General features: G+C 63.6%; 52 protein-coding genes, 2 tRNA genes and 1 pseudogene (1 of these 55 cut by a window edge). 18 read left to right on the top strand and 37 right to left on the bottom strand.

What is annotated here, in order from left to right:
* The first annotated feature begins 15 nt into the window (after positions 1-15).
* The 10 genes from RAC97_RS03390 to RAC97_RS03345 all read left to right on the top strand — a co-directional run bounded on the left by RAC97_RS03390 (position 16) and on the right by RAC97_RS03345 (position 8,895).
* Positions 16-1,080: an ABC transporter substrate-binding protein gene (locus RAC97_RS03390; RefSeq protein ID WP_375098305.1), complete on the top strand. Its 1,065-nt coding sequence runs from the start codon at positions 16-18 to the stop codon at positions 1,078-1,080.
* 137 nt (positions 1,081-1,217) lie between these two features.
* On the top strand, positions 1,218-2,024 hold the full coding sequence (locus RAC97_RS03385; RefSeq protein ID WP_375098304.1) for an alkaline phosphatase family protein: 807 nt from the start codon (positions 1,218-1,220) through the stop codon (positions 2,022-2,024).
* Between the two features lie 56 nt (positions 2,025-2,080).
* Positions 2,081-2,854: an ABC transporter permease gene (locus RAC97_RS03380; RefSeq protein ID WP_375098343.1), complete on the top strand. Its 774-nt coding sequence runs from the start codon at positions 2,081-2,083 to the stop codon at positions 2,852-2,854.
* Entirely contained in the window at positions 2,844-3,638 is a 795-nt protein-coding gene (locus RAC97_RS03375; RefSeq protein WP_375098303.1) for an ABC transporter permease, read from the top strand. Before RAC97_RS03380 ends, RAC97_RS03375 begins: the two co-directional genes overlap by 11 nt.
* Before the next feature lies 1 nt (position 3,639).
* The gene (locus RAC97_RS03370; RefSeq protein ID WP_375098302.1) at positions 3,640-4,629 is read left to right on the top strand and encodes an ABC transporter ATP-binding protein; all 990 of its coding nucleotides are present in this window, start codon (positions 3,640-3,642) and stop codon (positions 4,627-4,629) included.
* Between the two features lie 14 nt (positions 4,630-4,643).
* On the top strand, positions 4,644-5,297 hold the full coding sequence (locus RAC97_RS03365) for an HAD family hydrolase (RefSeq protein WP_375098301.1): 654 nt from the start codon (positions 4,644-4,646) through the stop codon (positions 5,295-5,297).
* Between the two features lie 128 nt (positions 5,298-5,425).
* Positions 5,426-6,148 carry a DUF4198 domain-containing protein gene (locus tag RAC97_RS03360; protein ID WP_375098300.1) on the top strand — a complete coding sequence of 241 codons (723 nt, stop codon included), beginning with the start codon at positions 5,426-5,428 and terminating at the stop codon, positions 6,146-6,148.
* 280 nt (positions 6,149-6,428) lie between these two features.
* Positions 6,429-6,566: a hypothetical protein gene (locus RAC97_RS03355; protein ID WP_375098299.1), complete on the top strand. Its 138-nt coding sequence runs from the start codon at positions 6,429-6,431 to the stop codon at positions 6,564-6,566.
* Positions 6,563-7,783, top strand: coding sequence for an acyl-CoA dehydrogenase family protein (locus RAC97_RS03350; protein ID WP_375098298.1), 1,221 nt, complete (start codon positions 6,563-6,565; stop codon positions 7,781-7,783). The genes RAC97_RS03355 and RAC97_RS03350 overlap by 4 nt, the downstream gene beginning before the upstream one ends.
* An 8-nt stretch (positions 7,784-7,791) precedes the next feature.
* Complete coding sequence (locus RAC97_RS03345) at positions 7,792-8,895, top strand: sigma-54 interaction domain-containing protein (RefSeq protein ID WP_375098297.1); 1,104 nt, start codon at positions 7,792-7,794, stop codon at positions 8,893-8,895.
* Between the two features lie 10 nt (positions 8,896-8,905).
* Here the strand turns inward: RAC97_RS03345 and RAC97_RS03340 are convergent, their stop codons facing one another.
* The 13 genes from RAC97_RS03340 to RAC97_RS03280 all read right to left on the bottom strand — a co-directional run bounded on the left by RAC97_RS03340 (position 8,906) and on the right by RAC97_RS03280 (position 25,772).
* The gene (locus RAC97_RS03340) at positions 8,906-10,741 is read right to left on the bottom strand and encodes an ABC transporter ATP-binding protein (protein WP_375098296.1); all 1,836 of its coding nucleotides are present in this window, start codon (positions 10,739-10,741) and stop codon (positions 8,906-8,908) included.
* Between the two features lie 60 nt (positions 10,742-10,801).
* Positions 10,802-12,004 (bottom strand): acyl-CoA dehydrogenase family protein, encoded by a 1,203-nt coding sequence (locus RAC97_RS03335; RefSeq protein ID WP_375098295.1) that lies wholly within the window; start codon positions 12,002-12,004, stop codon positions 10,802-10,804.
* 100 nt (positions 12,005-12,104) lie between these two features.
* Positions 12,105-13,763, bottom strand: coding sequence for a dipeptide ABC transporter ATP-binding protein (locus RAC97_RS03330; protein ID WP_375098294.1), 1,659 nt, complete (start codon positions 13,761-13,763; stop codon positions 12,105-12,107).
* Positions 13,760-14,644 (bottom strand): ABC transporter permease, encoded by an 885-nt coding sequence (locus RAC97_RS03325; RefSeq protein WP_377748053.1) that lies wholly within the window; start codon positions 14,642-14,644, stop codon positions 13,760-13,762. Before RAC97_RS03325 ends, RAC97_RS03330 begins: the two co-directional genes overlap by 4 nt.
* Before the next feature lie 19 nt (positions 14,645-14,663).
* Complete coding sequence (locus tag RAC97_RS03320; RefSeq protein WP_375098292.1) at positions 14,664-15,719, bottom strand: NADP(H)-dependent aldo-keto reductase; 1,056 nt, start codon at positions 15,717-15,719, stop codon at positions 14,664-14,666.
* Between the two features lie 38 nt (positions 15,720-15,757).
* Positions 15,758-17,104: an LLM class flavin-dependent oxidoreductase gene (locus tag RAC97_RS03315; RefSeq protein ID WP_375098291.1), complete on the bottom strand. Its 1,347-nt coding sequence runs from the start codon at positions 17,102-17,104 to the stop codon at positions 15,758-15,760.
* Positions 17,101-18,504 (bottom strand): acyl-CoA dehydrogenase family protein, encoded by a 1,404-nt coding sequence (locus RAC97_RS03310; RefSeq protein ID WP_375098342.1) that lies wholly within the window; start codon positions 18,502-18,504, stop codon positions 17,101-17,103. Before RAC97_RS03310 ends, RAC97_RS03315 begins: the two co-directional genes overlap by 4 nt.
* Before the next feature lie 2 nt (positions 18,505-18,506).
* Entirely contained in the window at positions 18,507-19,439 is a 933-nt protein-coding gene (locus RAC97_RS03305; protein WP_375098290.1) for an ABC transporter permease, read from the bottom strand.
* Positions 19,436-21,166 (bottom strand): ABC transporter substrate-binding protein, encoded by a 1,731-nt coding sequence (locus RAC97_RS03300; protein WP_375098289.1) that lies wholly within the window; start codon positions 21,164-21,166, stop codon positions 19,436-19,438. The genes RAC97_RS03305 and RAC97_RS03300 overlap by 4 nt, the downstream gene beginning before the upstream one ends.
* Positions 21,167-21,224: 58 nt before the next feature.
* Positions 21,225-23,264, bottom strand: coding sequence for a TonB-dependent receptor family protein (locus RAC97_RS03295; RefSeq protein WP_375098288.1), 2,040 nt, complete (start codon positions 23,262-23,264; stop codon positions 21,225-21,227).
* Positions 23,265-23,790: 526 nt separating this feature from the next.
* Positions 23,791-24,204: an ExbD/TolR family protein gene (locus RAC97_RS03290; RefSeq protein ID WP_375098287.1), complete on the bottom strand. Its 414-nt coding sequence runs from the start codon at positions 24,202-24,204 to the stop codon at positions 23,791-23,793.
* A gap of 1 nt (position 24,205) precedes the next feature.
* Complete coding sequence (locus tag RAC97_RS03285) at positions 24,206-24,934, bottom strand: MotA/TolQ/ExbB proton channel family protein (RefSeq protein ID WP_375098286.1); 729 nt, start codon at positions 24,932-24,934, stop codon at positions 24,206-24,208.
* Positions 24,935-24,977: 43 nt separating this feature from the next.
* On the bottom strand, positions 24,978-25,772 hold the full coding sequence (locus tag RAC97_RS03280; protein WP_375098285.1) for an energy transducer TonB: 795 nt from the start codon (positions 25,770-25,772) through the stop codon (positions 24,978-24,980).
* A 393-nt stretch (positions 25,773-26,165) separates the two neighbouring features.
* On the opposite strand from RAC97_RS03280, the gene RAC97_RS03275 reads away from it, so the two are divergent.
* Positions 26,166-27,137 carry a LysR family transcriptional regulator gene (locus RAC97_RS03275; protein ID WP_375098284.1) on the top strand — a complete coding sequence of 324 codons (972 nt, stop codon included), beginning with the start codon at positions 26,166-26,168 and terminating at the stop codon, positions 27,135-27,137.
* A 37-nt stretch (positions 27,138-27,174) separates the two neighbouring features.
* Positions 27,175-27,467 (top strand): annotated as a pseudogene (locus RAC97_RS03270) (type II toxin-antitoxin system HicB family antitoxin); the annotation flags it as partial.
* A gap of 418 nt (positions 27,468-27,885) precedes the next feature.
* On the opposite strand, the gene RAC97_RS03265 reads toward RAC97_RS03270, so the two are convergent.
* The 8 genes from RAC97_RS03265 to araD1 all read right to left on the bottom strand — a co-directional run bounded on the left by RAC97_RS03265 (position 27,886) and on the right by araD1 (position 35,736).
* A complete protein-coding gene (locus RAC97_RS03265; protein WP_375098283.1) occupies positions 27,886-28,704 on the bottom strand; it encodes a hypothetical protein in 819 nt (272 codons plus the stop codon).
* Complete coding sequence (locus RAC97_RS03260) at positions 28,701-29,117, bottom strand: hypothetical protein (RefSeq protein WP_375098282.1); 417 nt, start codon at positions 29,115-29,117, stop codon at positions 28,701-28,703. Before RAC97_RS03260 ends, RAC97_RS03265 begins: the two co-directional genes overlap by 4 nt.
* A 131-nt stretch (positions 29,118-29,248) precedes the next feature.
* Positions 29,249-30,022, bottom strand: coding sequence for an SDR family NAD(P)-dependent oxidoreductase (locus RAC97_RS03255; protein WP_375098281.1), 774 nt, complete (start codon positions 30,020-30,022; stop codon positions 29,249-29,251).
* A gap of 46 nt (positions 30,023-30,068) precedes the next feature.
* Positions 30,069-31,037, bottom strand: a complete 969-nt coding sequence (araH, locus tag RAC97_RS03250; RefSeq protein WP_375098280.1) for an L-arabinose ABC transporter permease AraH — start codon at positions 31,035-31,037, stop codon at positions 30,069-30,071.
* An 11-nt stretch (positions 31,038-31,048) separates the two neighbouring features.
* A complete protein-coding gene (gene araG, locus RAC97_RS03245; RefSeq protein ID WP_375098279.1) occupies positions 31,049-32,590 on the bottom strand; it encodes an L-arabinose ABC transporter ATP-binding protein AraG in 1,542 nt (513 codons plus the stop codon).
* 61 nt (positions 32,591-32,651) lie between these two features.
* Entirely contained in the window at positions 32,652-33,656 is a 1,005-nt protein-coding gene (locus tag RAC97_RS03240; protein WP_375098278.1) for a substrate-binding domain-containing protein, read from the bottom strand.
* Between the two features lie 143 nt (positions 33,657-33,799).
* Positions 33,800-34,675, bottom strand: a complete 876-nt coding sequence (locus RAC97_RS03235) for an SMP-30/gluconolactonase/LRE family protein (protein WP_375098277.1) — start codon at positions 34,673-34,675, stop codon at positions 33,800-33,802.
* Positions 34,676-34,749: 74 nt separating this feature from the next.
* Entirely contained in the window at positions 34,750-35,736 is a 987-nt protein-coding gene (gene araD1, locus RAC97_RS03230; RefSeq protein ID WP_375098276.1) for an AraD1 family protein, read from the bottom strand.
* A 156-nt stretch (positions 35,737-35,892) separates the two neighbouring features.
* On the opposite strand from araD1, the gene RAC97_RS03225 reads away from it, so the two are divergent.
* Both RAC97_RS03225 and RAC97_RS03220 read left to right on the top strand, forming a co-directional pair.
* Positions 35,893-37,629: an IlvD/Edd family dehydratase gene (locus RAC97_RS03225; RefSeq protein ID WP_375098275.1), complete on the top strand. Its 1,737-nt coding sequence runs from the start codon at positions 35,893-35,895 to the stop codon at positions 37,627-37,629.
* Positions 37,630-37,715: 86 nt separating this feature from the next.
* Positions 37,716-38,438, top strand: a complete 723-nt coding sequence (locus RAC97_RS03220; RefSeq protein ID WP_375098274.1) for a FadR/GntR family transcriptional regulator — start codon at positions 37,716-37,718, stop codon at positions 38,436-38,438.
* Between the two features lie 200 nt (positions 38,439-38,638).
* On the opposite strand, the gene RAC97_RS03215 is transcribed toward RAC97_RS03220, so the two are convergent.
* From RAC97_RS03215 to dapA, 5 genes are all read right to left on the bottom strand, one after another.
* A tRNA-Ser gene (locus tag RAC97_RS03215) sits at positions 38,639-38,728 on the bottom strand.
* 92 nt (positions 38,729-38,820) lie between these two features.
* Entirely contained in the window at positions 38,821-39,531 is a 711-nt protein-coding gene (gene purC / locus RAC97_RS03210) for a phosphoribosylaminoimidazolesuccinocarboxamide synthase (protein WP_375098273.1), read from the bottom strand.
* Between the two features lie 29 nt (positions 39,532-39,560).
* A complete protein-coding gene (locus RAC97_RS03205) occupies positions 39,561-40,319 on the bottom strand; it encodes an MBL fold metallo-hydrolase (RefSeq protein WP_375098272.1) in 759 nt (252 codons plus the stop codon).
* A complete protein-coding gene (gene bamC, locus RAC97_RS03200; RefSeq protein ID WP_375098271.1) occupies positions 40,320-41,435 on the bottom strand; it encodes an outer membrane protein assembly factor BamC in 1,116 nt (371 codons plus the stop codon). It abuts the gene before it with no gap.
* A gap of 17 nt (positions 41,436-41,452) precedes the next feature.
* Entirely contained in the window at positions 41,453-42,340 is an 888-nt protein-coding gene (gene dapA / locus RAC97_RS03195; protein ID WP_375098270.1) for a 4-hydroxy-tetrahydrodipicolinate synthase, read from the bottom strand.
* A gap of 258 nt (positions 42,341-42,598) precedes the next feature.
* On the opposite strand from dapA, the gene RAC97_RS03190 reads away from it, so the two are divergent.
* Positions 42,599-43,159, top strand: coding sequence for a glycine cleavage system protein R (locus RAC97_RS03190; protein WP_375098269.1), 561 nt, complete (start codon positions 42,599-42,601; stop codon positions 43,157-43,159).
* An 11-nt stretch (positions 43,160-43,170) separates the two neighbouring features.
* A complete protein-coding gene (locus RAC97_RS03185) occupies positions 43,171-43,644 on the top strand; it encodes a peroxiredoxin (protein WP_375098268.1) in 474 nt (157 codons plus the stop codon).
* Between the two features lie 113 nt (positions 43,645-43,757).
* Here the strand turns inward: RAC97_RS03185 and RAC97_RS03180 are convergent, their stop codons facing one another.
* Positions 43,758-44,828, bottom strand: a complete 1,071-nt coding sequence (locus RAC97_RS03180; protein ID WP_375098267.1) for an AI-2E family transporter — start codon at positions 44,826-44,828, stop codon at positions 43,758-43,760.
* Between the two features lie 21 nt (positions 44,829-44,849).
* Complete coding sequence (locus tag RAC97_RS03175) at positions 44,850-45,089, bottom strand: sulfurtransferase TusA family protein (protein WP_375098266.1); 240 nt, start codon at positions 45,087-45,089, stop codon at positions 44,850-44,852.
* Between the two features lie 118 nt (positions 45,090-45,207).
* Between RAC97_RS03175 and RAC97_RS03170 the strand changes: the two genes are divergently transcribed.
* On the top strand, positions 45,208-46,644 hold the full coding sequence (locus tag RAC97_RS03170) for a M48 family metalloprotease (protein ID WP_375098265.1): 1,437 nt from the start codon (positions 45,208-45,210) through the stop codon (positions 46,642-46,644).
* A gap of 41 nt (positions 46,645-46,685) precedes the next feature.
* On the opposite strand, the gene nadA is transcribed toward RAC97_RS03170, so the two are convergent.
* A complete protein-coding gene (gene nadA / locus RAC97_RS03165; RefSeq protein WP_375098264.1) occupies positions 46,686-47,744 on the bottom strand; it encodes a quinolinate synthase NadA in 1,059 nt (352 codons plus the stop codon).
* A 245-nt stretch (positions 47,745-47,989) separates the two neighbouring features.
* Complete coding sequence (locus RAC97_RS03160) at positions 47,990-49,498, bottom strand: YdgA family protein (RefSeq protein WP_375098263.1); 1,509 nt, start codon at positions 49,496-49,498, stop codon at positions 47,990-47,992.
* A 471-nt stretch (positions 49,499-49,969) separates the two neighbouring features.
* Here RAC97_RS03160 and katB point away from each other — a divergent pair, with 471 nt between their 5' ends.
* Positions 49,970-51,502 carry a catalase KatB gene (gene katB, locus RAC97_RS03155; protein ID WP_375098262.1) on the top strand — a complete coding sequence of 511 codons (1,533 nt, stop codon included), beginning with the start codon at positions 49,970-49,972 and terminating at the stop codon, positions 51,500-51,502.
* Between the two features lie 109 nt (positions 51,503-51,611).
* Here katB and RAC97_RS03150 read toward each other — a convergent pair.
* The 7 genes from RAC97_RS03150 to tolA form a co-directional block, all read right to left on the bottom strand.
* Positions 51,612-51,687 (bottom strand) — tRNA-Lys (locus tag RAC97_RS03150).
* Positions 51,688-51,748: 61 nt separating this feature from the next.
* Positions 51,749-52,423: a 7-cyano-7-deazaguanine synthase QueC gene (gene queC / locus RAC97_RS03145; RefSeq protein ID WP_375098261.1), complete on the bottom strand. Its 675-nt coding sequence runs from the start codon at positions 52,421-52,423 to the stop codon at positions 51,749-51,751.
* Positions 52,424-52,443: 20 nt separating this feature from the next.
* On the bottom strand, positions 52,444-53,091 hold the full coding sequence (gene queE / locus RAC97_RS03140; RefSeq protein ID WP_375098260.1) for a 7-carboxy-7-deazaguanine synthase QueE: 648 nt from the start codon (positions 53,089-53,091) through the stop codon (positions 52,444-52,446).
* Between the two features lie 160 nt (positions 53,092-53,251).
* Positions 53,252-54,061, bottom strand: a complete 810-nt coding sequence (ybgF, locus tag RAC97_RS03135; RefSeq protein ID WP_375098259.1) for a tol-pal system protein YbgF — start codon at positions 54,059-54,061, stop codon at positions 53,252-53,254.
* Positions 54,062-54,067: 6 nt separating this feature from the next.
* Positions 54,068-54,565 (bottom strand): peptidoglycan-associated lipoprotein Pal, encoded by a 498-nt coding sequence (gene pal / locus RAC97_RS03130; protein WP_375098258.1) that lies wholly within the window; start codon positions 54,563-54,565, stop codon positions 54,068-54,070.
* A gap of 53 nt (positions 54,566-54,618) precedes the next feature.
* Positions 54,619-55,890 (bottom strand): Tol-Pal system beta propeller repeat protein TolB, encoded by a 1,272-nt coding sequence (gene tolB, locus RAC97_RS03125; RefSeq protein WP_375098341.1) that lies wholly within the window; start codon positions 55,888-55,890, stop codon positions 54,619-54,621.
* Positions 55,891-55,916: 26 nt separating this feature from the next.
* On the bottom strand, positions 55,917-56,052 hold the end of the coding sequence (gene tolA, locus RAC97_RS03120) for a cell envelope integrity protein TolA (RefSeq protein WP_375098257.1). Its footprint extends 929 nt past the window's final position; only the last 136 of its 1,065 coding nucleotides appear in the window; its start codon lies beyond the right edge, outside the window — the gene reads right to left on this strand; the stop codon is at positions 55,917-55,919.

Here is a 56,052-nt window from a genome sequence, read left to right as displayed (position 1 = left end):
CCAAAGGAGCTTCGGATGAAAAAGTTCTTCATGGCGTCACTGCTGGGCTCGGCCATCGCCCTGTGCACTTCGGCCATGGCCGCCGATACCGACCTCAAGGCCCTGGAAGACGCCGCCCGCAAGGAAGGCGTGGTCAACAGCGTGGGCATGCCCGATGCCTGGGCCAACTGGAAAGGCACCTGGGAAGACCTGGCCAGCAAGTACGGCCTCAAGCACAGCGACACCGACATGAGCTCGGCCCAGGAAATCGCCAAGTTCGAAGCCGAGAAAGACAACGCCAGCGCCGACATCGGCGACGTGGGCGCCGCCTTCGGCCCCATCGCCGTGGCCAAGGGCGTTTCCCAGCCCTACAAGCCGAGCACCTGGGAGCAGGTACCGGCCTGGGCCAAGGACCAGGACGGCCACTGGGCGCTGGCCTACACCGGCACCATCGCCTTCATCATCAACAAGGACCTGGTCAAGGAAGACGAACGTCCGAAAACCTGGCACGACCTGGAGAAAGGCAAGTACAAGGTCGCCATCGGTGACGTCGGTACCGCCGCCCAGGCCGCCAACGGCGTACTGGCCGCCGCCATCGCCTACAAGGGCGACGAAAGCAACGTGGCCCCGGGCCTGCAGCTGTTCACCAAGCTGGCCCAGCAAAAGCGCCTGTCGCTGGCCAACCCGACCATCCAGACCCTGGAGAAGGGCGAGGTGGAAGTGGGTGTGGTGTGGGACTTCAACGGGCTGAGCTACCGCGACCAGATCGACCCCAAGCGCTTTGAAGTGCTGATTCCCGCCGACGGCTCGGTGATTTCCGGCTACACCACCATCATCAACAAGTACGCCAAGCACCCCAACGCCGCGAAGCTTGCCCGCGAGTACATCTTCAGCGATGCCGGGCAGATCAACCTGGCCATCGGTCACGCCCGTCCGATTCGTGCCGAGCACCTGAAACTGCCAGCCGAAGTCCAGGCCAAGCTGCTGCCGAACGAGCAGTACATGGCCGCACAGCCGATCAAGAACGCCGAGGCTTGGGAGGCGACCTCCAAGAAGCTGCCGCAGATGTGGCAGGAGCAAGTGATCATCGAGATGGAATGACAGGCCGAAATGTGTAGCGCCTGAACCGGCCCTTTCGCGGCCAACCCCGTTCCTACAGGCCTCTCCATCAATCCTGCAGGAGCGGGCTTGCCCGCGAAGAGGGCGACGCGGACTGACTGACACCCTGCGGAGCCACCATGCAACACAACGTCATCCTGGTCCTGCTCGACGGCCTCAACTACCAGGTGGCCCATCACGCCATGGGCCACCTGCACGCCTACGTCGAAGCCGACCGCGCCGCGCTGTACCGCGTCGAATGCGAACTGCCATCGCTGTCACGCCCGCTGTACGAATGCATCCTCACCGGCGTGCCGCCGATCGACAGCGGCATCGTGCACAACAACGTCAACCGCCTGTCCAACCAGCGCAGCGTGTTCCACTACGCCCGCGAGGCCGGGCTGGGCACTGCGGCGGCGGCCTACCACTGGATGAGCGAGCTGTACAACCGCTCGCCGTTCGACCCGCTGCGCGACCGCCATACCCACGCGCCGAAAATGCCGATCCAGCACGGCCTGTTCTACTGGGCCGACCATTACCCCGACTCGCACCTGCTGGCCGACGCCGAATACCTGCGCCGCCGCCACGCCCCGAATTTCCTGCTGGTGCACCCGATGAACATCGACGATGCCGGCCACCGCCACGGCCTGGACAGCAGCCAGTACCGCAACGGCGCGCGCAGTGCCGACATCCTGCTGGCCGACTACCTGCCGCGCTGGCTGGAAGAGGGCTACCAGGTACTGGTGACCGCCGACCACGGCATGAACAACGACCGCTCGCACAATGGCCTGCTGGCCGAGGAGCGCGAGGTGCCGCTGTTCGTCTTTGGCGAAGCCTTCAGCCTGGACCCGGCCGCCAAACCCCTGCAAACCGAACTGTGCGGCACCATCTGCGAACTGCTCGGCGCCGCCCACGACAAACCGGTCTGCCGGGAGCTGCTCACGTGAAACCCCGTTCCCGTTCCCTTGCCCTGCTCTGCCTTCTGCCATTCGCGCTGTTCTTCATGGTCTTCCAGATCGCCCCGCTGGCCTGGGTGGCCATCCACAGCCTGCAAGGCGAGGGCGGCTGGGGGCTGGAAAACTTCAGCAAGGTGTTCGCCTCGAAGTTCTACCTGCAGGCCTTGCAACGCAGCCTGGAGATCAGCTTCTGGTCGAGCCTGTTCGGCATCGTCATCGCCACCTTGGGCGCCTACTCGCTGCGCCAGGTCGACTCGAAGCTGCGCGACTTCGTCAGTGCCTTCGCCAACATGACCAGCAACTTTTCCGGCGTGCCCCTGGCGTTCGCCTTCATCATCCTGCTCGGCTTCAACGGCGCGCTGACGTTGCTGCTCAAGCAGGTCGGCCTGTTGGACGACTTCAGTATCTATTCCAAGACCGGGCTGATCCTGGTGTACACCTACTTCCAGATACCCCTGGGCGTGCTGCTGCTGTACCCGGCCTTCGACGCGCTGCGCGAGGACTGGCGCGAGTCCGCCGCGCTGCTTGGCGCGAGCAACTGGGCGTTCTGGCGACATATTGGCCTGCCGGTGCTGACCCCGGCGCTGCTCGGCACCTTCGTGATCCTGCTGGCCAATGCCCTGGGCGCCTACGCCACGGTGTACGCGCTGACCACCGGCAACTTCAACGTGCTGCCGATCCGCATCGCTGCCCTGGTGGCCGGCGACATCACCCTCGACCCGAACCTGGCCAGCGCCCTGGCCATGGTGCTGGTGGGGCTGATGACGCTGGTCACCGTGGTTCATCAATGGCTGCTGAAACGGAGCTACCATGCGCGCTGAAAAACCTGCCGGCGGGCTCTACCACCGGGTGGTGGTGTACCTCTTGTTCCTGATCCTGCTGCTGCCGCTGGCCGGCACCCTGCTCTATTCCTTTGCCACCAGTTGGTCGGCGACCCTGCTGCCCAGCGGCCTGACCTTCAAGTGGTACATCGCGCTATGGAGCGAGCCGCGCTTTCTCGCCGCCTTCGGCCAGTCGCTGCTGGTATGCGTGGGGGCGCTGCTGCTGTCGGTGGTGCTGATCCTGCCGCTGCTGTTCGTGGTGCACTACCACTTCCCCAGGCTCGACGCACTGATGAACGTGCTCATCCTGCTGCCGTTCGCGGTGCCGCCAGTGGTTTCGTCGGTGGGGCTGCTGCAACTCTATGGTAGCGGGCCGATGGCCATGGTCGGCACGCCGTGGATCCTGATCGGTACCTACTTCACCATCGCCCTGCCCTTCATGTACCGGGCCATCACCAACAACCTGCAGGCCATCAACCTGCGCGACCTGATGGACGCCGCCCAACTGCTCGGCGCCAGCACCTGGCAGGCGGCGTTCCTGGTGGTGCTGCCGAACCTGCGCAAGGGCCTGATGGTGGCGTTGCTGCTGTCGTTCTCATTCCTGTTCGGCGAGTTCGTGTTCGCCAACCTGCTTGTCGGTACACGCTACGAGACCCTGCAGGTGTACCTGAACAACATGCGCAACAGCAGCGGCCACTTCAACAGCGCACTGGTGATCTCGTACTTCGCCTTTGTGCTGGTGCTTACCTGGGTCGCCAATCGTCTGAACAAGGACAAAACCTGAGATGAGCTTCGTCAGCGTACAGAAACTGCAAAAGAGCTACGCCGGCAGCCCGGTGTTCCACGACATCGACTGCGACATCGAGCGTGGCGAGTTCGTCACCCTGCTCGGCCCCTCGGGTTGCGGCAAGTCCACCCTGCTGCGCTGCATCGCCGGGCTCACCCCGGTAGACAGCGGGCGGATCCTGCTCGATGGCCAGGACCTGGTGCCGCTGAGCCCGCAAAAGCGCGGCATCGGCATGGTGTTCCAGAGCTATGCGCTGTTCCCCAACATGACTGTGGAGCAGAACGTCGCCTTCGGCTTGCGCATGCAAAAGGTCACGGCCGAGGAAAGCCAGGTGCGGGTACGCGAGGCCCTGGAGCTGGTGGAGCTGGGTAGCTTCGCCACGCGCTACCCGCACCAGCTGTCCGGCGGCCAGTGCCAGCGCGTGGCACTGGCCCGTTCGCTGGTCACCCGCCCGCGCCTGCTGCTGCTCGACGAGCCACTGTCGGCGCTGGATGCACGCATTCGCAAGCACCTGCGCGAGCAGATTCGCGCGATCCAGCGCGAGCTGGGGCTGACCACCATCTTCGTCACCCACGACCAGGAAGAGGCGCTGACCCTGTCGGACCGCATCGTCCTGATGAACCAGGGGCGTATCGTCCAGAGCGGCGACGCCGAAACCCTGTATACCGCTCCGGTGGATTTGTTCGCCGCCGGTTTCATCGGCAACTACAACTTGCTCGACCCCGACAGCGCCAGCCGCCTGCTGCAACGCGCAGTGCACGGCCGCCTGGCGATCCGCCCGGAGTCCATCACCCTGGCCCAGCATGGCGAGTTCGAGGGCGAGGTGCGCAGCCACAGCCTGCTGGGCAACGTCATCCGCTATCGCATCGAGACGCGGGGCGTGGAACTGGTGGTGGATGTGCTCAACCGCTCATCCGCCGATCTACACCCGGACGGGCAGCGGGTATGCTTGTCGATCGACCCCACGGCGCTACGAGAAGTGGCCTAAGGAGATTCTCAAACATGGCACTGGCAATTTTCGATCTGGACGACACGTTGATCGACGGCGACTGCGCGTCGCTGTGGAGCGAGCAGATGGCCCGCCTGGGCTGGGTGGATGGCAAATCCTTCCTGAAACGCGACCACGAGCTGATGGAAGCCTACGGCAAGGGCCACCTGCAGATGGAAGACTACATGGCCTTCAGCCTGGAGCCGATTGCCGGGCGCACGCTGGAGGAAGTGGAGCACCTGGTGGAGCCCTGGGTGGAAGAGGTGATCGAGCCGATCATCCATGGCGACGCCTGCCGTTGCATCGCCGAACACCGTAAGCGGGGCGACCGCGTGCTGATCATCTCGGCGTCCGGTACCCACCTGGTCGGGCCGATCGCGGCGCGGCTGGGGGTCGATGAGTACCTGGCGATCGAACTCGAGGCGATAAACGGGGTGTTTACCGGCAGGACCCACGGCGTGCTGACCTACCGTGAGGGCAAGATTACGCGGCTGCTGGAGTGGCTGGACCAGGAACAGGAGAACCTCGAGGGCGCCAGTTTCTATTCCGATTCGCGAAATGACCTGCCACTGCTGCTGAAGGTCGACCACCCGTTCGTGGTGAACCCAGACCCGGTGCTGCGTGAGCATGCCGAGACGAATGGCTGGCCGGTATTGAGCTGGTCCTGAGGGGGGCTTCTTCGCAAGCAAACCCGCTCAGGGTCAGCGCCGAATCAGAAGGCAGTGGTTTCAGCGAAGGATGAAATGATATGTTATTACATTAATAACAATTCATAGCCCCACCTTGAGGACCCTCCATGCATCGCTCGCTGAAACTGGCCACCCTCCTCGCGCTGATGGTCAGCGCCCACGCCAATGCCCACGGCCTGTGGACCGAACAACGCCGCGGCAATATCGAGGTGGTGTACGGCCACGGCGCCGAGGACAACGCCTTCAAGGCCGAGAAAATAAAGCGCGCCTGGGCCTTCGATGCTGCTGGCAAGAGCATTCCCGTCACCGTCGAGCGCCTGGCCGACCATGCCCGCCTGCAACCGCTCACCCCACCCGCCGTACTCGCCGTGGTGCTGGACAACGGCCCCTGGTCGCAAACCCCCGACAAGCAATGGCTCAACCAGGACCGCACACAGGTCAAGAACGCCATCGACTCTACCCACAGCTTCAAGTACAGCCTGGCCATCTACCAAAGCACCCCGCGCCTGCCGAAGCTCGACATGCTGCGCCTGGCGATCATTCCCCAGAGCGACCCGCTGAAGGTCGGGCCTGGCAACGAACTGGAAGTGCTGGTGCTGGTCGACGGCAAGCCGGCCTCGGGCATCGCGCTCACCGGCGACTACCGCGGCGCGCCCCACGAAACCAGCGCCACCACCGGCCCGGATGGCCGTGCGCGGGTGAAGGTGCGCAATGAAGGCCTGAACATCATCAGCGCCAATGCCAGCGTGCCGATGCCCGCCGGTGCGCCCGTGGCGAAGCAAAGCCTGTTCAGCTCGCTGAGCTTCCTGGGCGAGCCGCATCACGAGTGATGCCCCGGCATATCGATGCTGAACCTGTAGGAGCGGGCAAGCCCGCGCCTACAAGGTTGCGCGTCGCTTTTGGCACCGACACCGGCACGGTATGGTTTCGACGGATTCAAACAGAAATAGTCGGGGGATTACCGCACCGCGCATCTCGGCTTCACCTGACCAATAAACAAAATCGAATATAAATAGTCGTTTTTCTTCGTTTGAGTAATAAACGAATACCTTTATAAGGATTGAACCAACCCAGCAATCATCGCCTAGCGCCGAATTCCGGATGTGGAACATGCCTATCGATCCCCGCCAACACCCCGCCTTCGCCCCCCTGGCCGACCTGAAAAACCTCATCCGTCTCGAACATAGCGCTGGCCTGTTCGTTGGCCAGGTGCCCCTCGGCGCAAGATCGCCTGAGGAGCCCGCATGAGCCACATCATTCGTCAGGAAGACCCGCCAGTGAGAACCCCCCAGCAACCTGCCGTACTCAGCCCTTTGCAGACTGCCCGCCGACTGGCGGGCGAATTCGCCGAAACCGCCGTGGAACGCGATGAAGCCGGCGGTACCCCGAAAGCCCAGCGCGATGCCATTCGCCAGAGCGGCCTGCTGGCGCTGAGCATCCCCAGCCAGTTCGGCGGCCTTGGCGCCAGCTGGAGCGAGACCCTCGGCGTGGTTCGCGAGTTCGCCAAGGTCGACAGCTCGCTGGCCCATGTCTTCGGCTTCCAGCACCTGATGCTGGCCACCGTGCGGCTGTTCGCCCGCCCCGACCAGTGGCAACCCTGGTTCGAGCAGACGGCGCGCAAGCACTGGTTCTGGGGCAATGCGCTGAACCCGTTGGATACCCGCACGGTGGTCAAGACCTTCGACGGTTGGCGCGAATTCTCCGGCAAGAAAAGCTTCTGCTCCGGTGCCAGCGATTCGGAAATGCTGATCGCCTCCGCGGTCGATGAAAGCGCGGGCGGCAAGCTGCTGATCGCCGCGATCCCCACTGGGCGCACCGGCATTACCCTGCACGACGACTGGAATAACATGGGCCAGCGCCAAACTGACAGCGGCAGCGCCACCTTCGAGCGCGTGCGAGTGGAAGAGAACGAGCTGCTGCTCGACCCCGGCCCCCTGAGCACGCCCTTCGCCTGCCTGCGCCCGCTGATCGCGCAGTTGCACTTCGCCCATATCTTCCTCGGCATCACCGAAGGGGCGCTGGAAGAGGCCCGCCAGTACACCCTCAAGGAGGGTCGTCCGTGGTTCCGCTCCAAGGCCCAGCACGTCAGCGAAGACCCTTACGTGCTGCGTCACTACGGCGAGTTCTGGGTGAGCCTGGAAGGCGTACGACTGCTGGTGGAACGCGCCGTCCAGCAGCTCGACACGGCCTGGCAAAAGGAACACGCCCTGGGCGCCGAGGAACGTGCGCAACTGGCGCTGTCCATCGCCACGGCCAAGGTGGCGGCTGCACGCACCGGGCTGGATATCTGCAACCGCCTGTTCGAAGTGACCGGCGCTCGCGCCACCCATGCCTCGCTACGCCTGGACCGCTACTGGCGCAACCTGCGCACCCAGAGCCTGCACGACCCGGTGGACTACAAGCTCCATGAATTGGGTGAGTGGGCCTTGAGCCAGATACGCCCTACACCTTCTTTCTATTCGTAGAGATGCCTATGCAACTGCTGACCCTCCCCCCCTCGCCAACACTGGCTACCTCGATCCGGGCGACCGCACAAGTCTTCGAAGACCCAAGATCGCAGGCGCTGCTCGCCCACTTGCAACAGGTCGCCCCCAGTGAGGCCAGCGTCCTGATCATCGGTGAGACCGGCACGGGCAAGGAGCTGGTCGCGCGTCATATCCACAACCTCAGCGGCCGACGCGACGGCCCGTTCGTGGCGGTGAACTGCGGTGCTTTCTCCGAATCGCTGGTGGAGGCCGAGCTGTTCGGCCATGAGAAAGGCGCCTTCACCGGCGCCCTCGCCGCCAAGGCCGGCTGGTTCGAGGAAGCCAACGGCGGCACCTTGTTCCTCGACGAGATCGGCGACCTGCCGATGGCCATCCAGGTCAAGCTGCTGCGCGTGTTGCAGGAACGCGAAGTGGTGCGCCTGGGCTCACGCAAGAGCATCCCGATCAATGTGCGCGTGGTCGCCGCCACCAACGTGCAGCTGGACAAAGCCATCGGCGCCGGCAACTTCCGCGAGGATTTGTACTACCGCCTCAACGTGGTCAGCCTACAGCTTTACCCGCTGCGCGAACGGCCGGGCGACATCCTGCCGCTGACCCGCCATTTCATCAGGACCTACTGCAACCGCCTCGGCTACGGCGAAGTGCGCCTGACCCCGGAGGCCGAACGCAAGGTGGTGGGCTACGACTGGCCGGGCAACATTCGCGAGCTGGAGAACGTCATCCACCACACCCTGCTGGTATGCCGCAACGGGCTGGTACAGGACGACGACCTGCGCCTGTCGCACCTGCGCATCGAGCGCCACGATCAACCTGCGGCCACCGTGGTCGAGAGCGTCGACGAACAATTGCTGCGCGCCTTCCACCGCCTGTTCGAAGAGCAGGCCGGCGGCCTGCACGAAAAGATCGAGGACAGCCTGCTGCGCGCCGCCTACCGTTTCTGCCACTGCAACCAGGTGCACACCGCCAGCCTGCTGGGGCTGAGCCGCAACGTCACCCGCGCGCGGCTGATCGCCATTGGCGAATTGGTGGTCAACCGGCGCCGGCCAGAGGCGCAGGTGCACGCCAACCGGGCCGTGCAGTTATCGATATAGGGCCGGACATTCAGCCCACCTCGGCGGGTTGCTGCTCGGCAAACATCCCGCCGGACTGCCGACTCCACAGGCGGTAGTAGTATCCGCGCTTGTCCAACAGTTGCTGATGGCTGCCATCCTCGACGATACGCCCCCGGTCGAACACCACGATACGGTCCAGGTGAGCGACCGTGGACAAACGGTGGGCCACGACGATCACCGTCTTGCCGTCCATGATCTCGTCCAGCTTGTCCTGGATGAAGCGCTCGGTGATCGAGTCCAGGCTGGAAGTGGCTTCGTCCATCACCAGGATTGGCGCATTCTTGAGCAGCACCCGGGCAATGGCGATGCGCTGGCGCTGGCCGCCGGAGAGCTTTACCCCACGCTCACCGACCAGGGCCTCGTAGCCCTGGTCCATGGTTTCGATGAAGGCGCTGGCACCTGCGCGCTGGATGGCCGCCGCCAGCTCGTCCGGCGTGGCGTCCAGGCGACCGTAGTGGATGTTCTCGCGAATACTGCGGTGGAACAGCCCAGGCTCCTGGGGAATCAGGCCGATCTGCTGATGCAGGGAATGCTGGGTCACTTCGCGCACGTCGACGCCATCGATCAGCACCTGGCCGTCGTCCACGTCATACAGACGCAGCAGCAGGTTGAGCAGCGTCGACTTGCCCGAGCCGGACGCGCCGACCAACCCCACCCGCTGCCCCGCCGGAATCACCAGGTCGAGCTGCTCGAAGATCGGTTTGTCCGGCGCATAGCCGAACCTCACATTGCGAAACTCCACCCTCCCCCGGCTCACCTTCAGCTCACCGGCTCCTGGCTTGTCCACCACCTCATGCGGACGGATCAGCGTGCGCACGCCGTTGGCGATATTGCCAGTGGCCTCGAAGAATTCCAGGAAGCGCCGCGACAGGCTGGCCACGTCATTGATGATCAGCAGCGACAGGCTGGTGGACATGACGAAGGTGGCGATGCTGATCTGCCCGGTTCGCCACAGGTACAGCGATAACAGCAGCACACCGACCTTCAGCAGCATGCCCGACACCGACTGGAACCAGCGGATCTTCTCCATGTAGTCGAACGAGCGATAGGCAGCGCCCACTTCGCGCTCCAGGAAGTCGCCCAGGTAGCGATGCTCGTAGGCGTGGCGGGCGAACAGGCGGATGTTGGTGAGGTTGGTCACCGCATCCACCACCTTGCCGGTGCTGGTGCTGCGTGCCGAGGAATACTGCTGGGCCAGCGGGTGGCTGCGCTTGGCCAGGTGGTAGCAGGCCAGGATGAACAGCACCGACCAGCCGAACATGAAGGCCGCCAGCAGCGACGAAGCCGTCCACAGCAGCAGGGTCGCCAGGCTCAGTGTCACCACCAGCGGGATCAGGTCGAACAACAGGATGCTGAGGACCTGGTTGACCCCAAGCGCCACTTCGGACACCCGATGCGCCAGCGCCCCGGCGAACTCGCTGCTGACGAAACGGTGCGAATGCTGTTGCAGGTAGGCGAACACCGCATGGGTCACGGTACGCCGCTGCTGTGGCAACACACGAATATGCACGCCGGTGGCGCCCCGGGTGAACAGCACCTCGAGCAGCACCACTGCGCCGAAGGCCAGCACCGGCCATTGCAGCACCTGCAAGGCCTGCTCGGCAGCCCCCCCCTCGCTGACCAGACGCGCGACCTGCCCCAGCGCCCACGGCACCAGGAGCGTACAGACCACTGCCGCCATTTGCAGCAGCAAGATGGCCAGGTACCAGGGCTTGTAGTGCCTGACGAAGAACAGCACGAACTTCAGGGGGGTATCCGGCAGGCTGCGAATGTTCCAGTTGCGTAAGGCGCTCGGGGGCTGGGGGATGAATCGAAAAACACTCATGGTGTGGCTGTCCTTGCGGATATGAAGGGTGTCGTGGCAGGTGGTGGGTGGCCCACCACCTCAGAACAACCCGGAGGTCGGCGGCTGGCTGCCCGTGAGCTGCCAGGCGCCGACCACGGCGGCCTTCCAGTGACGCGGGTTGTGGTTGGCCACAGTGCGTGCATTGCGCCAGTGCCGGTCGAGGTTGTGGGCGCGCCCGGTAGTGGAGGCGCCGCCGACGTCGAACAGCAGCTCGGCAGCCTTGAGCGCCGACTCCACCGCCAGGTACTGGGCCTGCGCCACGTCCACCGCCGCGCGGGTGATCGCCTGCTCGGACAAGCCCTCGGCCCATGCCGCATCGATGCGCTCGGCGGCGCGCAGCACCAGGGCTTCGGCAGCGAAGGCGCGGGCCGAGATTTCGCCCACCGAGAACTGCACGTAGGGGTCGTCCACCGAGCGTGTGGCCGTGCTGTGCTTGATCGGTCGGGCATGCTCGCGGGCAAAGTGCACCGCGTCGTTCAGCGCGTTGCGGGCGATGCCCGCCTCCACCGCGGCAAGGAACAGCTGCAAGAACGGCGGGACGATGGAACGCTGGCCTTCCTCGGTGATGCGCGTACGGATCTCGTGCGGGTGCACGATGACACCGTGCAGATGGGTGGTGCCACTGGCGGTCAGCCGCTGGCCCATGGCGTCGAAGTCATCGAGCAGCTCCAACCCTTCCCGCCCGCGCGGCAGGATGAACGACACCGGCTGCTGGTTTTCGTCCAGCGCCACCGCGCTGACCCAGTCGGCATACAGCGAACCGGTGCTGTAGAACTTGCTGCCGCTGACCCGGTAATGCTCGCCCTCACGCACGATGCGCGCACTGATGGCGCCGTTGGCACCCCCGACCTCCCAACCGGCGTTGCCGAGCACCTCGCCGGCTAGATAGCGGGCAAACCAGCGCTCACGCTCCTCTGGCGTGCCGCGCACCAGCAGGCCCTCGATGAAGGAAAAGCTCGGGCGCAGCGCCTGGGCGATGTTGGAGTCCACCGCCGCGAGGTCGATGACGAACTGCACCACCTCGCGCACGCTGGCGCCACTGCCGCCGTAGGCCTGGGGGATGCGCCAGGTCAGCAGGCCGTCGGCAGCCAGGTCGCGCACCTGCTGGTGCGGCAGGACACGCTGGCGCTCACGCTCGGCAGCGCCCTCGGCGATCTTGTCCAGGCGGATGCCGGCAAGCCGCCGCAGGTCGGCGACGCTGAGGGGTTGGTTGGCGGTGATGCTGTTGGCCTGAAGGCTCATATCCAATATTCCAGTGCGGGGGGACAGCAGCGACGCGACGGTGCGCTGGGTCCCCGGTCGTAGTTTCTTTCTCATGGTCATGTCCCGGCAGTTGCGCGGGTCAATGGGCGATCGCATCGACACGGACACCGCGCTCCTCGTGGATGTACAGGAACGGAATCGCCGCCAGCAGCGTGCGGGTGTAGGCATGCTGGGGCCGGGCGAACACCTCGCGCACCGGGCCGCTCTCCACCACCGCGCCGTCCTTCATCACCAGCACACGGTCGCTGACCTGCTGCACCACGCCCAGGTCGTGGGAGATGAACAGGCACGCCAGGCCCAGGCGCTGCTTGAGTTCCGCGAGCAGCTGGAGAATCTGTGCCTGCACCGACACATCCAGCGCCGACACCGGCTCGTCGCACACCAACACCTGGGGCTCGGCCGCCAGCGCGCGAGCAATGGCGATGCGCTGGCGCATGCCGCCGGACAGCTCGATCGGCCGCCGCGTCAGCAGTACCGGGTCGAGTTGCACCAGGCGCAGCAGCGCCTCGGCGCGCAGGCGGCGCGCTTCGCCACGGGGCACACCGGCCACGGCCAGGGCTTCGTCGAGCACACGCTGCACGGTGTAGCGCGGGTCGAACGAGCTCAGCGGGTCCTGGAACACCACCTGGATACGCCTGCGTTCGAGGCGCTGCTGGGCGCCCGACAGCCCGTGCCAGGGCTGGCCGCGCAGCAGCACCTGGCCGCTGTCGGGCTGCTCCAGCGCCAGCAACATGCGTGTCAGGGTGGTCTTGCCCGAGCCGGACTCGCCGACGATGCCCAGGGTTTCGCCCGCGCGCAGGCTGAACGAGGTCGGCTGCACCACGGTGCGCGACTGGCCATCGGGGCCGACGAAACGCTTGCTCAGGCCACGCGCCTCGACCACGGTGGGCTGCTCGGCGAAGGCATCGCTGTTGTCGCTGCTCAGCGCCGGGTCGCGCCGCACGTGCACCGCCGCCGCCGCACGCAGCAATGATTTGGTATAGGCCTCGCGCGGCGCATACAGCACCTGCCCAACCGGCCCCTGCTCGATGATCTCGCCATTGCGCATCACTGCCACGCGGTCGGCCAGGCGTGACACCACGGCCATGTCGTGGCTGACCACCAGCATCGCCCGCTCGCTGCTGCGCAGCGACTCCAGCAGGTCCATCACCTGGGCCTGCACCGTGGCGTCCAGTGCGGTGGTCGGTTCGTCGGCGATCAGCAGGTCCGGCTCGCAGGCAATCGCCGAGGCGATCAAGGCACGCTGGCGCAGGCCGCCGGACAGCTGGTGCGGGTACTGACGGGCACGCAGTTCTGGCTGCGGCACCCCCACGGATCGCAACAGCTCGATGACCCGCGCCTCACGCTGCTCGCGGTTCAGCCGTGTGTGCAGGCGCAGCGCTTCGTCGATTTCGCGGCCCACCGGGCGCAGCGGGTCGAGCGAGCCGAGGGCGTCCTGCATGACGAAGCCGATGCGCCCACCGCGGATGCCCTGCCAATCCCGTGCGCGGCAGGTGAGCAGGTCGTGCTGGTCGAAACGCAAGCGCGCGGCCTCTACTCGCGCCCCCTGCCCGGCCAGGCCGACCAAGGTGCGCGAGGTGACGCTCTTGCCCGAACCGGACTCGCCGACCAACGCCAGGCACTCGCCCCGGTACAGTTGCAGGGACACGCCCTTGACCACCGGTGCGGTTCCGGCAAAGCCCACGTGCAGGTCACTGACCTCGATCAGCGGACGGATCTCGGAAGTCGGTTCGCTCATGTCGCCTTGCCCTCGCTATGACGCAGCAGGGCGCGGCCCAGTGCGGTGATGGCCACCACGGTGAGGGTCACGGCGACGCCGGGCGCGGCCACCAGCCACCAGGCATTGGCCAGGAAGTTGCGCCCCACCGAAAGCATGGCGCCCCACTCCGGCGCCGGTGGCGCCGCGCCAAAGCCCAGGAAACTCAACGAAGCGCCAGCGGCGATATTGCCGCCAATGCTGATGGTGGCGAGGATCAGGATCGGCTTGACCGCGTTGGGCAGCACGTGCAGCAAGGTCACCCGCACCCGCGACAGGCCCAGGGTCAGTGCCGCCTCGACATACGGCGCACGGCGCACCACCAGGGTTTGCGCACGCACCATGCGGGCAAAGCGCGGGATGCCGGCGATGCCGATGGCGATCACCGCGTTGAGCAGGCCTTGGCCCCAGAAGGTGATGATCAGCAGCGCCAGCAGCAAGTCGGGAAAGGCCAGCAGCACATCGATGAAGCGCATGATCGCCGCATCCAGCCAGCGCTGGCCAAGGCCTGCAGCCAACCCCAGCAGCACCCCGCCGAGCAAGGCGATGAGCGTGGCTGCCACGCCCATCAGCAACGAAGCGCGGGCGCCGTGCACCAGGCGCGCCAGCACGTCGCGGCCATTCTCGTCGGTACCCAGCCAATGTGCCGCGCTGGGCGCACGGAAAGCATCGCGGGCACTGGCGGCCAGCGGGTCGCTGTGCACCAGCCAATTCGGCTCGCAACTGGCCAGCACCAGCAACGCCACGAACAGCCCGGCCAGCAGCAACCCAGGGCGACGCAGGGCCAGCAGCGACCAGCCCGGCAACCGCAGCCGAGCGCTGGGGCGCAGGCCGTTGAGCGCATCGGAAGAAGAAAGACTCATCGCAGGCTTCTCCACTGGCTCAAGGCGCCGGGTTGGGTAGGCGCGCATGAATAGCGTCCAGCGCTGCCAGCAGTTCGTCGTCCAACGGCAACGCCAGGCTGCCCAGGTTCTCCTGCAACTGCGCAAGGCTGGTGGCGCCGCTCAGCGCACTGCTGACGAAGGGCCGGCTGGCGACGAAGGCCAGTGCCAACTGCGCAGGTGAAACGCCGCGGCTGCGCGCCAGTTCCACATAGGCGCGTACTGCCTGCTGCGATTGCTCGCTGGTGTAGCGGGCGAAGCGGCCATAGGGCGAGCCCTCCGACAGCCGTGCACCGACAGGCTGTGCGCCGTCGAGGTACTTGCCGCTGAGCACGCCGAAGGCGATCGGCGAATAGGCCAGCAGCCCCACGCCTTCACGATGGCTGAACTCGGCCAGGCCGACTTCATAGAGGCGGTTGAGCAGGCTGTAGGGGTTCTGGATGCTGACGATGCGGGGCAAGCCCTGACGCTCGGCGGCCTTGAGGAATTGCGCCACGCCCCACGGCGTTTCGTTGGACACGCCGACATGACGCACCAAGCCTTCCTTGACCAACTCGGCCAGGGCCGCCAGGGTCTCTTCGATGGCCACGCTTTCTTCGCCTTCGACCCAGGGGTATTCGCGCAGGCCGAAGAAGTTGGTGCTGCGGTCCGGCCAGTGCAGTTGGTAAAGGTCCAGGTAATCGGTTTGCAAACGGTCCAGGCTGCCCAGCAGCGCGGCGCGCAGGTTCTTCGCATCGTGGCGCGAGCGGCCGTCGCGAATGTGCTGCTGCGCCGGGGTACGGGCCGGGCCCACGGCCTTGCTGGCCAGCACGATGTCCTGGCGGCGCTGGGTCCTGGCCAGCCAGGTGCCGATGAAGCGCTCGGTACTGCCCCAGGTGTCGCCACGGGTGGGCGTGGGGTACATCTCGGCGGTGTCCACCAGGTTCACGCCCTGGGACAGCGCATAGTCGAGTTGCTGGTGGGCATCGCGTTCGCTGTTCTGGTGCCCCCAGGTCATGGTGCCAAGACCGATGACGCTGACCTGGATGTCGCTTTTGCCGAGTGGGCGGTATTTCATGGGTGGGTTCTCACGCAAGGGCGGTTGTCGGGGTCGGCTCAGGCCGAGGCGGCATGCGGGCGGTGTTCGTACTGGCTACGCGGATGCGCCAGCCCGAGGTGCTCGCGCAGGGTGGTGCCGGTGTATTCGTGGCGGAACACCCCACGCTTGCGCAGCAGCGGCACCACTTCGTCGACGAACACCTCGACACCGGACGGGAACATGTCCGGCATGATGTTGAAGCCGTCGGCGGCGCCGGCCAGGAACCACTGCTCGAGGGTGTCCGCGACCTGCTCCGGGGTGCCGACCAGCAGCCGGTGGCCGACCAGGATGCGTCGGGAAAGCTGGCGCACGCTGAGCTTCTCGCGGCGTGCCAAATTCAGCTGTGCTTCGAGAAAGCCATGGGAGCCCTTGAACTCGCTGACCGGGCCGATACGCTGCCAGGGCAGCTCGGCGTCCAGATCGAGCTCGGCCAGCGGGATGCCGATGCGAAAGGCGATCTGCTGGGCCAGGGTGTTCTCGCCCAGGTAGGCGTTAAGCCGGTCGAACCGCGCCTGGGCCTCGGCCTCGGTGCTGCCGATCACGGTGGACAGCCCCGGCATGATCTTCAACTGCTCGGGGTCACGGCCCCAGGCGCGGGCGCGCTGTTTCATCTCCTGGTAGAACGCCTGGCCGTCGGCCAGGGTGGTCTGGGTGGTGAAAATGGCATCGGCGTAGCGCGAGCCCAGGGTCTTGCCGCCCTCGGACGAACCGGCCTGGACGATCACCGGCCGCCCCTGCGGCGAGCGCGGCACGTTGAGTGGGCCGCGTACCGAGAAGTGCGGGCCGACATGGTCGATGGTGTGCACCTTGGCAGGGTCGGCGAACAGCCCTGCGGCAGCATCGCCGACGATGGCGTCGTCCTCCCAGCTGTCCCAGAGCTTGCGCACCACCTCGACGAACTCCTCGGCGCGCCCATAGCGCTCGGCATGCAGGGCGGAGCCTACCTGGCCAAAGTTCTGTGCAGCGGCGTCGTTGTAGGTGGTGACCACGTTCCAGGCCGCGCGCCCACCGCTGAGGTGGTCCACCGAGGCCAGGCGACGGGCCAGGTTGTAGGGGTCGTTGAAGGTGCTCGAGGCGGTGGCGATCACCCCAATATGGCGGGTAGCCAAGGCGATGGCGGTGAGCAGCACGGTCGGCTCCAGGCGCCCCGCGGGTTGCTGCGCGACGTCCCCCGCCAGCGCCGGGCCATCGGCCAGGAAGATCGCATCCAGGGTGCCGCGCTCGGACACCTTGGCGATCTCGGTGAAATAGGCAAGGTCGGTCAACGCCTTGGCCGGTGCCTCGGCCTCGCGCCAGGCAGCGGCGTGCGCGCCGAAGCCGAGGATGTTCATGCCGATGCTCATGTGGCGCTTGCCAGTACTCATGCCAGGTCTCCTTCGTTGACGGCTGGCTGTGCCTGTTGCGCCGGGTCCTTGGCCTTGGCCTCGGCGAAACGCTCGGCCCAGGCTTTGCTTGGCACGGTGCCGTTGAGGTAGTAGTCGCCCAGGTAGGCCTCGCGCAGGATCGCCGGGTTGTGCGAGGCCAGGGTGCGGGCGTTGCGCCAGTGCCGGTCGAGGCGGCGCGCGGCGCTGGCGGCCGAGGCACCACCCACCTCGAATAGCAGCGTCGTGGCCTCGAGCACCTGACCGATGACCACCTGCTGTGCCTGGAAGGTGTGGATATCGGCCTTGGCGTACTGCTCCGGCGTGGCCGTGCCTGCGCGCCAGGCTTGCCACAGTTGGTCCAGCTGGCGCGAGACCTTCTCGACCAGCGCCTCGCTGGCAAAGGCCAGGCTCGACAGGCGCCCGACCACGCGCTGCACCAAGGGGTCGTGGCGCGGGCTGGACTGCCCGGGAATGCCAAAAGTGCGCGTGCGGCCCTGGACGAAGGCGATGGCATCGCGCTGCACGGCACGGGCGATACCGGCCAGGGTGGCCAGGTGCACCTGCTGGTAGAAGGCGCTGATGTAGGAATCGCTGCGACCTTCACCCAGTTTGAAACGGCGGAAGATCTGCTCGTTGCTAACTTCGACCCGCTCGAAGCGGGTGGTGCCGCTGGCGGTCAGGCGCTGGCCGAAGCCGTCCCAGTCGTCCAGGCGGGTAACACCAGGCGCGGTGGTGGGAACGGCGATGGCCACGTGCTCCTCGCCCTGGTTGGCCGAGACGGCGATCCAGTCGGCGTAGAGGGTGCCGGTGCAGTAGTACTTCTCGCCGTCGAGCCGCCAACCTTCGCCGTGCTCGCTGAGGTTGACGCTGTTGCCGGTGGTCTCGGTGCGCTCGGCCATCGCCGCACCGAACAGCTCGCCCTTGACCACATGCTGGAACCAGCGGGCATTGCCCTGCTCGTCCTGGTCGTTGAGGCGACCTTCGACGAAGCCCAGGTGTGCGCGGAAAATCTGCGGCAGGTTGGAGTCGGCCTCGGCCAGGCGGCTGACCAGCAGGAACAGCTGCTCCAGGCTGACACCGAAGCCGCCATGGCGCTGCGGCACACGCAGGCGAGCGAAGCCTGCTTCGCGCAGCCAGTTCACGGCGTCGTAGGGCAGTTCTCGGTGCTGTTCACGGGCGATGGCGCCCTCGGCGATGCGGTCGAACACCGGTTGGAAGATGGCCAGCAACTGCGCATCAGTGGGCGCTGCGACCGGCTCATCGAGCGCCACGGGGGGCGTGTCGGCTTGGCTGAAGATCATCTCGGAGTCCTTGCGGGTAGCGGAAAGTTGCAGGGCTGGCGGGGCGTTGTCCTCGTCGAACAACGCGCGCAGGTAGACCAGGGCGGTCTCGCTGTTCATGCTCATCGTGGGTTCACCCTTGGGTCGATCAGCGGCAGCAGCAGGTCGACGACGAGGTTGACCAGCACATAGATCAGCGCCGCCAGCAGGGTGATGCCGAGCACCATGGGCACGTCCTTGGTATTGGCCGCCTCGAGCATCAGCCGGCCGACGCCCTGACGGGCGAACAGGGTCTCGGTGATGACCGCGCCGCCGAGCAGGCTGGCGAGGATGAAACCGGACAAGGTCACCAGCGGGATCAACGCATGGCGCAGCGCGTGGCCCAGGCGTACGCCGGCCTCGGTCAGGCCGCGGGCGCGAGCCATCATGATGAAGGGCTGCTCGAGGATTTCTTCGAGCTCCTGGCGCAGCACCTGGGCCAACACCGCCGCGAGCGGCAGCGCCAGGGTCAGGGTCGGCAGCACCAGGGTGCGCCAGCCGCTGGAGCCGCTCGGCGGCAGCAGGCGCAGGTGGAAGGAGAACACCAGCAGCAGCAGGATGCCGAGCACGAACGACGGCATCGACGACAGCACCAGCTCGCTACCGGACGACAGCGAACCGACCCAACGCCCGCGCCGCGCCGTGAGCACAGCCACGACGATGGCCAGCAGCACCGCCAGCAAGGCGGCGAGAAACGCCAGTTGCAAGGTCGCGCCCAGGTGCTCGCCGATGGCCCGGGTGACCGGAATGCGCAGGCGATAGGACTCGCCCAGATCGCCCTGGGCCAGCCGCCCCAGGTACTGGCCGTACTGCACCAGCAAGGGTTGGTCGAGGCCGTACTCCTGGCGCACCTGCGCCAGCACCTGCGGGGTGGGCATGGCCTCCGGGCCGCCGAGAATGGCCAGCGCCGGGTCGCCGCCGGTGAAGTTCAGGCCGACAAAGGTCAGGGTCGCTGCGCCCCACAGCACCAACACCCCGGACAGAAGCCGCCAAAGCACAGGTTGCAGGAGGCTCATGGCTGCTCCTTGTCCAGCCATACGCTGGTGAAGAACGGGGTGTTGTGTGAGGTGTCGAAGATCAGCCCCTTCACATAGGCGTGGTGCGCGACGATGTGATGGCTTTCATAGGAAGGCGCTGCGGGCACCAGTTCGGTCAGGCGCTGCTGGGCCTGCGCGTAGAGCTGTTGCAGGTGTACCGGGTCGACACTGCGGCGCGCCTCACTGAGCAGGCGGTCGAGGGTTTCGTCGCGCAGGCGCCCGACGTTCTGCCCCAGCAGCTTGTCGGTGGGAATCGAGGCGCTGTGGTACAGCATGAACAGCCCGTCCGGGGTGTTGCTGTGCCAGTAGCCGCCGCCGAGCAATTGATAGTCGCCGGCATAGCGGCGCTCCGTGGTTTGCACCAGGGGCAACACTTGCAGGTCGATCTGCATGCCAAGCTTGCGCGCATCGGACTGGATCGCCACGGCGACGCTGCTGGGGAACGCCGGGTTCTCGCTCATCAACAGGCTCACGCTCAAGCGCTGGCCGTCCTTGATGCGAATGCCATCGGCATCACGCGCGCTCCAGCCGGCCTCGTCGAGCAGGCGCGCCGCCGCCTGCGGGTCGTACTTCAAGGCGTCGGTGAACGACGGGTCGTAGAAGCGGGTGTTGATCGCCAGGAAATCACTCTTGGCCTGGTACTCACCGAAGCCACTGACCCACGCCAGGCCTTCACGGTCGATGGCCTGGGTCAACGCCTTGCGCACCCGCACGTCATCGAACGGGAAACGCTCGACATTGAAGGTTACGCTGCGAAATGGGTTGCCCTTGCGGATGCGGCTGTGCAGCACCAGTTCGGGGTTGGCGCGGATCGCAGCGGCATTCTGCGTGGGGGCGTCCAGGGTGAAGTCGTGCTGGCCGCCGAGCAGCGAGCTGTAGCGGATCATCGACTCCGGCACGAAGGCCAGCTCGATGCGCTCGAGGTAGGCCGGGCCCTGGTGGCGGGTGACGGGAGGCGCCCAGTTGTAGTCCTTGCGGCGCACGAAGCTTGCGCCCTGCTCGCGGGTGTAGCTTTGCAGTACGAAGGGGCCGCTGCCGATGGGTTTTTCGGCGATGGACTTGGGGTCTTCGAGAATCTGCCTGGGCGAGATCATGCTCAGCCAGGACTGCGCCAGCACGTCGAGAAACGCCGAGTAAGGCTCGCGCAGGGTCGCCTCGAAGGTGTAATCGTCGACCACCCTGCCGCGCAGATAGGGGGCGATGTAGGCCGCCGCCAGCGGCGACTTGGTGGCCGGGTCGCGCATGTGTTCGAGGTTCACCCGCACCGCCTCGGCGTTGAACCGGGTGCCGTCGCTGAAGGTCACGTCATCGCGCAGGTGGAAGGTGTAGACGGTGCCATCTGCGGAGATTTCCCAGGCCTTGGCCAGCCAGGGTGAAATGGCGCCCTGCTCGTCCTGGTAGACCAACCCGTCGTAGAGGATGCGCCCCAGCCACTGCACGTTGCCGTGGGAAATCGCGTGCACGTCGAAGGTGCCGGTATCCAGGGTGACCGAGGCGCGCAAGGTGCCGCCGGGCTTGCCGGGGGCCTGCTCGTGGTAGTCGCTGGCCGGGTAGCTGAGCACACCATCGACCAGCACCGCTTGTGCGCCGTTCGAGGCCGCCTTGGGTGCTTCGCTGGGCGAGCAGCCGACCAGCAGCAAGCCCCCCAGCATGGCAACCAGACCGCCGACCACCTTGCGCGAAACTGCGCTTACGATTCGTTGCATGACGCATTTTTCCTGATGAGGCCGGTGAACGGCGGCGCAACCCCGCGCCGCCGTATGGTCAGAAGCGAAACGCCACGCCGGTGAAGGCGCCGAAACCGTCGCCGGCGTACAGCGACGCAGCATCGCGGCCCTGGGCGTTGTAGGTCGGCAGCACCGCGGTGGCGTAGTCCTCGTCGGTGAGGTTTCTCAGGTCGAGGAACACCTGCCAGCGCTGCCCCGGTTCCTCGTAGCCGATCTTCGCGCCCCAGACCACGTAGGACGGGGCGTTGAAGCTGTTGGCATAGTCCACCGGGGTGCTCGATGCGCTGCGCACATCCACCCCGGCGTAGAAGCCGCTGGCGTGCTGGTACTTAAGCTCCGCCTGGTAGATGTGCTTGGGCAGGCCGGGCAGTTCGTTGGCGTGGAAGGTGTCGTCGTTGCGGTAGTAGAAGTCGTTCAGGGTGTAGGCCTGGCGCAGTACCAGGTTGTCGCCATTGCCGTTCTGCCACAGCTCGACATCCAACCCCGCCTCGATACCCTGGTGGATGGTCGGGCTGGCGTTGTTGGTGGACGTCACGGCCGGGTTCAGGCCAGAGGCTGGAATCACCTCGACGTTGAGCAATTCGTTGTGCACCCAGGAGCGGTACAAGGCCAGGCTGCCCTTGTAGATGCCGTGGGAGCCGCGGATACCCACTTCGAAGGTATTGGCCTTCTGCTCCACCAGGGTCTTGGTGTAGTTGTTGGTGGGGCCGGACGGCGAGATCGACCAGGCACTGGGCGGGTCGATGGAGCGGCTGACGTTGGTGAACAGCTGGATATCCGGAGTGAGGTAGTAGCGCAGGCCCAGGCGCGGCGCGAGGCTCCAGTTGTCGTACTTGTAGTGCTGCGGGAACGGGCTGACGTTGGGACGATCGGAGAACTCCACGTCCACGTCGCGGAAGATATTGACCAGCGACAGGCCGCTGTTCAGCCACAGGCGTTCAGTCAGCTCCAGGTCGTTGCCGACCGAAAACACCGTGTCGAACGAGCCGCTGAAACGGGTGTCCTTGAGCAGTGCCCGGGTGGTGCCGCTGTAGGTCTTGACCTCGGCGCGGTCGTGCAGGGTATTGCTGAAGGCGAAGGTGGTGTTGCTCTGGTGGCCGAACCACTGGTCGCTGCGCAGGTAGCGCAGCGAGGTGTTCAGGTCGCGCCATTGCCAGTGGTTGGGCGTGACCAGGCTCTTCTCGCTGAGGATCTGCCGGTAGTTGTGGTAGACCAGCCCCAGCTCCAACTGGGAGTCGTCATCGAAGGTATAGGTGGTCTTGCTGCCGACCCAGATCGAGCCATTCTTGGTCGAGTCGCCGCGCTGCGCCACGGTGGTCAGGTTGGCCTGGGACGAATCGTCCTTCAACTGCGCGCGGGTCAGGGTGCCGGGGTTCTCGTGGTACTGCTCGCGGTAACGCACGATCAGGCGCGTATCGAGTTTGGAGTTGAAGCGGTAGCCGAAGTTGGACACCACCCCTTTGGCCTTGGTGAAGGTGTAGTCCTGGTAGCCGTCGCGCTCGGAATTGCTCAGGCTGATGTAGTAGTCGGCCTTGCCCTCCACGCCGCCGGTGCTCAGTTGCTGTTTGCGCCAGCCGAAGCTGCCCACTTCGAAACGCGCATAGTTGCCCGGCGAGGTGTAGCCGGTGTGGGTGACCATGTTGATGGCGCCACCGAGCGACAGTGCGGTGTAGTCGTAGGCGTTGGCCCCACGCAGCACTTCGGTGTAGTTCACCCCGGACATTTCCAGCAGTTCGTAGGGCGTACCGCCCGGGCCGGTCAGGGCCAGGCCGTCGAAAAGGAACTTGACCCCCTCGCGGAAGTAGCCTGGCGAGGCGTTGGCCCCCGAGCCGCGAATGGAAATCTTGATCGCATCGTTGCCGCCAGCGGCCTGGGCGATGACCCCTGGCTGGAAGGCAAGCACGTCCTCGAGCGTCGACGTGCGGCCTTTCTCCACTTCGGCGTTGTCGACCACGCTGGTGTTGCCCGCCACCTCTTCCAGCCGGGCTTCAGCCTGTTGGGCCTCGCTTTGCTTCTGCGCTTTAACCACCACGGTTTCCAGCCGGGTGTCGGTACTTTCCGCCACTTCTGCGGCCACGGCAAAGTTGCCGCCGCAGCCGACCAAAGTGCCAATACTGACGGCCCGCCACAGTGGCTTTATGCCCCCTGCTCTCCCCTCTGAAGATAACCAACGCACGCGCCTACTCCTATGACCCAATTGATTATTTATGCGAGCTTGTTGTTCTTTTACTGGTGCCCATGACAGGGATATAGCAAGCACTGTTCCAACTTTAAAAATCCTTTAAAAACATCATTTTATAAAGAACACATAACACTACAAGAACGCCACAACATGGCATTCTGCTGAACCACTGTTCCCCCACGAACAGCGCATCAAGCTATAAGCTTGTTCGCGTTTGAATGCTGCCAGGAAAACCACCTCCAGCAGGGCTTAGAAAACTCATTTAATTGTGAACAGCATCTAAACGACGCCGTGCGATTGCAGGCTCATATCGTTTGGAAAGTTGCTAGCGGGTGTGCGGGGGAGATGAAGCGGGGAAGGCAAGAAAGGTTTGGATAAAAAAAGAGCCGCCCCCCTGCCAAGAGGTGCGGCCCCAAAACACTCAGCGTGCGGTGATGACCGCCAGCTTGGTGATACCGGCACGTTCGATGGCTGCCATGGCACGCGCCACCTCGCCATAGTTCACGCCATCGTCGGCCTGCAATTGCACGCGCAATTCCTCCTTGGCGCCCTCGGCTTCGCGCTTTGCCCGTTGCAGGTTGCTCTCCAGGAGGTCTGGCTGGATCTCGTCCTTGTTGATGAACAGCTTGCCCTCACCGTCGATGCTCACCACCAGCGGGTCTTTCTGCTCCGCTGGCGCCACGGCCTCGGTCTTGGGCAGGTTGATCGGAATCGAGTTGGTCAGCAGCGGCGCGGTGACGATGAACACCACCAGCAGCACCAGCATGACGTCTACCAGCGGCGTGACGTTGATTTCGGAAAGGACTTCGTCGCTATCCTGGGTCGAGAAGGCCATGTCAGACCGCCTCCTTCGCAAGGCCAGCGTTGCCGGTCACGGCTGTAGCCTTGCCGGCGTGCGGGTTGACGATGACCTTGAACGCGCTCTTCTGCGCCAGGCTGTAGAAATCGTGGGCGAAGTCGTCGAGGTCGGCGGCGGTGAGCTTGAGGCGACGCAGGAAGTAGTTGTAGACCAGCACCGCGGGCACGGCCACGGCGATGCCCACGCCGGTGGCGACCAATGCCGCACCGATGGGGCCGGCCACCGTTTCCAGGCTGGCGTTGCCCGCCGCACTGATGCCCTTGAGCGCTTCCATGATGCCCCACACCGTGCCGAACAGACCGATGAAGGGCGAGGTGGAGCCGATCGAAGCAACCACCGCCAGGCCCGACTCCAAGGAGCGCCGCTCACGCTGGATCTGCTGGCGCAATGCCCGCTCGAGGCGGTCCTGATGGTTGATCGACTGCGCCAGGTCCGCAGGCTGGCCGCCCGGTACCTGGATGGCGGCGAAGCCCACCTGCACCACGCGGGCCACTGCCCCCTGCTGCCCGACGCTTTGCTCGGCGGCGCTGTCGAGGCTGGTGGCGCTCCAGAAGGCGTTCTGCACCTTGCGGTCCTGGCGCCGCTGGCGGGCGAACTGGATGCCCTTGATCAGCGCCAGCCCCCAGGTGACCACGGAGAAGCCGATCAGCAGCCAGATGACCGCGTGTTCAACCGATTGAAAGGGAGAATCTACGAGCAGGTTCATGATGCATTCCTCGAGTAAGTCAGAGGGCCGGGGTTCAGCGGCCTCAGTTCAAACGAAATTCCAGGGGTACCGAAACCCAGCCAGCGATGGCCTGGTCGCCACGCTTGGCCGGCGCGAAGCTCCAGCGCTTGACGGCGCGGATGGCCGACTCGTCGAGCAGCTCGCGTCCGCTGCTGCGCTCGACCTGGATGTCGCTCGGCTTGCCGTTGGCCAGTACGTGTACGCGCAGCACCACCGTGCCCTCCCAGTTGCGGCGCTGGGCCAGCGGGGGGTACTCGGGTGCCGGGTTCTTGAGGTAACCGGCGTTGGCCGAAGGCGGTACGTCCACAGGCGGCTTCTCGGCCACCGGTGCTGGAGCCGCAGGCGGTGGCGCGGTCGGAGCCTCTACCGGCTTGGGTAAGGGCTTGGCCACCGGCTTCGGTGCTTGCGGCTTGGGTTTCGGTTTGGGCGGTGGCTTGACTGCCAGTTCCTCGACCACCGGTGGCGGTGGCTCGACCACCGGCTCGGGCGCCGGGGCCGGTGGCGGCGGTTCGACCACCGGCGGTGCGGCGCTAGTGAATTCGATGGTCATCGGCGGAATCTGCACCGGTACTTCCGGCAGCAGCGGTTCGGGTCGACTGGCCAGCCAGGCAAGTACCCCGGCGTGCACGAGCAGGGCGAACAAGCCAAGCGCGATCGCCTCACGCCGGCCCAGTACGGATTTGCCGGCGTCCGGCAGCAGGCGCTGCACACCCAGGGCCTGACGCACGCTGACCCCAAGGTCGCGCAGCTCACCCGGCTTGCGTGAGTCGCGCCAGAGTACTTCTGCGAGGTTGTCGGCTTTGAGGACATTGCCCATCGGCAAGACTCCTGATTGCTGTGTTGACTGCGAAAACGGCGCCTCGCCCGTTGCCAGGGGCCGCTGTAGAGCAGTTGCAATCATTGGAGCGCCGCCTTATCCCATAAAGTAATTTTTAATGAGATATTGATTTCCCAAAGGAATAAGAAATCATAATTAATTGATTTATATGAATTTTTTAATTCGAATGACTGGTAGGCATCGAAAAAATGCGCGAAAGGCATGGGCAGCAGCTGGCTTGGGCGCTTTTCTGGAAGCAGGCCCTATAAATATTCATTTAAGTTCTAACAAAATTAGAAAACTAAAATTGACGGAATAAAAAACTGCCGTTAAAACCAGCGCCAGCACAGGCATAAACGCCTTCGACCTTCTTTTCAATGCCGGTAGCGCATCATGGATCTACGCCAACTCCGTTACTTCATCGCGCTCAACGAGCAGCGCAGTTTCGTCCGCGCGGCCGATGCCATGGGCATTACCCAGCCGGCCTTCAGCCGCAGTATCCAAGGCCTGGAAAATGAACTGGGCTGCGTGCTGGTGGACCGCGCCAGCAAGGACCTGCGCCCCACGCCAGAAGGCCAGGTGGTGTTGCAGCACGCCCTGTCGCTGGTACACGGCGCCAGCAACCTGAGCCATGAAATCAACCGCATGACCAAGCTCGATGCCGGTGACCTGCACTTCGGCTGCGGCCCCGCAATGGCCGCCCGCTTGGTGCCGGAGGCGTTGCTGGTGTTCATGCAGCGCTACCCGCGCATCCACACGCGTTTCGAGGTGAGCAACTGGGAGCAACTGCAGCGCAGCCTGGTGCGTGACGAGATCGAGTTCTTCATCGCCGACACCCGCCATTTCGACGACGACCCCAGCGTGCAGACCCAGCCGCTGCGGGCACGCCCGGGGTTGTTCTTCTGCCGCCCCGGCCACCCGCTGCTGGCCAAGGACAGCCTGTCGACCAACGACCTGTTCGACTACCCGCTGGCGGGCAGCCGCATTCCCGCGAGTGCGCGCAAGGTGTTGGCCAACCTGAGCGGCAAGGCGGATTTCACGGCGCATGTGGAGTGCGAGCAGTTCCCCCTGCTGGTGGAACTGGTGCAGCGCAGCGACGCCATCGGCATCGCCACCCAGGAAGCGTTGCGAGAGGAACTGGCGAGGGGCGAGCTGGTGCAGTTGTACCTGCGCAACCTGCCGAACAATGTGGACAGCCTCAACGTGCGCTGCGGGATCGTTACCCGCACGGGCTATCGTCTTTCGCCTGCGGCCAAGGCGATGATCGATGTGCTGCTGCAACTAGACTCAAAAGGCCAGCGTGCTGCCGCCCCTGTCGAAAAAGATAACCCCAGACGCACCAAGGAACGCGCTGGGTTGAAGTGACCTGACCTAATCCTTTGCACCGCTTCAGGAGAACATCATGCACTACCCAATCTGCATCGAATGGGGCGACGAAAACACCGCCATTGGCATCCAGATCCCCGATATCCCTGGCGCTGTGACAGCCGGAGACACCTTCGAGGAGGCGTACGCCGCAGCCATCGAAGTAGCTCTATCATGCTCGAAGAGATTGCAGCCAGCGGCGAGGCGATTCCAATGCCGACCAGCGCGGCAGCGCACCGGGGCAACTCCGATTTCGCCGACATGGGCTGAGGCATGCTGGAAATCGACATCACGCCATACCTGGGCAAGACCGAGAAGGTCAACGTCACTACCTAGTCCAACCAAAACTGCTCACTCGCCAGCGAGAACTCCAGGTGATTCGGCAAGAACACGTCTCGGTGAAGCAAGCAACTCTCCATGTGGGGGTTGCTCGAATGAGAACGCTGATGGTCGGTGTGGGTGTGTTTTCATTAGGTTGGCGAAGCATATATACCCGTTCATTGCGGGCCACCTGATGTGGTGGTACTATCCGCCTCAGCGCTATGCTCCACGCCGTCCTGGTCGCTGAATTCAATACGTTGGACACCGACTAGGCTAGCCTCGAAGGGCCTGTGCGTTGCCAATATCAAGGAGAGCACCAGAAACTTAACGTTTCAGAGCAGCAATCCTTTTTATTGACGCAACGGGTGGGGAAAAGCAATAGACGCTGCAAAGAGGGAATCAACAAGTTGATTCCCCTTTTTTTTGCTCAGAAATAATCGTTCATGAACATGTTCAGGTGTGAGGTTTTGGTGATATTGCGCTCACGGTGGTGACAATCGACGAACACCCCTTTCACGCTGGGATTGCTACCCGGTCCCCGGTTGACATTGAAATGCCGCTGGGCATCTGCCACTTTCCGGCCGAAGCGAAAACGATAGTTCAGGCAACACGTGAGCGTGTGTGGATGTCCGGTTTCAGGTAGCGAGTGGTGCTCTTTGCCGTAGATAAAATGCTTGTCCCTCTCGTCAATGAAGTACATTTTACCGTCATTGCATTTGCGCCGTGGTTTCTTCCTAAGCCTCCTCATTGTCTGCATCAGCTGTTTGGCATCGTCTAGGAACGTGTTCTTGTGCGTGTCTTTGAAAACCTTTCTGATGAGCCCCCTCCACTCATCGGCCTCAAAATTCCGGGCCGGCAGCAAGGTGAGCAAGTAGTTCTCCCCACGCGCCTCATTGCTAAAAGCACTGAACTTTGCGAGCAGGTCACCTGCGTGGTGTTGCAAAAAATTCTCAGGTTTCTCCACGCGTCCCTCGATCTCCATCCAATGGATAAAAAGCGCTGTCTCAGTGAAGATCAACTTATCCAAACATCGCGTGTCGCCGATAACCAAAATTGCGTCATGCATTTTGGACTTGGCGTGCAGATAGGCTTCGAGAGTAGCCTCTTTGGCCACATCAGGTGCACCAAGGAAAAGCGTGGCTCCGGCTTCAGCTAAAGCCCCCGGCATGCTGATCGTATTTCGTAGCTTCAGGAATTCTGCCCTGAGGAATGAGTTAGGGGTCGCTAATGCTACGAATATTTTCATGGTTGACGATGGAGCTTCACCAATACCGAAGCAGGAATCACGACCTTCTCAAGGTCTTCGGCGCTTAGGCCGCTCAGGATATCCAGCAGCGCAGACACACGATTGGATACTGTCAGTGCCGGTGGCGGGGCCACGGTTTTCTGCGATTCGGTAAAGGCGTAAATTTTTCCTGGGGGAATCAGACCAACCTTCGCCTTGTGCTTTGAGTGAGTTATTACCTCAAATGTATCGACACCAGCGATACTGCTAACAAAGCTCTTCAACGAACTGCCTTTCAAGGCAATCTTGTAGTCATTCAGGCCACGTTTGGTAAGCAGTGCCGGCAGATTGCTAAGCAACACTGGTTTTTGATTCAAGGCCCAGAACTCGTTAACCGAGGCGACCAGGCCGTCTTTCAGATCTTGAACATCCATTTTGATATCTCTCGGTAAAAGCGCTGATGATGCGCTTGAGCAGGAGCGTGATCAAGCAGTCCAAATCGCTCAACCCTCTACCGAAAGGTTTCTCGCGGGCTACCCGCTCAGCAGCCAAGAATGGCCGCCGACTAAACCCACCCCCCATCCACGATAAAGTTCTGCGCCGTGCACATCGCCGAAGCATCGGACGCCAGGAACAGCGCCATATTGGCGATGTGCTCCGGCTGCACGCTGCCCGGCAGGCACTGGCTGCGGGCGATCAGTTCGCGGGCCTCGTCGTCCACCCATAGCGCCAGCTGCTTCTCGGTCATCACCCAGCCCGGCACCAGGGTGTTGACGCGAATGCCGTGCGGCCCCAGGTCACGCGCCAGGCCCCGGGTCAGGCCATGGGCTGCGGCCTTGCTGGCGGCGTACACCGGATAGCCCGGCGAGGCCATCATCCAGCCGATCGAGCCCAGGTTGATGATCGCCCCGCCGCCGCTGGCCTTCATCATCGGCACCACCTCGCGGGCGGCCAGAAAGGCATGGCCGAGGTTGACCGCCATCAGGCGCTCGAAGCGCTGGGTGTCGACCTCGTCCAGGCCATGGCGCACATCGTTGGCGGCGTTGTTCAGCAGTACCGTCACCGGCCCCAGGGCGTCGGCGATGCGCTGGATCGCAGCCTTGTAGGCGTGCTCGTCGGTGATGTCGCAGTGCACGAACGCAACCCTGTGCCCCACGCTGCCCAACTGATCGGCCAGGCGCTCACCGGCCTCATGGTCGAGGTCGACGAAGCCGACGTAGGCACCTTGCACGGCGAAGGCGCGGACCAGCGCCTCGCCGATGCCCGAGGCGCCGCCGGAAATCAGCACGGTGCGGCCCTTCAGGTCGGGGTATATCGCTGTCGCTTGGGCATCCTTCATGTCGCGTCACTCCCTCTGGATCGATGTTTTTGTGGGCACTGCGGGCTCAGCGCTGCTTGAGCCGGTCGATCACCACCGCCAACAGCAGGATCGAGCCGCGAATCACGTACTGGTAGAAGGTGTCGATGTTCTTCAGGTTCATGGCGTTCTCGATGATCGCCAGGATCAGCACCCCGGCGATGACATGGCGGATCATGCCGATCCCACCGCTGAGCGAAACCCCGCCGAGCACGCAGGCGGAGATCACCGTCAGCTCGAAGCCCTGGCCGATCATGGGCTGGCCGGAGGTCATGCGCGAGGCCAGGATCACCCCGGCCAACGCGCCGATCAGGCCATGCACGGCGAAGATGACGATCTTGGTGCGGTCGACGTTGACCCCCGCCAGCAACGCTGCTTCCTGGTTGCCGCCGATGGCCATGGTGTTGCGCCCGAAGGTGGTGTAGTTGAGCAGCCAGCCAAAGAACAGGAAGCAGACGATGGTGATCAGGATCGGCACCGGCACGCCCATCAGCTGGCCGTTGCCGAACACGAAGAACGACTCCTGGGACACGCCTACAGCCTTGCCGTCCGAGAAGATGTAGGCCAGGCCACGGACGATCTGCATGGTCGCCAAGGTGGTGATCAGCGCATTGACCCGCAGCTTGGCGATCACGATGCCGTTGATCAGCCCCACCACCAGGCCCATGGCCAGTGCCGCGCCGATGCCCAGCAGCATGCTGTCGGTGTCGCGCATCACCACGGCGGCTACCACGCCTGCGCAGGCGATCACCGAGCCGACCGACAGGTCGAAGTGCCCGGACGCCAGGCAATACAACATGGTGCAGGCGGCAATGCCCGTGGTGGAAATGGCCAGGCCCAGGCCACGCATGTTCAGCGGCGAAAGGAAGTTGTCGATCACCAGGGCGCAGAGCAGGAAGATGCCGATGGCGGCGAGCAGCATGGCCCAGTTGTCGAGGAAGTTGCGCAGGTCCATGGGCTTGCGCTGGATAGGCAAAGCATTGTTCTGGCTGGTCATGGCAGTCTCGTTCAGTTGTGCGCGCCATCGCCGCGATGGCGAGGCAGGGCCAGGTGCAGCAGGTTGGGTTCGTCGGCATGCTCACGGCTCAGTTCGCCGGCCATCGCGCCCTCGCACAGCACCAGGATGCGGTCGGAAATGCCCATCACCTCCATCAGGTCGCTGGACACCACGATCACCGCGATGCCGCTGGCGGCCAGATCATGGATGATCTGGTAGATCTCGGCCTTGGCGCCGATATCGATACCGCGGGTGGGCTCATCGAGCAGCAGCACTTTCATCGGCATCGACAGCCAGCGGCCGAGAATGGCCTTCTGCTGGTTGCCGCCGGAGAGGTGCATGATTTTCTGCGCGGCACTGGGCGTCTTCACCCGCAGCGCCTTGATCTGCGTGTCGGCATTGGTTTTCTCCCAGGCGCCACGCAGGATGCAGCCCAGGCGCGAGTGTGCGCCGCGTGCGCTGATATTGACGTTCTCGGCGACGCTGGCCAGCGGGATGATGCCTTCCTTCTTGCGGTCTTCCGGGCACAGCAGGATACCGGCCTGGATCGCATCGCGCGGCGAGCGCAGCTCAAGCGCCTGGCCCAGCAACGTCAGGCTGCCGGCCTCGATGCGCTGCAGACCACTGACAAGCCGCAGCAACTCGGTGCGCCCGGCACCGACCAGGCCGAACAGCCCCAGCACCTCGCCCTTGCTGACACTGAAGCTCACCGGTTCACGTAGCCCCGGCCCGCGCAGGCCATCGACGCGTAGCGCCACCTCGCCGTGGGGGCGGGGGCGGTAGAGGTAGATGTCCTGGATATCGCGCCCGACCATGCAGGTGATCAACTGGTCGTGGGTCAGTTGGCTCATGTCCTCGAAAGTACGCACGTAGCGGCCATCCTTGAACACCGTGACGGCATCGCAGATACGGAACACTTCCTCCATGCGATGGGAGACGTACAGCACCACCTTGCCCTCCTGGCGCAGGCGCTCGATGATCGCCATCAGCCGGTCGATCTCGCGGGCAGACAAACTGCTGGTGGGCTCGTCGAAGGCGATCACATGGGCACCGCGCGACAGCGCCTTGGCGATTTCCACCAGTTGCCGCTGGCCCAGCGACAGGCGCCCGACCTTCTGCTGCGGGTCGATCTCGTCGGCCAGCCCTTTCAGGCAGGCCAGCGCCCGCTCACGCAGCGCACCACGGCGCACCAGCCCGAAACGCGCGGGCAGATGGCCGAGGAACAGATTTTCCGCCACGGTCATTTCCGGCACCAGATGCAACTCCTGGTGGATCACCGCCACCCCACTGGCAATGCTGTCGGCGGTGGAGCGAAATGCCAGGGTGTGTTCGCCGATCTGCAAATGGCCGCTACTGGGCACGTAGGCGCCGCCGAGGATCTTCAGCAAGGTCGACTTGCCCGCGCCGTTCTCACCCATCAAGGCGTGAACCTGGCCGGGGTGGGCGACGAAGCTGATGCCGTCGAGAGCCTTCACGCCCGGAAAGGTCTTGCCGATGCCATTGAATCGCAGGCTGCCAGCACTGGCAGAGCGATGTTCTGTGTGTGCGTGCATACACCACCTCGTCACAGGAAACGGGCGACCGCCGTGGCCGCCATGGAAAACGTCCGACCGGTCAGTTCCAGAGGCCGATCTTTTCCAGTTCCTGCTTGAAGTTCTCGCGGGTAATCAACGTGACGTCGTCCATGGCGGTGTACTTGGGCGGCTCCTTGCCGCTGGTGACCCACTCGAACATCATGGTCGCGGTGTTGTAGCCCTCCAGGTGCGGGCTGGGCAGCATGGAGCCGAAGAAGCCGCTGTTGGCTTTTTTCAACTCGCCAATGGCATCGGTGCCGTTGATGCCGATGCCGATCACGTTGGCTGCGGCGAAGCCTGCGCTTTCTGTGGCGCGCACGCCGCCGAGCACGGTGTTGTCGTTCATGCCGCCGATGATGAGGTTCTTGGCCGAGCCGGGCAGTTTGACCAGGGCCGAGTTGGTGGCGTCCATGCTGCCTGGCACGTCGAGGGTCTTGAGCGCGGTGTAGATGATGTGGTCCTTGGGGAAGCCTGCGTCTTCGAGGGCCTTGACCGAACCGTCGGTGCGTTTCTTGCCGGTGTCGAGTTCGTTATAGGTGTTGATGACCGCGTAGGTTTCCTGCCAGTCCCAACCACGCTTCTTGGCTTCGGCGGCCATGGCCGCGCCCTGCTTCTGGCCCACCTCGTAGGCGGCCATGCCCAGGTAGGGCACGTCCTCCATGAACTTGCCGCTGGCATCGACGAAGCGGTCGTCGACGGCGATCACCTTCAGGTCGTTGAGCTTGGCCTTGGCCATGATCGCCGGGCCCAGGGAAACGTCGGGCGGGCAGATGACGAAGCCCTTGGCGCCGTTGGCGGCCAGGCTGTCGATGGCGGCGAGGGTTTTCTCGCCGTCGGGCACGGCGATCTTGATGACGGTGAAGCCTTTGTCCTTGCCGGCCTGCTCGGCGAACTTCCATTCGGTCTGGAACCAGGGCTCTTCGGCCTGCTTGACCAAAAAGCCGATCTTCACCGGTTCTTCGGCGAACGACAGGGTGCTCAGGCTGACAGCGGTGACGGCCAGGGCGGCACGGCACAGCGAACGGATACCACGACGACGATTCATGAGTAACTCCTTGTTATTTTTCTTGGCTGAAGTGCTAACGAACAGCGCAGCGAAGGGCTACGGACAGCATTCACAGTAAGTCAGAATCGCTGCCGATCATTGCATGATCTCTATATATCAACAAGCATCCCATATATTGGGATTTATCCCGCAAAACGGTGACACGGCTTCCCGGCGACCTCTACCTCGATGACCAGCACGGCGCCGTCCAGGGGCAGGTCCTGCGGACTGGCAGCGCTGGTGATGTAGAGGGTGCGCAGGTCTGGCCCACCAAATACGCAACTGGTGGGACGGCTGATCGGCAGTTCGATGACTTGGTCGACACCTCCGTCCGGAGCCAGGCGCAGCAGGCAGCCACCCTCCCAGCGGGCGTTCCAGATGAACCCCTCGGCATCCATCGCCGAACCATCCGGCCCGCCACGTTCGTGTGCGCCCCGCCAGATCGCAGGCGAGCCAAGCTGACCATCGGCGCCGATCGCGTAGCGATACAGGGTGGCGTCCAGGCTGTCGCCGAAGTACACCGCGCTGCCGTCATCGCTCCACACCAGCGTGTTGGGAATGCCCAACCCTTGTAGAAGCGGTGTGACCTTGGCATCGGCATCGATGCGGAACAGGCCACCGGAGCGCTGGTGGATAGGCAGGTCCTCGCCCTGCTCGCCCAGGTTGTTTTGCATGGTGCTCAGCCACAACCGCCCCTGGGCATCGCAGCGCGCCTCGTTGGCGCGGTTACCGGGTTGCGGGTCGGCGACGCACAGCAGGGCCAGGCGCGGCGCAAGGGGGTCGGATGCCAGGTCGAGGCGGTAGACACCGCTGCTCAAGGTCACCAAGGCGTCGCCCGCTTCGGTGGGAATGAACGCCGAGACATGCTCGGGCATGCGCCAGCTTTGCAGCTGCCCACCCTGCCAACGCAATGCCTGGCGCCCGGCGATATCGACCCAGTACAGCGCCTGGGTCGGGGCGTCCCAGAACGGGCCTTCGCCCAGTTGCGCACGGTGTGCACCAAGCGTGGTCCAGCGCATCTTGCCTCCTTGGTCATTATTGTTGTCAGGCACGCATCTTATTGATGATCGTGCGGGCTATGTCTTGCGCTTCATCACAGTGTGCCGACAGCGCCGGGCGCGAACAGCGCTCGTACCACCTCCAGGCCGTTGACCAATGGCGCGCCGAACTCGGGCAGGTGGATCTCGAAACGATCCCCCGGCTGCGCACGCACGCCATCGGCGAACGAAAGTGTTGCGGTGCCGAAGAAATGCACGTGCACATCGCCTGGCCGCAGAAACTGGCTGTACTTGAAATGGTGGTACTCCAGGTTCTCAAGGCTGTGGCACATGTTGGCCTCGCCGGTGAGAAACTCCTTCTGCCACAGCACCTGGCCGCCGCGCACCACGCGGCTGGCGCCGGCCAGGTGCGACGGCAGCGCGCCCAGCCGCAGTTCCGGGCCATAGCTGCATGCCCGCAGCTTGGAGTGGGCCAGGTACAGGTAGTTCTTGCGCTCCATCACATGGTCGGAAAACTCGTTGCCCAGTACGAAGCCCAGGCGGTATGGCTTGCGGTCCGGGCCGATGACGTACAGACCGGCCAGCTCCGGCTCTTCGCCGCCGTCGTCGGCAAAGGTCGGCAAAGGGAAGGCCTGGCCGGGGCGCACGACGATGCTGCCGTCGCCCTTGTAGAACCACTCCGGCTGCACGCCCGCTTCGCCAGCGCCTGGCTTGCCGCCCTCCACGCCCCACTTGAAGATGCGCATCGTGTCGGTCATGGCGGTTTCGTCGGCCTGGTGCATCTTGTCGCGCGCCGAGGCGCTGCCCAGGTGGGTCAGGCCGGTGCCGCTGATCAGCATGTGTGCAGGGTCCGGATGGTCCAGCGGCGGCAGGATACGCAGGCTATCCAGCAGTTGCGCATAGTCATGGGCGCTGCCCAGGCCTTGGCTGCGTACCCAGTGCTCGAGGCCCACGCCCGCCTCGATCGCCGCCAGTGCCAGGTCGCGCAGGGTACTGGCGCCCTTCACCTCACGCACCTGTTGCCCTTCTACCGCGCCAACCCGGCGTTCGCCGTTAGCCAGCTCAAACTGAACCAGATGCATGCCACTCTCCCTTGAAAGGCTCGGCCTGTGAAATCCCGACGATTGCCGGACTATAAAGTATTACTATTTTGAGTACAACGCTTCCAAAACCCTAGAATCGAGTCTAGATTGTGGCAAGCAATCAGACAAATAGTCCTACTAATAAGAGAGACAAGCATGTCCGACAAGAAAACCGTCCTGCGCTCGGCCCAATGGTTCGGTAGCGCTGACAAGAACGGGTTCATGTACCGCAGCTGGATGAAGAACCAAGGCATTCCCGACCACGAGTTCCAGGGCAAGCCGATCATCGGCATCTGCAACACCTGGTCGGAGCTCACCCCGTGCAACGCGCACTTTCGCAAGATTGCCGAACATGTGAAGAAAGGGGTTTTGGAGGCCGGTGGCTTCCCGGTGGAGTTCCCGGTGTTCTCCAACGGCGAGTCGAACCTGCGCCCCACCGCCATGCTCACCCGCAACCTGGCCAGCATGGATGTGGAAGAAGCCATCCGCGGCAACCCGGTCGATGCCGTGGTGCTGCTGACCGGCTGCGACAAGACCACCCCGGCCCTGCTGATGGGCGCCGCCAGCTGCGACGTGCCGGCCATCGTGGTCACCGGCGGGCCGATGCTCAACGGCAAGCACAAGGGGCGCGATATCGGCGCAGGCACCATCGTCTGGCAGATGCACGAGGCGTACAAGGCCGGGCAGATCGACCTGAACGAGTTCCTTTCGGCGGAGGCCGGCATGTCACGCTCGGCCGGTACCTGCAACACCATGGGCACCGCCTCGACCATGGCCTGCATGGCCGAAGCGCTGGGCACCTCGTTGCCGCACAACGCGGCGATCCCGGCGGTGGACTCGCGTCGCTATGTGCTGGCGCACCTGTCGGGCATGCGTATCGTCGACATGGTCCATGAAGACCTGCGCCTGTCGAAAATCCTCACCCGCGAAGCCTTCGAGAACGCCATTCGAGTGAACGCCGCCATCGGCGGTTCGACCAACGCGGTGATCCACCTCAAGGCCATCGCTGGACGCATCGGTGTGAACCTTGAGCTCGACGACTGGACGCGCATCGGCCGTGGCACGCCCACCATCGTCGACCTGCAACCGTCCGGACGCTTCCTGATGGAAGAGTTCTACTACGCCGGCGGCCTGCCCGCCGTGCTGCGGCGCCTGGGCGAAGGTGGCCTGCTGCCGCATCCACAGGCGCTGACGGTCAATGGCCGCACCTTGGGCGAGAACACCGAGAACGCGCCGATCCATGGCGACGACGAAGTGATCCGCCCCCTCGACAACCCGCTGTGCGCCGACGGCGGCATCTGCGTACTGCGCGGCAACCTGGCGCCGCGCGGTGCGGTGCTCAAGCCCTCGGCCGCGACCCCGGCACTGATGCAGCACCGAGGCCGGGCCGTGGTGTTCGAAGACTTCGAGATGTACAAGGCACGCATCAACGACCCAGACCTGGAAGTGGATGCCAGCTCGATCCTGGTGATGAAGAACTGTGGGCCGAAGGGCTACCCCGGCATGGCCGAGGTCGGCAACATGGGCCTGCCCGCCAAGCTGCTGGCCCAAGGCGTTACCGACATGGTGCGTATTTCCGACGCGCGCATGAGCGGCACCGCCTACGGCACCGTGGTGCTGCACGTGGCGCCTGAGGCGGCGGCCGGCGGCCCGCTGGCGGTGGTCAGGGAAGGCGACTGGATCGAACTTGACTGCGCCAGCGGTCGGCTGCACCTGGACATCCCCGACGTCGAACTGGCTGCACGCCTGGCTGACCTGCAAGCGCCACCGCGACTGCTGGTAGGCGGTTACCGCCAGCTGTACGTCGACCATGTGATGCAAGCCGACCAAGGCTGCGACTTCGCCTTCCTGGTCGGTTGCCGAGGCGCCGACGTACCCCGCCATTCCCACTGAGCCCTGCCCCGCCCCACGCCTGCGGTGCAGCCGGGGCGGCGGGGCGGTATGATTTGCCGTATTTTTCGCCAGAGCATTGCCCCTCGATGACCAGCCAGCCCCCACAACGTCGCAAGAGCCTGCACAACCGGATCGTCCAGGAGCTGGGCACGCAGATCGTCTCAGGGCACTTCAAACCGGAAGAAACGCTGCCGCTGGAGTCGACGTTGTGCGAGCAATACCAGGTCAGCCGCTCGGTGCTGCGCGAGGCGACCCGCGTGCTTGGCGCCAAGGGCCTGGTGTACTCCAAGCCACGAGTCGGCGCGGTGGTGCGCCCGCGAGCCAAGTGGCACCTGCTGGATCCGGACGTGCTGTCGTGGCTGATGCAATCCACGCCGCACAGCGAGTTCTTCAACACCCTGGCCGGCGTGCGCAAGATTCTCGAGCCGGAAATTGCCGCGATGGCCGCCAGCACCGCGACCGATCAAGACATCGCCGTGATCGAGGCAGCGTACGAAGGCATGGCGAACGCACAGACCCATGAGCAGTTGCTGCAAGCCGACCTGGATTTCCACCGCGCCATTGCCGAGGCCACGCATAACGATTTGCTGGCGTACATGTGCAACATGCTGTCGCTGCCGCTGCGTGAGTCGATGAGCATCACCAACCGCAGGCCGGACATGCAGGCGTTGAGCTTGCCTCGGCACAAGGCGATTCTTACGGCGATCAGGAACCGCGATGCGCTGGGCGCGCGGCATGCTTCGCTGGTTCAGTTGGACGATACGCGGGTGGCGTTGGATGCGGTGATGAATGTGCTGACGCCGCTTTAAGGTCGAACACGGCCTTGTTTCATGCACGGTGGCGAAGACGCGTAGCTATGAGCACCTGCTGCAGTTCGCCTCGGGTTGTGCCGCACCACAGTGTGCGTTACTGAAGGACGCTCGATGTGAATCGAGCCCCTCACGAAAGAAGTCGCCAGGCAATAACGAAAAAACCCCGCAGACGTTAATCTGCGGGGCTTAATCTTGAATGGCGGAGAGATAGGGATTTGAACCCTAGGTACTGTTGCCAGTACAACGGATTTCGAATCCGTCCCGTTCGACCACTCCGGCATCTCTCCAGTGGCGCGCATCATACCAGCGATTTCGCTAAAGGCAAACCCTTATTTGCAAAAAATTCGCGTGGTATCAGGCGCTTGCGTGAACCTGCCGGTTAAAGCGGCACGCCCAGGCGCTTGGCGACTTCTTCGTAGGCTTCGATGACATCACCCAGGCCTTGGCGGAAGCGGTCCTTGTCCATCTTCTTGCGGGTTTCCTTGTCCCACAGGCGGCAGCCGTCTGGGCTGAACTCGTCGCCCAGGACGATCTGGCCATGGAACACACCGAACTCCAGCTTGAAGTCGACCAGCAGCAGGCCCGCGTCGTCGAACAGCTTGCTCAGCACTTCGTTGACCTTCAGCGACAGCTTCTTCATCTCGGCCAGTTGCTCGGCGGTGCCCCAACCGAAAGCCACGACGTGGGACTCGTTGATGAACGGATCGCCCTTCTCGTCGTTCTTCAGGAACAGCTCGAAGGTCGAAGGCTCGAGCTTGATGCCCTCCTCCACGCCCAGGCGCTTGACCAGGCTGCCGGCGGCATAGTTACGCACCACGCATTCCACCGGGATCATGTCGAGCTTCTTCACCAGGCACTCGTTGTCGCCCAGCAACTTGTCGAATTGGGTCGGGATACCGGCCGCTTCGAGCTTCTGCATGATGAAGGCATTGAACTTGTTGTTCACCATGCCCTTGCGGTCCAACTGCTCGATACGCTTGCCGTCGAACGCCGAGGTGTCGTTACGGAACAGCAGGATCAAGCGGTCGGCGTCGTCGGTCTTGTAAACCGATTTGGCCTTGCCGCGGTAGAGTTCGTCGCGTTTTTCCATGATGGGCTCCGCTTGCTTGAATGGGTGGGCTAGGCGATTTCACGCCAGTCGAGCCCGTGTTCCTGGTTCGCCACCTGGAGCCAGTCCGGATCGCACCCCAAGGTGTCGACGAAGCACTGACGCGCCAGTTGTGGCAGGTTGTTCTTGCTGCTGAGGTGGGCCAGCACCAGGTGTTGCAGGTGCTTCCAGCCCAGCTCGGCCACCAGGCTGGCGGCCTGGTGGTTGTTCAGGTGTCCCTGGTCGCCGCCGACCCGCTGCTTGAGAAAGTACGGGTAGTGCCCGCGCGCCAGCAGGTCACGGCAATGGTTGGCTTCGATCAGCAAGGCGTCCAGGCCCTGGTAGCGCGAAAGCAGGTGCGCATCGAACGAGCCCAGGTCGGTGAGCATGCCGAAGCGCCGGCGCCCATCGCTGACCACATACTGCAACGGCTCCAGCGCATCGTGCTCGACCCGCGCGGCGCTAACCTTGAGGCTGCCGATGTCGACATTGTCACCACAACCGAGAAAACCGGCCACCTCCACCGGCTTGCGCATACCGCGCAACGTGCCTTGACTGAGGTAGACCGGTACATTGTAGCGCCGTGCCAGCAACCCGACGCCGTGCACGTGGTCGGCATGCTCGTGGGTCACCAGCACCGCGCTCAGTTGTGTCGCCGACACCCCGAGCAACGCCAGGCGCCGCTCGGTCTCACGCAGGGAAAAGCCGCAATCGACCAATACGTAGGTATCGTCACTGGCGATCAGCGTGCCGTTTCCCTGGCTGCCGCTTCCGAGTACCGCGAAACGCACTTAGCCCAGACGGTCCTGGATGGCGCTCAACACGCGGCGGGCGACATCGGCCGGGGCCACGGTGTTGATGTTCTTCTCAACAGTGACCTGGACGTTCTCGCCCACCTTGCTCAGGCGAACCTGATAACGCTCGGCGCGCTCTTCACGCTCTTCCTTGCTCGGCTCGCTGCCGAACAGGCGGCTGAAGAAGCCTGGCTCGTTCTGTTTGTCTTCGGGTTTCTCGGACAGGTTGATGTAGTACAGGCCCAGGCTGCGGTTGATGTCCTCGACACGCCATTCGCCCTGCTCCAGGGCGCGGCCCACGCCAGACCAGGCGCGATCGAGGTCAGAACCCAGGTACAGCACCGGGTTGCCGCTGCCATCTTCGCTCAGGCTGACCTGGCTTGGCGCGTCGAAATCGCGCGCGGCCAGCAGCGACACCGAACCGCCTTTTTCGGCGCTGCGGTTCATGCTGGCGAGCATTTCGTCGACCAGCAGTGCGTCGGCTGCGGTATTGGTGGAGCTGGACGGGAAGTCAGGCTCGGCGGTACTGCCAGCCGGGCGCTCAACGCTGACCACGTACACCTCGGAGGTGTTGCGCTGCACGCCGGGCTCCATGCGTACACGTACGCGCACTTCGCTGTCGGCACTGCCGCCAGTGCTCGCCAGGCGCTGGCCCAGGGAGGCCGAGAGCTCGTCGAAGCGCTGCCAGGTGGTGGTGAACTCACCGGTCTGTGGACGCTCCTCGGCGATACGGAAACCGTTGTCCTCGAAGTACTGGTGCGCCACCGGCCACACTTCGGCCGGCGCGCGCTGGGCCAGTACCCAGCGGCTGCTGCCGCTGCGCTGCAAGGTGAAGTCGCTGACGTCGGCACTGGCCGACAGCGGTTGCGGGCGCGGCACCTCGAACTCGCCAGCGCCCTGGCCGTCGGCGACGTTACGCGGGATCGGCAGCAGTGGGTCCATGCGCTTGACGTGCGTCGCGTCCGGCGGCAACTGCATGGTGGCAGTCGGGCGGGCTTGCAGGTAATCGCTGCCGCGGTCGCGGAAATAGCCATCCTCGCCCCACAGCCAGCCGCACCCACTGGTGCTGGAAATGATCAGGGCGAGAGCGGAAAGACCAGCCAGTCGCTTCATGCGGTGTACTTCCTCGATTAAACCAGTACGCCGGACTGGCGCAAGGCAGTACGGACTTTTTCTTCGTAACCCTGGCTCAGCCAGGTCAGCGGCAGGCGGATGCCCTTGTGCATCAGGCCCATTTCCACGAGCGCCCATTTCACCGGGATCGGGTTGGACTCGCAGAACAGGTCCTTGTGCAACGGCAGGAGTTTTTCGTGGATCGCGCGGGCCTTCTCGGCATTGCCCTCAAGGGCGGCCTCGCACAGATCGGCCATTTCGCGCGGGGCGACGTTGGCGGTCACGGAGATATTGCCCTTGCCGCCCAGCAGGATCAGCTCGACGGCGGTCAGGTCGTCGCCGGACAGCACTGCGAAGTCCTTGTCGACGCCTTCGATGATGGCTTTGGCCCGGGCCAGGTCACCGGTGGCTTCCTTGACGCCGATGATGTTCGGCACCTTCGACAGCCGGATAACGGTCTCGGCCTGCATGTCGCAGGAGGTGCGGCCGGGTACGTTGTAGAGGATCTGCGGGATGTCGACGGCTTCGGCGATGTGCTTGAAGTGCTGGTACAGGCCTTCCTGGGTCGGCTTGTTGTAGTACGGCACCACCAGCAGGCAGGCATCGGCGCCGGCATTCTTGGCGTTCTGGGTCAGGTGCACGGCTTCGGCGGTGGAGTTGGCACCGGTGCCGGCGATGACCGGGATGCGTTTATTGCTGCGCTTGACGCGCTCGACCACGTGCTTGATGACCAGGATGTGCTCTTCGACATCCAGGGTGGCGGACTCGCCGGTGGTGCCGACGGCGACGATCGCGTGGGTGCCTTTTTCCAGGTGGAAGTCGACCAGTTTATCGAGGCTGACCCAGTCCAGACGCCCTTGTGCATCCATGGGTGTGACCAATGCCACCATACTGCCCGCGATCATGAAACTGCTCCTGCCGGAAAAAGAGAGCGGTAATGGTACTGGCGCCATCGGCCTTGCACAAGCGAAGCTGGCAGGCGGAGCATTCCCCTCGGCGCTGCTTTTCGCTACCCTTGATCCTTTGATCGGCGCAACGCGGCCCGCCGGGCCGTCGACAGTGCTCCGCGCCAGTGCCCACGGCCCTAGCTACACGCCTTCGGCCCTGGTGCAGGGGTAGCCTGACCTCTTCGCGCCGACCGCTCATCGCTTTAGGAATGCTGCATGTCCACCGCCACCGTCCGCGAACAATTCCTCGTCATCAGCGCCCTGGGCCCCAACCCCATGGAGCTGGCCAATGTCCTCAGCCGCGCCGCCTTCGAAAACCGCTGCGCGGTGGTCACCTCGCGCCTGTCGCGCCACGGCGAAACCAGCGCGCAGGTGTTGCAGGTTGGTGGCAGCTGGGATGCCCTGGCCCGCCTGGAGACCAGCCTGCCGGGGCTGGCCAAGAAACACGGCCTGACCCTTGACGTGGTACGCAGCGCCGAACAGGAAGTGCGCCCACAGGCCCTGCCCTACGTAGCCTACGTCAGCGCCGCCTATCGCCCGGACATCATCAACGAGCTGTGCCAGTTCTTCCTCGACCACCGCGTCGAGCTCGAGAGCATGACCTGCGATACCTACCTGGCGCCGCAGACCGGCAGCAGCATGCTCAACGCCCAGTTCACCGTGATCCTGCCGGCCGGCACGCAGATCAGCTGGCTGCGCGACCAGTTCCTGGACTTCGCCGACGCGCTGAACCTGGATGCACTGATCGAACCCTGGCGCCCACAGAACCCTGTGTAAGGAAACCCACCATGGCCGTAGCACTCGACCAACCCGTCGCCGATTTCCAGACCCAGGCCACCAGTGGCCAGGCTGTCAGCCTTGCGGGCCTGAAGGGCCAGCAGGTCGTGCTGTACTTCTATCCCAAGGACAGCACGCCGGGCTGCACCACCGAGGGCCAGGGTTTCCGCGACCAGCACGCGGCGTTCGCTGCGGCCAACACCGTGGTGTTCGGCGTATCGCGCGATGGCATCAAGTCGCACGAGAATTTCAAGGCCAAGCAGGGCTTTCCGTTCGAGCTCATCAGCGACAAGGAAGAGGCTTTGTGCCAGCTGTTCGACGTCATCAAGCTGAAGAAGCTGTATGGCAAGGAATACCTGGGCGTGGACCGCAGCACTTTCCTGATCGACAAGAATGGTGTGCTGCGCCAAGAGTGGCGTGGTGTGAAGGTGCCGGGGCATGTGGATGCGGTGCTGGCTGCGGCGCAGGCCCTGAACAAGGCTTGAGATAGGCGCCGGCCTCTTCGCGGGTAAACCCGCTCCCACAGGTTCTCCACGATGCTTGAGAACAGTGGGAAACCTGCGGGAGCGGGTTTCCCCGCGAAGAGGCCCAAGAAAAGCTAGAGCATTGGCGCAACCGTCGGCTCTTGCCGCGGCCAGGCATCGAGCACCGCCTTGAACAGCGTCGCCAGCGGAATGGCGAAGAAGATCCCCCAGAACCCCCACAACCCGCCGAACAGCAGCACCGCGCAGATGATCGCCACCGGGTGCAGGCTCACCGCCTCCGAGAACAGCAGCGGCACCAGCACGTTGCCATCCAGCGCCTGGATGATCGCATACACCGCCATCAGGTAGATGAACTGATCGCCCCAGCCCCACTGGAACAGCGCGATCAACGTCACCGGTACGGTCACCACCACCGCACCGACGTACGGCACCACCACCGACAACCCCACCAGCAGCGCCAGCAACGCTGCGTAGTTGAGCCCCAGGCTGATGAAGGCGATATACGTGGCGATACCGCAGATCAGGATCTCGATACCCTTGCCACGGATATAATTGGCGATCTGCCGGTTCATGTCTTCGCCCACGCGGTTGAGCAAGGTGCGCTGACGCGGCAGGTAACCGCTGACCCAGCGGCCGATCAGTTCGCGGTCCTTGAGGAAGAAGAACACCAGGATCGGCACCAGCACCAGGTAGATCATCGCCCCCACCAGCAGCGGCAGGCTGGACAACGAGAAGGTCAGCGCCCACTGGCCGAATTTGCCGATCTCGCTACGCACCGACTCGATGGCGCGCAATACCTGCTCATCGGACACCAGGTGTGGGTAGCGCTCGGGCAACAGCAGCAACAGTGACTGCCACTTGGCGAGCATGCCCGGCAGTTCGTTGAACAGGGTCGTCAACTGGTGCCAGAGCAACGGCACCAGCACCAGCAGGAACACCGCCAGCGCGCCCATGAACAGCGCGAACACCAGCCACACGGCCACCCGCGTCGGCACCTTGAGCCGCTCCAGGGCATTCACCACCCCTTGCATCAAAAACGCCAGCACCATGCTCGCCAGCACCGGCGCAAGCATGCCGCCCAGGGTCAGCACCACGGTGAAGGCCAGGAACAGCAGGACCGCGAGCACCACAGCCTCCTCGTCGGAGAAGTAGCGTTGCATCCAGTCGCGAAGCACTTTGAACATTGACGATCCTTGGAAAGAAACTCAGGCCTTGCGCAGCCAGTAGGTATATACCCCGGCCTCGGCCATTTCACGCAGCAGCGTATGACCTGAGAGCTGTGCGAACGTGCGGAAGTCACGTTGGGAACCTGCGTCGGTGGCGATCACCTTGAGCACCGCGCCGCTGGCCAGACGGTTGAGCTCCATCTTGGCCTTGAGCAGTGGCAGCGGGCAGTTCAGCCCGCTGGCGTCGAGTTCGGCGTCGCAGGTCGGGGTGTCGGTCATCCGGGATCTCCTGGGCAATGCAATGGGCGTGGCAGACGAGCCGCACAGGATACCGCCACTGGTCGTCATCGTGCGAGCGGGCTACAGTAAGCCTCTTTGATCGACGCGAGCTTCATGCATGAATCTACTGCGCCCCACCCTGATGATGCTGGCCTGCCTGATGGCCCTCCCCGGCCATGCCGACGACCTGCCGTCTCTGGGCGATGCCAGCTCCGCGATCGTCTCGCCGCAGCAGGAACACCAGCTCGGCCGCGCCTGGCTGAGCCTGCTGCGGGGCAACGTCAACCAGCTCAACGACCCGCAACTGAAGGACTACGTCGAGACCAGCGTGTACAAGCTGGCCGAAACCAGCCAACTGCAGGACCGTCGCCTGGAGTTCATCCTGATCGATGCCCGTGAACTCAACGCCTTCGCCGCCCCCGGCGGCATCGTCGGGGTCAATGGCGGGTTGTTCCTCAATGCCCAGACCGAAGGCGAGTACGCCTCGGTAATGGCTCACGAACTGGCGCACCTTTCCCAGCGCCACTTCGCCCGCGGCGTCGAAGCCCAGCAACGCATGCAACTGCCAATGATGGCTGCGCTGCTGGCCGGTATCGTGCTGGCCGCCGGCGGCGGTGGCGATGCCGGTATCGGCGTGATCGCCGGCACCCAGGCCGCAGCCATCCAGGAGCAGCGGCGCTTCTCCCGGCAGAACGAGCAGGAGGCCGACCGCATCGGCATCCTCAACCTCGAGAAAGCCGGCTTCGACCCACGCACCATGCCTTCGATGTTCGAGCGCCTGGCTCGCCAGTACCGCTACGACGCCAGGCCCCCGGAATTCCTGCTGACCCACCCGGTCACCGAATCGCGTATTGCCGACACCCGCAACCGCGCCGAACAGGCACCCAAGGGGGGCGTCGAGGACAGCCTGCGCTACCAACTGATTCGCGCCCGCGTAGCCCTCACCTACGAAGGCACGCCGGGTCTGGCGGCCAAGCGCTTCCGCGCCCAGCTCGACGAAAACCCCAACATGGACGCCGCGCGCTACGGCCTGGCCCTGGCGCAGATCAAGGGCGGCCAGCTCAACGAAGCGCGCGAGAACCTCAAGCCGCTGCTGGCCAAGGCGCCCAACGAGATCACCTACAACCTCGCGCAGATCGACCTGGACATCACCAACAACCGCCTGGCCGATGCCCAGCAGCGTATCGAACGTATGCGCGGTTTGTACCCTGGTAACTATCCGTTACAACAGGTGCGTGCCGACCTGCTCATCAAGCAAGGCAAGCCGGCCGAGGCGGAAAAGGCCTTGGACGCGCTGGTCAAGCAGCGTCCAGACGACCCGGATGTGTGGTACGACGTGGCCGAAGTGCGCGGCTTGTCGGGCAATACCATCGGCCTGCACCGGGCGCGCGCGGAGTACTTTACCCTGGTGGGCGACTTCGACCAGGCGATCCAGCAGCTCGATTTTGCCAAGCGCCGGGCGGGCAGCAACTTCCCGCTGGCCTCGCAGATCGACCAGCGCCAGCGTGAAGTGATGGATCAGCAGCGCATGGTGCGGGACATGATGGGACGCTGAAACTGGAAGGGGCCGCTACGCGGCCCCTTCTCACATCTACATCAGGCGTTACCCGACAACTTCAAGCGCGCCGCCTGGGTGAAGTCCAGCATGCGGTTCAACGGCTTGATTGCCCGCGGCACCAGCGCCGGCTCCACGAAGATCTCGTTGCTGCCCTTGCGCAGGCAATCCAGCGTGCGCTCCAGGGTGTTCATGGCCATCCACGGGCAATGCGCGCAACTGCGGCAGGCAGCACCGTTACCGGCGGTAGGTGCCTCGACGAACTCCTTGTCCGGGCACAGCTGCTGCATCTTGTAGAAGATGCCGCGGTCGGTGGCGACGATAAAGGTCTTGTTCGGCATGGTCTGCGCAGCCTTGATCAGCTGGCTGGTGGAGCCTACCGCGTCGGCCAGCTCGATCACCGACTCCGGCGACTCCGGGTGCACCAGGATCGCAGCGTCCGGGTACAACGCCTTCATGTCCGCCAGCTGGCGCGACTTGAATTCCTCATGGACGATGCAGGCGCCGTCCCACAGCAGCATGTCGGCGCCGGTCTTTTTCTGGATGTAGCGGCCCAGGTGCTGGTCCGGCCCCCAGATGATGGTCTCTCCGTTGTCCATCAGGCTTTCGACGATTTCCAGCGCGCAGCTTGAGGTCACCACCCAGTCGGCCCGCGCCTTCACCGCCGCAGAGGTGTTGGCATAGACCACCACGGTGCGCTCCGGGTGCTGGTCGCAGAAGGCCGAGAACTCGTCTACCGGGCAGCCCAGGTCGAGCGAGCAGGTGGCTTCCAGGGTGGGCATCAGCACGCGTTTTTCCGGGGTCAGGATCTTCGCTGTCTCGCCCATGAACCGCACCCCTGCCACCACCACGGTGCTGGCAGGGTGGTTCTTGCCGAAACGAGCCATTTCCAGTGAGTCGGAGACGCAACCGCCGGTTTCCTCGGCCAGGGCCTGGATGATCGGGTCGCAATAGTAGTGGGCAACCAGCACGGCATCCTGCGCCTTCAGCTCGGCGGCGATGGCTGCACGGTACTCAGCCTCCTGCGCCGGCGTCAGCGGGTTGGGCTGCTTGGCATCGAGGTGGGCTTGCACCAGGAGGCGTTCGGAAATCTGGGTCATGATCGCTGGACCTGCGGGCGCGAGTGCGCATCAGTCGAGAGTATCACCCGGCCCTGGCAGATCGGCTAAAGGTGCCGGACGGCCGGCGTGGCGGGCCATCGCGGCCCATCTGCGGGCACGGATTATTATCGGAGGCCGAAGGCTACAGACAATCGCAGGAATGCAAAAGCGGTTTTTGCATGGAGCACGAGGTTACCCGTACCGGGCGCTTTGCAGGCATGCCTGCAAAGCGCCCGGATGGCGCATCAGCCCTGCGGCGACAACGCCGCCAGGTGTGCGCCCAGCATCATGGCGAACTGCTCGACCGTCATCTTGCGGCCATTGAAGTCGACCATGCCATCGGCATAGTGCAGGCTCGACACCACGTCTTCGCCCTGCACCGTGGCCATGCCGCTTTGCAGCGCCATCACGCCGAGCATCTCACCGGCCTGGCTGGACTGAGCGGCGATAGCCTGGGCGTCGGTCTGGCCATCGAGCAGCGCCTGCAAGGTGGCCAGGTCGCCGATCATCGGCTTGGACAACGACAGCTTGCCTTGCAGCTTGCTGACCACTTGCTTGCCCCACTGCTCCGACGGCAGGTCGAAGGACGCGGGGTTGGCCAGGTCGACCACCAGGCTGAAGCGGCTGTGCCCGTTGGCAGTCTTGAACGACAGGTCTTCCAGCGCCAGTTGCGGCTTGGCGGCGAGCAGCTGTTGCAGGTCGGCCTTGACCTTGGCCTCCTCCTGCGGGGTCATGTCCAGCGACGGCGCCTGCTGGCCCTGGGCGGCAGCGGCCTGGATCGCTGGCAGCTTGGTCTGGTACCAGGTCACCAGCGACTGCATGGCCGGGATGTCCAGCGACTTCATGGTGAATACCATCTGCCCGCTGCCGACGGCACGACCGGCGTAGCTGATGTCCGAAACCTTGTAGGACAGCCGAGCGCCCAGGCGGTCTTCGCCTTCGGCGCTGTACAGGCTGTTCTGCTCCAGCCCCTTGAGCAACAGCACGTCCTGCTTTGGCCCCACGGCAGCCTGGGCTTCGGCCAGGTACAGGTCGAGGTGGCCAAGGTAGATCATGTCATGGTCGGTACCGGTCAGCTCGCCGCCCACTTTCAAGCCATTGAACTGCAACTTCAGCGGCGCCTGGTCCTCATTCACCAGGTTCATCGCCAGCTTGTCGGCAGTGCCATGGATCTTCACCGCCTTGCCCTCGCGGTCGCCGCTGAGCAACAGCTGCATGCCGGAGAAGTCCAGGGTCCTGCCATCGTCTTCCTTGAGGTTCACCGGCGCCAGGCGAATATCGCTGTCGACCGTGCCGCCATAGCCAATGCTGACCTGCGCGGTCACCGGGACCTTGTCGCCCGCTGCGGCGAACCAGGGTGCGGTGAAGTCGTCTTTCTGCAACGCACTGTTGCTGGTAGCCATCACCGGCAGCAGCTTGCCCGCCTTGACCCGCGACCACGGGAACGGGCCATGTTCGATCTGGTCGAGCACCGCCACTTCGAAATTCAGCGGTTCCCCCTCGCCCGTCTGCAGGTTCTCGACCTTCAAGCGATATTGCGCGGTGCTGGTAAAGAAGCGCTGCTCCAGCGAGACCAGCTCGATTGTCATGTTGCCACCTGTGCCGGCCACGGCTTTCTTGAGCTCGGCGTTGCCGCGCTCGACCGAGTTGGCGAGCTCTGCGGGCAACTGCTTGCCGGTATACCAGGCGCCAGCGGTGGTTACGACGGCGATGGCGACGGCCAGGCCGGAAAGGATGCCTACTGATTTCTTCATGAATAGAACCGATTACTGTCCATAGGGGCGATGCGTGGTGTCACGCAAGGTGGCAAGGGTAGCACTGTCGGCGGGCGTGAAGCGTGGGTCAACCGGCAATAAAACCCGCCTGCCGCGCAATTGCTGAACATGACTCACGAGCGCATGTCGATGACTCCGTATTAACGCAGCGGTGTCGACGCCATACAGTCGTGCTGAAAGGCGCATCGAGCTTCGCTGAAACCATCCGCCTGGAGAAAGGAAATGACTGCACCCTCGACGAAACCCGTCTGGTTCATCACCGGCTGCTCCACCGGCCCCGGTCGAGACCGACGGGGCCGTCGAAATACCTGCGATAGACGGTTTGGCGGTAGGGCGCGATGAAATATCCCTATACAGCTTGTTGATATTTTCAATTATCCCGCTTCCAACCAGCTCCTTAAGTTTTGGCTGCGCATCAGGACGCAGAACAAGACCATCAGGAGCTTTCCCATGAAAAACCCTCCTAGTACTGCCCCCCACTACGCCAGCGTATTGCTAGCTACCAGCCTTCTTTCGGGCACCGCCTATGCCACGCCACTGACCCGCGACAATGGCGCGCCAGTGGGCGACAACCAAAACTCGCAGACTGCCGGCCCCAACGGCTCGGTGCTGCTGCAAGACGTGCAACTGATCCAGAAGTTGCAGCGCTTCGACCGCGAGCGCATCCCGGAACGCGTGGTGCACGCCCGTGGCACCGGCGCCCATGGCGAGTTCACCTCCACCGCCGACATCAGCGACCTGACCGTCGCCAAGGTGTTCCGCCAAGGCGAGCACACCCCGGTGTTCGTGCGCTTCTCCAGTGTGGTACACGGCAACCATTCGCCGGAAACCCTGCGCGACCCACGCGGCTTCGCCACCAAGTTCTACACCGCCGACGGCAACTGGGACCTGGTCGGCAACAACTTCCCGACCTTCTTCATCCGCGACGCCATCAAGTTCCCGGACATGGTCCACGCCTTCAAGCCAGACCCACGCAGCAACCTCGACGATGACTCACGCCGCTTCGACTTCTTCTCCCATGTACCGGAAGCCACCCGCACCCTGACCTTGCTCTACTCCAACGAGGGCACGCCGGCGAACTATCGGGAGATGGACGGCAACAGCGTGCATGCCTACAAGCTGGTCAATGCCAAGGGTGAAGTGCACTACGTGAAGTTCCACTGGAAAACCCTGCAAGGCCAGAGAAACCTCGACCCACGGCAGGTCGCAGAGATTCAGGCACGTGACTACAGCCACATGACCCACGACCTGGTCAACGCGATCAAGCAGGGCAACCATCCGAAATGGGACCTGTACATCCAGGTGCTCAAGCCCGAGCAACTCGCCCAGTTCGACTTCGACCCCCTGGATGCGACCAAGATCTGGCCCGATGTGCCAGAGCGCAAGATCGGTCAGATGGTGCTTAACCGCAACGTAGGCAATTTCTTCGAAGAGACCGAGCAGGTGGCCATGGCGCCGTCGAACCTGGTCCCGGGCATCGAGCCTTCGGAGGACCGTTTGCTGCAAGGGCGGCTGTTTTCCTATGCCGATACCCAGATGTACCGCATCGGTGCCAACGGCCTGAGCCTGCCGGTCAACCGACCGCGCAGCGAGGTGAATACCATCAACCAGGACGGCGCCATGAATGCCGGACAAACCACCAGCGGCGTCAATTACCAACCCAGTCGCTTGCAGCCGCGCAGCGAACAGACCAACGCGCGCTACGTCGAAACACCGCTGAGCGGCACGACCCAACAAGCGAAGATCCAGCGCGAGCAGAACTTCAAGCAGGCGGGCGAACTGTTCCGCTCCTATAGCACGAAAGAGCGCAAAGACCTGATCGATAGCCTCGGCGAGGCGCTGGCAATCACCGACGAGGAAAGCCGCTACATCATGCTGTCGTACTTCTACAAGGCCGATAGCGAATACGGCACGGGGCTCGCCAAAGTTGCCAAGGCCGATGTGCAGCGGGTACGTGAAATGGCGTCGAAGTTGGACGACTGAAGCCGACGCAGTATTCAAGAAGTATGGGAACAGAACGAAAAAACCCGCCATATAGGCGGGTTTTTGTATTTCTTCACACCGAAGCGCGTTGCTCGCATCGGGTGGAATATGGTGGGTCGTGTAGGATTCGAACCTACGACCAATTGGTTAAAAGCCAACTGCTCTACCAACTGAGCTAACGACCCGTTGGATGGCGCGTATATTACTGATTCCTAACAGGAAATCAACACCCCATCAGGACTTTTTTTAAAAATAGGGCGTTGGATCGGCCACACCCGCCGCGCTGAAGCCCTCGGCACGCAGGCGACAGCTGTCGCATTTACCGCATGCCCGGCCTTGATCGTCTGCCTGGTAGCAGGACACCGTGAGGCTGTAGTCCACACCCTGAGCCACACCGGCCTCGATGATCTGAGCCTTGCTCAGGTTCTGCAGGGGCGCCTGGATACGGAAGCCCTGCCCTTCGACGCCCGCCTTGGTGGCCAGGTTGGCCATGCGCTCGAACGCCTCGACGAATTCGGGGCGGCAATCCGGGTAGCCGGAATAGTCCACGGCATTGACGCCGATGAAGATGTCCCTCGCCTCCAGCACCTCGGCCCAACCCAGGGCCAGCGACAGGAACACGGTGTTGCGGGCAGGCACGTAGGTGACCGGAATGCCCTCGGTCGGCGCCTCGGGAACGTCAATGCTGCTGTCGGTCAGTGCCGAACCGCCGATACCGTTGAGGTTCAGGCCGATTACCTTATGCTCGACCACGCCCAGGTCGCGAGCCACTCGCGCTGCGGCGTTCAACTCCGCACGATGGCGCTGTCCGTAGTCGAAGCTCATGGTGTAGCAGCTGTAGCCTTCGGCCTTGGCCATGGCCACCACAGTGGCCGAGTCCAGGCCGCCGGACAGCAGGATTACCGCGCGTTTTTCCGTCATTTCATTCACTCTCTTTGGTCTCAGCGCCCTGGTTCGTCGTTCCACAGCAACTTGTGCAACTGCAATTGGAAACGCACGGGCAGGTTGTCGGCGACGATCCACTCAGCCAGTTCGGTGGCGCTCACCTGGTGGTGGCTGGGTGAGAACAGCACTTCTCCAGCACGCTCGGCCAGGTTGTACTGGATCAGCTTGGACACCGCCCAGTCGTAGTCCTCGCGCGAGCAGATGACGAACTTGACCTGGTCGTTGCGGGTCAGGTGCTCGATATTCTCGTAGAGGTTGCGGTGGGACTCTTCGGAACCCGGGGTCTTGAGGTCGACTACTCGGCTGACCCGGGCATCCACCTTCGAAACATCGAGGGCGCCGCTGGTTTCCAACGACACCTCGTAGCCCGCATCGCAAAGGCGCGTCATCAACGGTAACGCATTAGGCTGGGCCAGAGGCTCTCCACCGGTGACACAGACATAGCGCGGCCGGAAACCCGCAACCTGTTCGAGAATGTCGTCGAGCGTACGCACGGTACCGCCGCTGAAGGCATAGGCACTGTCGCAATACTGGCAACGCAGGGGACAGCCGGTCAGGCGCACGAATACGGTGGGCAACCCAGCCGTTCGCGTTTCACCCTGCAAAGAGTAAAAAACTTCGGTGATGCGTAATGTGTCTTGCATGATCGCCACGGGCGTGACAGCTAAACAGGCCATCCGCCTCCATCAGGCACTGTCGCGGACTCGACATAGCGTTATCCGCAGCAGCGTGTTTACGAAAAAAGGGCACAGATTCTAACGAAAAAACCCGCGACAAGCGCGGGTTTCTTTCGAGAGGTACACCTCAGAGCTTCTGCAGGTCTCGTTGAGCCAGTTGCGCGGCGGAGGTGCCGGGGTACTGGGTGATGACCTGTTGCAAGATGCCCTTGACCTTGTCGGTATGGCCCTGGCGACGCTCGACGTCGGCGAGCTTGTACAGCGAATCAGGCACTTTGCTGTGCTTGGGGTACAGCTGGCTTACCTTGGCGAAGGCCTGGCTGGCACCTTGCAGGTCGCCCTTGGCCAGGTTCACCTCACCCAACCAATACTGGGCATTGCCTGCGTACTGGCTGTTGGGATACTTGCGCAGGAAGGCACCGAAGGCCTGGCTGGCCTTGTCGAAGTCCTTCTGCTTGATCAGGTCGAAGGCTGCATCGTAGTACAGCTTCTCTTTTGCCGGGTCGCCTGGCTCGCTGCCTGTGGCAGGCTGCTGGGCGCTGGCACCGCCATCGGTGGCGGGGGCTCCGGTGGCAGGTGCGCCGCCGGACGGGGAATTCTCGGGGGTCGCCGCGGGTGCGACGCCACTGCTGATGCGACGATCCAGATCCTGGTATCGCTCCAGGTTTTCCTGCTTCATGCGGGCCACATCGTTCTGCAACTCTTCGATGATGCCCTGTTGGCGGGAAAGCTGGTCCTGCATTTGTTGCAGCTGCATGAACAGCTGGCCCTGCGCAGAAGCAGGGGCAGAAGCCCCTGCTCCGGCATAGGCGCCGCTCGTGCCATAACCCGAAGGCGGATAACTGCCCCCGTTGTCATCTACTACAGGTACCGCAGCCAATGCCGAGAGCGGCAGGCTGAGGGCGAGGACGGTTACAACACGACGGCACATACGCATGAGAACTTACTTACGCAGTTCTACGCGACGGTTCTGAGCCCAGGACTGCTCGTCGTTGCCGGTAGCAGCTGGACGCTCTTCGCCGTAGGAAACCAGTTCCAGCTGAGCAGGCGAAACGCCTTGCAGGACCAAGTAGCGTTGAACGGCCTTGGCACGACGCTCGCCCAGAGCCATGTTGTACTCGCGGGTACCGCGCTCGTCGGTGTTACCTTCCAGAACAACGCGGTTGCCGTTGGCTTTCAGGTCCTTGGCGTGAACGTCCAGGGAGCGCATGGCTTCTGGCTTCAGGTCCGAGCTGTCGTACTCGAAGTAGAAGGTGGTGATTGCGCGCAGGGCGGCTTCTTCGCTCAGGGAACCGTCAACGGCACCGGTGTTGGAACCGTAGCCAGCATTCGGGTCGACAGCGCCTTCGCCAGCGTTGTCACCGCCCTTGGAGGAGCAACCTACAGCTACGGCCATGGCCAGAGCCAGCGCAGCGAATTTACCAAACTTCAGCATTTCCATCGTGAAACTCCTAATGAAACCCCAGTGTGTTAAGCAAAATTGTTACGCCGCAATCAGTTCAGGTAGGGGGACCAGGACGGTTCTCTGACTTCGCCTTGAGCGGTAGGAAGTGGGAGCCTCACACGGCCGTTAAGCGACACGAGCATCAAGACTCCCCGACCCTGCTGGCGGGTGGCGTAGATTAGCATGGTGCCGTTTGGCGCAACAGTGGGAGACTCATCAAGACTGGTCTCTGAAAGAATCTTTACACTTCCACGCTGCAAATCCTGGGCAGCCACCTTGAAGTTGGTGAAGCCATCCTGGCGGTGAATCATTACCAGGGTCTTTTCATCTGCAGACAGTTTCGGGTTGGCGTTGTAGTTACCCACGAAAGTTACGCGCTCGGCACCACCACCGCTGACGGAAGTCTTGTAGATCTGCGGTTTGCCACCCCGGTCGGAAGTGAAATAAAGCGTGTTGCCATCTTTGCCCCAGAACGGCTCGGTGTTGATACCAGGGCCGGCCGTGACACGATTGATCTGGCGCGAGGCCACGTTCATCACATAGATGTCAGGGTTACCGTCCTTGGACAGCACGAGCGCCAGGCGAGTACCGTCCGGCGACCAGGCTGGAGCGCCATTGAGGCCCTCGAAGTTGGTCAGCTGTTCACGGCGACCGGTATCGATGTGCTGGATGAAAATGCGCGGACGCTTCTGCTCGAACGAGACATAGGCGATACGCTTGCCATCCGGCGCGAAGCGTGGCGACAGGATCGGCTCGCGAGACTGCAACAGGGTAACGGCGCGTGCACCGTCATAGTCGGAGCGCTGCAGGGTATAGCGGGTGTTGTTGGCCGAGAAACGCTCGGCGGTTACATACAGCATGCGCGTGGAGAACGCACCTTTGATCCCGGTGAGTTTCTCGAACGACTGGTCGGCGATGTAGTGCGCCATGTCGCGCAGCTGATCGACACCGCCGCCGACGCTACCGCTCAGCACCTGCTGTTCGGTCGCGACGTTGAACAGCGCATAGCTCACCTGCAGGCGACCGCCAGAGGGAACGATGCTGCCGACCATCACGTATTGGGCACCCAAGGCTTTCCAGTCGCGGAAGATCACTTCGCTGGCCTGGGTAGGCTGGCTGATCATGTTCTGCCGCGGAATCGGCGCATAGTAACCGGAGTTACGCAGGTCATTGCCAATGATGTCGGCCATGTCTTCCGGCAGTACGCTGCCACCTTGCATGCCGAACGGCACTACTGCGATGGGCGTAGCCCTATCACTGCCGCTGGTGACCAGGATGTTCTTTTCCTCTGCCACCGCCATGCCTGCCACGCAGCAGAGCATGACCAGCAGTCCTCTCAGACGTTTAATCACAACGCAAGATCCTCAGGTGTAAATGTCATCTTGAACGAACGATACGGATTGAACTCGTTCGGCTTCAAGCCCTGCATTTCGGTCAAGCGACCAATATTCTTCACGGCGGCCACGGCAGAACTGTCGAACGGG

It is taken from the genome of Pseudomonas sp. LS_2 (genome assembly GCF_042709235.1).
Lineage (GTDB): Bacteria > Pseudomonadota > Gammaproteobacteria > Pseudomonadales > Pseudomonadaceae > Aquipseudomonas.
The sequence above is the reverse complement of the archived record's forward strand: the minus strand, read 5'-3'. Positions and strand labels throughout refer to the sequence as shown.

What these genes read in the sequence shown, in the direction of transcription:
- RAC97_RS03390 (WP_375098305.1), top strand. Translation starts at nt 16, where the DNA reads ATGAAAAAGTTCTTCATGGCGTCACTGCTGGGCTCGGCCATCGCCCTG.
- RAC97_RS03385 (WP_375098304.1), top strand. Translation starts at nt 1,218, where the DNA reads ATGCAACACAACGTCATCCTGGTCCTGCTCGACGGCCTCAACTACCAG.
- RAC97_RS03380 (WP_375098343.1), top strand. Translation starts at nt 2,081, where the DNA reads ATGGTCTTCCAGATCGCCCCGCTGGCCTGGGTGGCCATCCACAGCCTG.
- RAC97_RS03375 (WP_375098303.1), top strand. Translation starts at nt 2,844, where the DNA reads ATGCGCGCTGAAAAACCTGCCGGCGGGCTCTACCACCGGGTGGTGGTG.
- RAC97_RS03370 (WP_375098302.1), top strand. Translation starts at nt 3,640, where the DNA reads ATGAGCTTCGTCAGCGTACAGAAACTGCAAAAGAGCTACGCCGGCAGC.
- RAC97_RS03365 (WP_375098301.1), top strand. Translation starts at nt 4,644, where the DNA reads ATGGCACTGGCAATTTTCGATCTGGACGACACGTTGATCGACGGCGAC.
- RAC97_RS03360 (WP_375098300.1), top strand. Translation starts at nt 5,426, where the DNA reads ATGCATCGCTCGCTGAAACTGGCCACCCTCCTCGCGCTGATGGTCAGC.
- RAC97_RS03355 (WP_375098299.1), top strand. Translation starts at nt 6,429, where the DNA reads ATGCCTATCGATCCCCGCCAACACCCCGCCTTCGCCCCCCTGGCCGAC.
- RAC97_RS03350 (WP_375098298.1), top strand. Translation starts at nt 6,563, where the DNA reads ATGAGCCACATCATTCGTCAGGAAGACCCGCCAGTGAGAACCCCCCAG.
- RAC97_RS03345 (WP_375098297.1), top strand. Translation starts at nt 7,792, where the DNA reads ATGCAACTGCTGACCCTCCCCCCCTCGCCAACACTGGCTACCTCGATC.
- RAC97_RS03340 (WP_375098296.1), bottom strand. Translation starts at nt 10,741, where the DNA reads ATGAGTGTTTTTCGATTCATCCCCCAGCCCCCGAGCGCCTTACGCAAC.
- RAC97_RS03335 (WP_375098295.1), bottom strand. Translation starts at nt 12,004, where the DNA reads ATGAGCCTTCAGGCCAACAGCATCACCGCCAACCAACCCCTCAGCGTC.
- RAC97_RS03330 (WP_375098294.1), bottom strand. Translation starts at nt 13,763, where the DNA reads ATGAGCGAACCGACTTCCGAGATCCGTCCGCTGATCGAGGTCAGTGAC.
- RAC97_RS03325 (WP_377748053.1), bottom strand. Translation starts at nt 14,644, where the DNA reads ATGAGTCTTTCTTCTTCCGATGCGCTCAACGGCCTGCGCCCCAGCGCT.
- RAC97_RS03320 (WP_375098292.1), bottom strand. Translation starts at nt 15,719, where the DNA reads ATGAAATACCGCCCACTCGGCAAAAGCGACATCCAGGTCAGCGTCATC.
- RAC97_RS03315 (WP_375098291.1), bottom strand. Translation starts at nt 17,104, where the DNA reads ATGAGTACTGGCAAGCGCCACATGAGCATCGGCATGAACATCCTCGGC.
- RAC97_RS03310 (WP_375098342.1), bottom strand. Translation starts at nt 18,504, where the DNA reads ATGAACAGCGAGACCGCCCTGGTCTACCTGCGCGCGTTGTTCGACGAG.
- RAC97_RS03305 (WP_375098290.1), bottom strand. Translation starts at nt 19,439, where the DNA reads ATGAGCCTCCTGCAACCTGTGCTTTGGCGGCTTCTGTCCGGGGTGTTG.
- RAC97_RS03300 (WP_375098289.1), bottom strand. Translation starts at nt 21,166, where the DNA reads ATGCAACGAATCGTAAGCGCAGTTTCGCGCAAGGTGGTCGGCGGTCTG.
- RAC97_RS03290 (WP_375098287.1), bottom strand. Translation starts at nt 24,204, where the DNA reads ATGGCCTTCTCGACCCAGGATAGCGACGAAGTCCTTTCCGAAATCAAC.
- RAC97_RS03285 (WP_375098286.1), bottom strand. Translation starts at nt 24,934, where the DNA reads ATGAACCTGCTCGTAGATTCTCCCTTTCAATCGGTTGAACACGCGGTC.
- RAC97_RS03280 (WP_375098285.1), bottom strand. Translation starts at nt 25,772, where the DNA reads ATGGGCAATGTCCTCAAAGCCGACAACCTCGCAGAAGTACTCTGGCGC.
- RAC97_RS03275 (WP_375098284.1), top strand. Translation starts at nt 26,166, where the DNA reads ATGGATCTACGCCAACTCCGTTACTTCATCGCGCTCAACGAGCAGCGC.
- RAC97_RS03265 (WP_375098283.1), bottom strand. Translation starts at nt 28,704, where the DNA reads ATGAAAATATTCGTAGCATTAGCGACCCCTAACTCATTCCTCAGGGCA.
- RAC97_RS03260 (WP_375098282.1), bottom strand. Translation starts at nt 29,117, where the DNA reads ATGGATGTTCAAGATCTGAAAGACGGCCTGGTCGCCTCGGTTAACGAG.
- RAC97_RS03255 (WP_375098281.1), bottom strand. Translation starts at nt 30,022, where the DNA reads ATGAAGGATGCCCAAGCGACAGCGATATACCCCGACCTGAAGGGCCGC.
- araH (WP_375098280.1), bottom strand. Translation starts at nt 31,037, where the DNA reads ATGACCAGCCAGAACAATGCTTTGCCTATCCAGCGCAAGCCCATGGAC.
- araG (WP_375098279.1), bottom strand. Translation starts at nt 32,590, where the DNA reads ATGCACGCACACACAGAACATCGCTCTGCCAGTGCTGGCAGCCTGCGA.
- RAC97_RS03240 (WP_375098278.1), bottom strand. Translation starts at nt 33,656, where the DNA reads ATGAATCGTCGTCGTGGTATCCGTTCGCTGTGCCGTGCCGCCCTGGCC.
- RAC97_RS03235 (WP_375098277.1), bottom strand. Translation starts at nt 34,675, where the DNA reads ATGCGCTGGACCACGCTTGGTGCACACCGTGCGCAACTGGGCGAAGGC.
- araD1 (WP_375098276.1), bottom strand. Translation starts at nt 35,736, where the DNA reads ATGCATCTGGTTCAGTTTGAGCTGGCTAACGGCGAACGCCGGGTTGGC.
- RAC97_RS03225 (WP_375098275.1), top strand. Translation starts at nt 35,893, where the DNA reads ATGTCCGACAAGAAAACCGTCCTGCGCTCGGCCCAATGGTTCGGTAGC.
- RAC97_RS03220 (WP_375098274.1), top strand. Translation starts at nt 37,716, where the DNA reads ATGACCAGCCAGCCCCCACAACGTCGCAAGAGCCTGCACAACCGGATC.
- purC (WP_375098273.1), bottom strand. Translation starts at nt 39,531, where the DNA reads ATGGAAAAACGCGACGAACTCTACCGCGGCAAGGCCAAATCGGTTTAC.
- bamC (WP_375098271.1), bottom strand. Translation starts at nt 41,435, where the DNA reads ATGAAGCGACTGGCTGGTCTTTCCGCTCTCGCCCTGATCATTTCCAGC.
- dapA (WP_375098270.1), bottom strand. Translation starts at nt 42,340, where the DNA reads ATGATCGCGGGCAGTATGGTGGCATTGGTCACACCCATGGATGCACAA.
- RAC97_RS03190 (WP_375098269.1), top strand. Translation starts at nt 42,599, where the DNA reads ATGTCCACCGCCACCGTCCGCGAACAATTCCTCGTCATCAGCGCCCTG.
- RAC97_RS03185 (WP_375098268.1), top strand. Translation starts at nt 43,171, where the DNA reads ATGGCCGTAGCACTCGACCAACCCGTCGCCGATTTCCAGACCCAGGCC.
- RAC97_RS03180 (WP_375098267.1), bottom strand. Translation starts at nt 44,828, where the DNA reads ATGTTCAAAGTGCTTCGCGACTGGATGCAACGCTACTTCTCCGACGAG.
- RAC97_RS03175 (WP_375098266.1), bottom strand. Translation starts at nt 45,089, where the DNA reads ATGACCGACACCCCGACCTGCGACGCCGAACTCGACGCCAGCGGGCTG.
- RAC97_RS03170 (WP_375098265.1), top strand. Translation starts at nt 45,208, where the DNA reads ATGAATCTACTGCGCCCCACCCTGATGATGCTGGCCTGCCTGATGGCC.
- nadA (WP_375098264.1), bottom strand. Translation starts at nt 47,744, where the DNA reads ATGACCCAGATTTCCGAACGCCTCCTGGTGCAAGCCCACCTCGATGCC.
- RAC97_RS03160 (WP_375098263.1), bottom strand. Translation starts at nt 49,498, where the DNA reads ATGAAGAAATCAGTAGGCATCCTTTCCGGCCTGGCCGTCGCCATCGCC.
- katB (WP_375098262.1), top strand. Translation starts at nt 49,970, where the DNA reads ATGAAAAACCCTCCTAGTACTGCCCCCCACTACGCCAGCGTATTGCTA.
- queC (WP_375098261.1), bottom strand. Translation starts at nt 52,423, where the DNA reads ATGACGGAAAAACGCGCGGTAATCCTGCTGTCCGGCGGCCTGGACTCG.
- queE (WP_375098260.1), bottom strand. Translation starts at nt 53,091, where the DNA reads ATGCAAGACACATTACGCATCACCGAAGTTTTTTACTCTTTGCAGGGT.
- ybgF (WP_375098259.1), bottom strand. Translation starts at nt 54,061, where the DNA reads ATGCGTATGTGCCGTCGTGTTGTAACCGTCCTCGCCCTCAGCCTGCCG.
- pal (WP_375098258.1), bottom strand. Translation starts at nt 54,565, where the DNA reads ATGGAAATGCTGAAGTTTGGTAAATTCGCTGCGCTGGCTCTGGCCATG.
- tolB (WP_375098341.1), bottom strand. Translation starts at nt 55,890, where the DNA reads ATGCTCTGCTGCGTGGCAGGCATGGCGGTGGCAGAGGAAAAGAACATC.